A 57310-nucleotide genomic window follows, 5' to 3' on the forward strand; every position below is an offset into this window, starting at 1 on the left:
AGGAGCTGCACATCACGAAGCACGAAGTACCCACCCAGGAAAGCCACCAGGTAGTGCTGCGCCAGGAAACGGTGCAGGTTACCCGCGAGCCGCTGGCCCCACCCGCTCCGGGCATGCCCCCGGCTTCCTGACTTTCCCCCTTACGTTTCTTTTCCTTCCTTTTTTTCACCCTAATCCTCCCCTAAAGCTATGAACCAGACCGTAGTAGGAATCTTCGAAACCGCTGCCCAGGCCCAGCAGGCCGCCCAACGCCTGGCTGCCGCCGGCTTTACCACCGAGAACGTAGATGTAGCTTCCAGCAACAGCTACAATAGCTATAATAGCCAAGGCTCCGACAGCAACTACCGCAATAACAGCGGCACGGCCGTGGAAGGCGCCGCCGACGCGGCCGGCCGCACGGCCGAACGGGCCGGCGACGGTATCAGCAACTTCTTCAGCAACCTGTTCGGGGGCGACGACTCCGAGGATGCCCGCCGCTACTCGCACGTAGCCCGCAACAGTGGCTCGGTGGTAACGGTGCACGCCCACTCCGAGGAAAACGCCCGCCGCGCCGCCGAAATCCTGGACGAAGCCGGTGCCGTTGACGTAGATGAGCGCGCCGGCCAGACGGGCTACCAATACGGCAACAGCTACGCTGCCGGCGCCACTACCGGCGCTGCCACCACCGATACCGGCGCCACGGCGCAGGTAATTGAGGAAAACCTGCAGGTAGGCAAGCGCGTGGAGCAAACCGGCGGCGCCCGCCTGCGCAGCCGCATTGTAGAGCGCCCCGTGGAAGCCAACGTGCGTCTGCGCGAAGAGCACATCAACATTGAGCGCCGCCCCGTGGACCGGCCCGCCACCGAGGCCGACTTCGCTGCCTTTAAGGAAGGCGAAATCGAAATTACGGAAAGCGCCGAGCGGGCCGTAGTGGGCAAAGAAGCCCGGGTAGTAGAGGAAATTTCGTTGGGCAAGGAGGTAACGGAGCGTGAGGAAACCATCCGGGACACCGTGCGCAAAACCGAGGTAGATGTGGAGCGCCTCGACGGCGGCCGCACCAGCACCGACTCCGATACCGACTACACCACCCCGCGCAACAGCTAAGCGGCTGCTTCAGCAGTAGCCTGCCCTGAAAAACGCCCGGAGCAATCCGGGCGTTTTTTTGTGCGCGGTACCTGGCCGGGTTGCCTGGCTTGGGCGTGCGTATCTTGCGGGCTGCCGCTGTTGGGGTGCCTGGCCTCCGGAAGGGGGTAGGGCCTTTGCCGGCGCGGCCTTGAGGTTCCGGCCATGTTTTGCTTGTTGCTGCTATGAGTTTGTTACGCGTTTCCGGGGTGAGTGTGCAGGAGAAAGAGCGGTTTGCCCTGCACGAAGTCAGCTTCACGCAGCAGCGCTTCCAGAAGCTGGCCATAGCCGCCGAAACCGGGGCCGGCAAAAGCACCTTGCTGCAGGTGGTGGCGGGCTTGGTGCAGCCCACGGCCGGGCAGGTATGGCTAAACGATAAGCGGGTGAAAGGCCCGGCGGAGCAGCTCATGCCCGGCCACCCCGGCATCAGCTATTTGTCGCAGCAGTTTGAGCTGCCGCGGTTTCTGCGGGTAGAGCAGGTGCTGCGCTACGCCAACAAGCTGCGTGCCGGTGCCGCCGAGCAGCTTTATGAGGTGTGCCGCATCAGCCACCTGGCCCAGCGCCGCACCGACGAACTTTCCGGCGGCGAGCGGCAGCGCATTGCCCTGGCCCGGCTGCTGCTTTCTTCCCCCCAGCTCCTGCTCCTCGACGAGCCCTACTCCAACCTGGATATGGTGCACAAGCGGGTGCTGAAAGCAGTGGTGCAGGACATCGGCGACCAGCTGGGTATTACCTGCACCCTTATTTCCCACGACCCCCTGGATACGCTTTCCTGGGCCGATGAAATTCTGGTGATGCAGGGTGGCCGCATCGTGCAGCAAGGCACCCCGGCCAATATCTACCGTCAGCCGGTGTCGGAGTATGTGGCCGCGCTTTTCGGGGGGTATAACCTGTTCAGCGGCTCACTGGCCAAAGCCCTGACGGGTCGCCCGGCAGATACCCGCAAGCGCCTGCTCGCGCGCCCGGAAAGCCTACGGCTGGTAGCAGAAGCCACCGGCGGGGTAGCAGGTACCGTAATCGGTAGCCGGTTTTATGGCAGCTACCAGGAGCTGGAAGTGCAGGTGTCGGGGGCCCGGGTACTGGTTCGGGCCACCGAGGCCAGTTACGGACCGGGCCAGAGGGTGCACCTCGCGCTGGCACCCGAAGAGGCGTGGTATCTGTGAGTAGTAGGGTAGGGTAGGGTAGCTAACCAGTTATGGAAGAGTATAGCTAGATTGCCCGCACCCGGGGCTGCTTATTTCGTGCTCTGGGGGCTCTGGCCCGAGCTCTTATTTGCCTTATTATCTCTACGTGTATCCTTGGTATGACGCAATTCCGCACCCATGTCCGGGTTGGTCTGGGCGCCGCTGTCCTGAGCCTTGCCGCTTTTCGTGCTGCTCCCGATGACTTTGTTGCCCACCTGATCCAGCAGCTTACTCGATACTACGCTGCTATCTATCCGGAAAAAAGCTACCTGCACCTGGATAAGGAAGTGTATGCGGCCGGCGAAACCATCTGGTACAAGGCATATCTGGTAGAGGGCCAAAGCCATCAGCCCGATACTATGAGCCGGGTACTCTACGTGGACCTTATAAACTTTAACCGGCAAGTAGTGGCGCAGCAAGTGTTGCGGCTTCAACGCGGTACCTCACCCGGCGACTTCCTGCTACCCGACACGCTGCAACAAGGCATTTACACCCTGCGGGCCTACACAAAATGGATGCGCAATGCTGGCCCCGAGTTTTTCTTCACGCGCCCCGTAACGGTATGGTCTGGTACTGGGGCCGCCGCTAACAAACGGGCGGCGCATCGGGCGGCTACCCCCCAGAAGGGCACGCATGTGCAGTTCTTCCCCGAAGGCGGCTATCTGATTGCCGGCCTGGAAAGCACCGTAGGGTTTAAGGCGACGGATACCTATGGCCACGGCACGCCCGTAAGCGGCCAGATTCAGGATGAGCAGGGAAATATGGTGGCCATTATTAAAAGCCACCATTTAGGCATGGGGCGCTTTCAGCTGACCCCGGCCGCCGGAAAGCGCTATACGGCGCAGCTGCGGCTTTCCTCGGGGCAGTCCGTCGTTTATCCTCTGCCTGAAGCCCAGCCCGCCGGTTTTACCATGCGGGTGTTGCCGCTTGCCGATGGCTACAAGGTTATAATTCAGCGCCGGATGCCGCCAGGAACACCTGCCGAGCGCGTTACCGTGGTAGCGCAGGTACGTGGGCAGGTAGCTTATGCCGGCCAAGCCACCATAAATGACCAGGAAGCATTTGCCGCATTCATTCCCAAAAACAAATTTGTGGGCGGGGTAGCCCACTTTACCTTGTTTGATGGCGCACAAGTAGCACGGTGTGAGCGGCTGGCCTTCGTAGATTCCGACCCTGGGTTGCGCCTGCAGGTACGCCCGGACAAGGCTACCTATGGCCCCCGCGAAAAAGTTACGGTACACATAACGGCCTCTACCCCCGCCGGACAGCCTGCTGCTGGTCAGTTCTCCCTGGCTGTAAATAACGCTGCCCTGGTGCCTGCCGACTCCGGGGGCACCGACATTCGCACGCATCTGCTGCTTACCTCCGACCTGCGTGGGCAGGTGGAGCAGCCCGGCTACTACTTCCGGGCCGCTGGCTCGGCGGCAGTTGCGCAGGCTCTCGATGATCTGCTGCTCACCCAGGGCTGGCGCCGCTTTGTGTGGAAGCAGGTGCTGGAAGGCCAGTTGGGAGAGCGGCCTTACCCGTTGGAGCAGAGCATTAGCCTGAGCGGACGGGTAGTAAACAGCAAAGTACCGGTTAGTGCCGCGGCTGTCACGTTGTTTCGCTTTAATCCAACCCAAACGCTTAGCGCCACCTCCACCGACGCGAGCGGCCGGTTTGCCTTTGCCCAGTTTAGCGGCCTTGATACAGCGCGGGTAGTGCTGCAGGTGAAGCCAACCAAAGGGCTGCGTAACCCGGTTATTCAACCTGATCAGCCCTGGGAAGGCATTGGACCGGAAGCACTACTGCTGGCACCACTGACTACACTGCCGCCAATGGCTGCACCGTATCTGGCTAGCAGCCGGCGCAACCAAGCCATGGAGCGGCAGTATCGGCTCGATGCCCGCACCATTGTCCTGCGTAATGTAACGGTGCAGGGTAAAAAAGTGGCCCTTACTGATCCGCGCCGCGCCTTATACACCCGCGCCGACGCGGTGGTGAACACCAAGGACATACCGGCCGCCAGCACCTATACCAATGCTTTATTACTGCTGCAGGGACGGGTGGCTGGCCTAACCATAGCGGCTTCCTTACCCTCTCTGGACGCCCGAAGCGCCACCTTATACTGGAACCCAGCCGCGACAACGGGTGCCAGCGGGGTAGCTACTGTTACTTTTTACACTTCCGACGAAGGCGGGCCATTCCGGCTTACGCTGCAGGGGATTTCCTTGGCTGGTATCGCCGGGTGCGGTAGCAGTAGCTTCCAGGTAGTGGCCCGGCAGTAGCGGCTGCGTTGGTGGGGTAGGGTAGTAGCTTTATAGTCAGTAGCTTACTCAAACCAATGCACCGTAAAGCTGGTGCCTTCGCCTACCACACTCGAAACCGCCAGATGCCCTCCGCGGCTGTTGATAATACGCTGCACCAGATACAACCCTACGCCGGCCCCTGCTACCCCTGGGTGCTGGCGCTCAAACGAAGGGAAGGCCGCCGGGCTGGTTTCCGCACGTATGCTCATGCCCAGGCCGTTGTCCCGCACCAGCAGCTGGGGCTGCCCCGTAGCCGATAGGCTGCTGCGCACCAACAGGTGCGGCGTGCGCTCAGGGTGGGCAAACTTGAGGGCGTTGCTGATCAGGTTGTGTAACACTGAGCGCAGGTTGGCCCGCCCGTACAGGAGGGTAGGGGCCGCGGCGGTATCCAGCTCAATAATGGCCTGCGACTCTTCTACCTGAGGCCGCAGCCCCAATACCACCTCTTCGGCTACGCTGCGCACGTCCAGGACCTCGGTGGGGGCGGCCAGCTCCCGCTGGCTCTGTACGGTAGCAGCCAGGTCGTGCAGAGTGTTGTCCAGCTGACCCAGGGCCTCATCTACCATAGTAAGCAGCACCGCTTGCTCGGGGTCAAGAAAGGTGGCGGAGCGGCGCAGCTCATCAAACAGGCCCCGCAGGTTAAACAGCGGCTGCTTGAGGTCATGCGAGGCAGTGTACACGAACGTGTCCAGGTCGCGGTTGGTGCGGGCCAGCTCGTCGTACTGGGTCTGGAGCACTTCCCGCAGGCGGTGCTGATCATCTACGTCCGTACAGGCGCCAAACCAGCGCGGCCCCCGGACGTCGGCCAGCTGCCGGGCCCGGATGATGTGCCAGCGGTACTGCCCATCGTGGCGGCGCATTTCGTACAGGCCTTCGTATTCCTCGCCGGTAGCCACGCACTGCACCCAGCGCCGGGCGGCCTGGGCCTGCTCCATGGGGTCCAGCAACGATATCCAGCCGGTAGGGCCCAGCTGCTGAGCCGATAAGCCGGTGTACTCGGCTGTGTGCTTGTTGTAATAGTCAATGAAGCCCTCGGCGGACGCCGTCCAGATAAGCTGAGGAATGCTGTCGGCGAGAAAGCGCAGCTCGGCCTCGCCCCGGCGCAGGGCCTCTGATAGCTCGCGCTGGTCGTGCACCTCCGTTACGGCCCCGTGCCAGAACACGGGCTTATCGGGGGCGTGCAGCTCCGGGAGGCCCCGGCTCAGCATCCAGCGGTACTGCCCGTCGTGGCGGCGCAGCCGATACTCGAAGTTCCAGCCTATCCCGTTCGTGCGGGCCGCCTCCGACTGATAAAGCACACGCAGCCGGTCGTCGGGGTGTACCAGCAGGGGCCAGATGGTGTTCAGATCGGCGGTGGGAGGCTGGCCGGTGAAGTAATACCACTGCGGACTCACGTACTCGAAGTTTCCTTGCGCGTCCAGGCTGAAGGTAATCAGGGGGGCCGTTTCCGTGAGCACGCGCAGGCGGGCATCGAGCCGGCGGGTTTCAATGGCCAGCTCGTGGGCCCGCTGCCGGGACTCTTCCTGGGGGGTTACATCTACCGCGAACAGCAGCAGCCCCAGTGCCTGGTCGTTATCGTCGCGCAGGGGCTCCAGCGTGAAGTCAAAGTAGCGTAGGCCGGGTTCCTGCTCCGCTGTCGCAGGCATCTGCAGGGGGTAGGCCTTGGCCACGTATGGCCGCCCCGACTGGTACACCTGCCGCATCACGTCCTGCAGATCAGGGGGCAGCAGGCCAGCCTGGGTAGCCAGGGGCTCGTCGGTAGAGGTGGGGCTGCCCAGCAGCAGCTGCATAGCTTCGTTCAGATACCCAATGCGCAGCTCCGGCCCCAGCAGGGTACCAACGCCCGCAGGCATGTGCCGAAGAATGGTTTGCAGCTGCTGTTCGCGCATGGAGGGGGTAGGGAAGAAGGGCTAGGCCAGAACGCTGCCCTGGGGGCCGAAGACTGCCTGCCGTACCAGATCTATAATCAGGGCGTCGGCAATGGGCAGCGAGTCGGGGGTAGGAGGGGCCTGATGGGGTAGGAAAAATCCCTGCAGCGTAGTGAAGCTCTCCTCTTCCAGGGGGTGAAAAGCCATGGACCACTCCGCGAAGCTGCGGGCGCTAATCGGCTTGTTGGCCAGCTGCAGCACGTTGGAGTGGCGGCCATCCCGGGCAATTTTTCGTAGAGCGGCTCAATAATGGCCGGGTCACCTTCAATCAGCTGGGCAATGTTGCCGTGGCTGTAAAACAGGATGCCGGTGACCTGGTGGCGGGCATTATCGCGCTGGCACTGATCCAGCAGCTCTTTCAGGTCCTGGTCTGAGAGGGGACGCACCGCCCGGCTCATATACACAATGTGGTTCATAGGCATAAGCAGCGCCCCTTTCCCGTGCGCCAACACTAGTCCAGAAAACTCCGGTGAGGGGAAGGGCAGACACCGAACGCATCAGCAAGATACCAGTCCTTCCGGATATGGGACAGAGCCGCTGCTACCAAACCAACCACAACAGGAACAGTTTAGTTGCTTGCCCCGGCGCCGGGGCCGCGCCTACCCGCCTAGCCAAGCTCGGGCATAACGGGTTGGCCGGCCCAACGTAGGTAAGAAACACGCACCCCGGCGGCCACGGTCCGCTGCCCGGCCACGCTACCCTCTTACCGATGAAAACAACCCAAGCTGCCCTGTGGGGCGTGTTGGCCGGGGCGGCCGGCGTTGCCGCCATGACCCTGGCCGAGAAAGTGGAGCAGCGCTTTACGCGCCGGCCCAACTCCTACGTGCCGGCCCATACGCTGGAGCGCCTGCTGCGCCTGCCTCATAAGCCCGACGAGCAGCGCCTCGGCCTGAACTGGACCATGCACTGGGGGCAGGGCATCGTGCTAGGAGCCGTGCGCGGACTGATGGCCGCCGGGGGCCTGCGCGGGCCGGTGGGCTCCTTTCTGTTCCTGAACCTGCGCCTGCTCAACGACCAGACCCTGGAAAACGCCACCGGGGTAGGGGCCCCGCCCTGGACATGGCCCCGCGATGAGCAGGCCATTGACCTGGTGCACAAAAGTATTTACGCCTTCGTGGCCGGCCTGGTCGCCGACCGCCTGGTGGCCAGGCCGCCCCGCCCGGTGGTGCCCCGGCCCGGCTGGACGCCCGGGCGCCCGGCCTGAGTTGCCGAAGCCAAAGCAGTTTATCAGCTATTTTTCCCGCGCCTTTCGTATGGAAGTGGTGCCCGCGCGCCCAGCCGGACGCCACTTCTTCTTTTGCTCACGTGTATGAATAAGCTTTCCAGTATTCTTCTGATTGATGATGATAAAACGACCAACTTCCTTAATGAGCTGATGCTGCGCAAGCTGGATGTGGCCGACCGGCTGCTGGTAGCCCTCAACGGCCGCGAGGCCCTGGAGATGCTGCAGGAGCACTGTGCCGCCGTTTCGCCCTCCTGCCCGGTTCTTATTTTTCTCGATATCAATATGCCCGTGATGAATGGCTTCGAGTTTCTGGACAGCTACAGCCAGCTGCCCTGGGTGAAGCATCGGGCCACGGTAATTGTGATGCTGACTACCTCGCTGCACTCCCGCGACCTGCACCGGGCCCAGCAGCTGCCCGTGGCCGGCTTCGTGAGCAAGCCCCTCACGGCCGAAAAAGTAGAGACTATTCTGCGCCAGCACTTCCCCGACGCTGTGGGCGGAAGCTCATCCGTAGCCCCCAGCTAAGCCTGCCGCCGGCCAGAAGATAGAGGCCCGGGAGCCAACACAAGGTTTTTGTCTTGCGTAGGAGGAGGGTTTGTACCGTACTTTTTTAGCACCTCACATCATGGCTGATTCCTCCCATTCCTCTGCCCCTGATTCTGGCTGGGCTGCCCCCGGCGGTTTGTCGCCCATCCCGAAAGAAGAGCTTTTCCGCGTCCTCGACGAGGAGAACATCCAACTCAAAGACCTGCCCAAAAAGAATAAGCACCTGGCCGACAAAATCCGGGACATCTACGAAAAGTCGTCGGGCGAAAAGCTGAAGCCCGCCGATATGGAGGCCTTTCAGGCCCTGGTTGGCCGCGAGGCTACCGAGTGGATTGCCCGCCGCCCACACGTATAGGCCCCCGGCTGCCCCGGCCTGCGGCCGGAGGCCGGCCGCTTTATCTGGCGCCCCGGCGCGGTAGTGCTTCGTGCTGCCGCGCCGGGGTGCTGGTGTGTAGAGGCAGGGACAGGGCGGGTGCAAGAGCCTGGAACAGACGGCCCCTCAGAGCCGCGAAAACGGCGTTTAGCGCAAGCTGAGCAATATCCGAAGGGTTGCGGCTGCCGTAGGGGGTAGGAGATTCATCACCTCCCCGACCTGCCTGACCCCATGCGCCAACTCTCCCTTACCCAGCTCCTGCCCGCTGCCTCTCCCCGCTACCGGGGGCGCCCATCTGTAGTTTCTGTGCTGCTCCTGCTACTGGCAACTCTCCTGCTCGGCAGCTGCGCTACTTCCCGCCCCGGCAGCGCCGTGCGGAAAAAAGTGCAGGGCAAAACCTACGTGATTATTGGGGCATCCAGCGGCTTTGGCCGGGGCATGGCCGAGCAGCTCGGGGCCATGAAAGCCAACGTGGTGCTGGCTGCCCGCCGCGCCGAGGTGCTGGAGGAAGTGGCCGACAAAGTGCGGGCCGCGGGCGGCCAGGCCCTGGTAGTGCCCACCGACATCAGCCAGCCCGAGCAGGTACAGCGCCTCGCCGATGCGGCCCAGCAGCAGTTCGGGCGGGTTGATGTTTGGGTGAACGACGTAGGGGTAGGGGGCATCGGGCGGTTCTGGGACATTCCCCTGGCCGACTACTCCCGCCTGATCGACGTGAACCTGAAGGGCATCGTGTACGGCAGCCAGGTCGCCATCAAAATTTTCCAGAAGCAGGGTAGCGGCACGCTCATGAACCTGGGCTCCGTGGAAAGCAAGGTGCCCCTGGCCTACCACGCCGTGTACGCCGCCACCAAAGGCGCCATCCGCAACCTCGACCGGGCCCTGCACCACGAGCTGCGCCTGCAGGGCTACAAGAACATTAAAGTGGTAACCATTGAGCCCTGGGCCGTGGATACTCCGTTCTGGGGCCACGCGGCCAACTACAGCGGCGGCACCCCGCGCATGGCCGCTATGGACCCGCCCAGTAAGGTGGTCAACGCCATGGTGCGCTCTTCGGTGCGGCCCCGGCAGGAGCTGCCGGTGGGCTGGAAGGCCCGCGGTGCCTCGTTCTCTCACCAGATTCTGCCCCACTTCACCGACCGGATTTCGGCCAACATCGTGCACCGCTACCAAATGAAAACCGCGCCTCCCGCTCCGGCTACCCCCAGCTCCCTTTACCAACCCGTGCCCACCGGCCAGGGCGTGGACGACGGCGTGAAAAAGCGCATCAAGCAGGAAAACCGCCAGCGCAAGCAGCAGAAGAAAGGCTAGTTGGGCGCCCCCGAGGCTGGCCAGAAGCGCCTGCTTCCAGAAATAACATTGGCGTAACCTCTGGTAATATTGGCGTAACTCCGGCCCGGCAGATAACGGCGTTCTTTGCGGCTCAAAACCACAAAATTCCTTTACCTGCTTGTGTATGAGCCGCAAATTTCTGGCTGCAACGCTTCTCTGGGCCGCTACGGCCGCACCCTTGCTCACGGCCTGCGACGACGATAACGTCATTGAGTCGTCGGATAACAAGGTCACCTACAGCCCCCCGGCCAGCGTTTCGTCGTTGCGCTTCATTGGGGAGAAAATTGTACCCTACAACCAGAAGTTCAACAACACCACCCTGGGTGGCTTCTCGGGCATCGACTACCGTCCCGAAACCGGCATGTACTACATCATGTGCGATGATGCCTCGGCCCTGCAGCCGGTGCGCTTCTACATGGCCCGCCTTGATTTCAACGAAAGCAGCTTCTCCGACGTCACGTTCACGGGCGTGACCACGCTCAAGCGCCCCGACGGCAGCAACTTCCCCAGCCCCACCGCCGACTCAAACGCCACCATCGACCCGGAGGGCATCCGCTACGACCCCGCCACCTGGCGCATCATCTGGTCGAGTGAGGGGGTGCGCAACCTGACCCGCACCCCGGCCGTGCTCAACCACCCCTTCCTGCGCGAAGCCAACCCCGACGGTAGCTACGTGGCCGAGTTCGGCCTGCCTTCGCTGTTCCGGATACAGGCCACCGATAACGGCACGCGCTCCAACGGCTCCTTCGAGGGCTTGTCTTTGTCGCCGGATGGGCGCTTTCTCTACACCGCCCAGGAAGAGCCCCTCTACGAGGATGGCCCGCGGGCCAGCCCTACCGTGGCCGGCTCCCCCATCCGCATCCTGAAGTATGACCGCACTACCCGCCAGCCCGTGGCCCAGTACGCCTACAAGCTGGATGCGGTGCACAAGGCACCCGTACCCGAAACGCAGTTCCAGCTTAATGGGGTAGTAGAGGTGCTGGCTATGTCGGAGACGAAGATGCTGGTAATGGAGCGTTCCTTTGCCGTGGGCGCTACCCCCGACTACTCCGTGAAGATCTATGAAATTGACCTGACCGGCGCCACCGACGTTTCATCCCTGACCTCGCTGCAGAGTGCCAGCTACACCCCCGTGAGCAAGCGCCTGGTGCTGGACGTAGCCACTACGGGCGTCAAGCGCATCGATAACCTGGAGGGCATGACCTTCGGCCCCAAGCTGCCCAACGGCCACCACTCGCTGGTACTGGTATCCGACGACAACTTCGGAGCCACCCAGATTTCACAGTTCCTGGCCTTTGAGGTAATGCCCTAAAGCGCACCCCGCATCCTCTGAAAAACAAAAGCCGGCCTAGTGCCGGCTTTTGTTTTTTAGCCGCCCTGCAGCCGGAAACTGCTCGTTTTGCTCTTATAATGGACCATGAAACCGCACTATCCTATCCTTGATGGCCTCCGGGGCGTGGCCGCCATTCTGGTGGTTGTCTTTCACGTCTTCGAAGGCCACTTTCCCAATTTCGCCCAACACCCCATCCACCACGGCTACCTGGCTGTCGATTTCTTTTTTCTGCTCTCGGGCTTTGTGGTGGGCTACGCCTACGACGACCGGTGGCCGCGCATGAACACCCTCGACTTCTTCAAGATCCGGCTGGTGCGCCTGCACCCGCTCATTCTGCTCAGCGTGCTCATTGGCGGCGTCTGCATCTGGCTTGACCCCTACATGCACATCCCTGGGCAAGTGGGCCTGCTCAAGCTGCTGGGCATCCTGCTGCTCACCGCTACCCTGCTGCCCGCCCCCGACCTGCGCGGCTGGGGCGAAACCCACTCCCTGAACGGGCCGCTGTGGTCGTTGCTGCAGGAGTACGTGGCCAACCTGCTCTATGCCGTGTGGGGCCGTAAGCTCAGCCAGCGCGGCCTGTGGGGGTTGGTGGTTATTAGTGGGGTAGCTCTAACCTGGGTGGCCGTAGCCCGCGGCGACATTGCCACCGGCTGGGCCCACTCTAACATCTGGATAGCTGTTATCCGGATGCTGTACCCCTTCTTCGCCGGGCTGCTGCTGTTCCGGGCGGGGCGGCTGGTGCGGGTGCCGTTTGCGTTTCCGCTGTGCTCTCTAGCCCTGGCGGCGCTGTTTTGCCTGCCCTATTTCCCTGTCAATGGGCTGTATGAGGCGGCCTGCATCCTGTTCGCGTTTCCGCTGATTGTGGCGGCCGGGGCTGGCGGGCAGGTAAGTGGGGCTGGGGCCAGGGTGTGCAAGTTCCTCGGCGACCTTTCCTACCCCCTCTATATCACCCACTACCCCTTCATGTACCTCTATACCAACTGGCTGATTAACCGCAAGCCCACACCCGCCGAGGCTGCGCCCGTGGCCCTGGGCCTGCTGGTGTTCGTGTTGCTGCTGGGCTACGCCGCCCTCAAGCTCTACGATGAGCCGGTGCGCGCCTGGCTTCGGGAAAAAGTGCTGTTGAAGCCTGCCCCCGCGCCAGTGGCCTCGCGAAAATAACCGGCCGCTCCGATTGCCACCTGCTAGCTACTATGCGAGGCGGGCCGGGTACTGGGTTCCGGGTAGGAAATGCCCTATATTGAGTGCGTTATATGTGCGCCCGACCCCCGGAACCCTGGGGCGTGCCCGAACTTTAGGAAAATAGTGGCTTCTAAGACGATATGGTTTCAAGCGAGCATAACCGATTAGCCGAGTTAGATTCTTACAATATCCTGCACTCAGCTCAGGAAAAGCTATTCGACGATCTGGCGGAGCTGGCGGCCTATATTTTTAGCGTTCCGGTAGCGCGCATAGCGTTTGTACATAGGCAAGGGGTATGGCACAAGGCCAGCGTGGGCATGCCCGCCCAGGAAACTATTGACCTGGAGCAAAGCCTGTGTCCGCGCGCCATTAAGGCCGATGAGCCCGTGCTGGTGTACACTGATTTGGCCGCCCTTCCTCAGGCCAGCACCGACACTGCCCGGGAGCGGCAGGTACGGTTTTATGCCGGCGCCCCGCTGCGCACTTCGGCAGGCCACTGCATCGGAACGGTATGCCTGGCCGGCTACGAGCCTCGCCAGTTCACGGAGGCGGAGCAGCAGCTGTTACAGCAGCTGTCGGGGCTGGTGGTGCAGGCCCTGGAGGCGCGCCGCTACCTGCTGACGGCGCACACTCCGGCGGAATGGGAGCTGCTCCGGCAGGACGCCGAGGAGGCCCTGCACAACCAGATGGCGGTAGTCCGCTACCTCAAGGCCCGCAGCGAAGGCCAGGTGCCCGTGCCTTCCGCCTTGCTGGAGCCTATTTCCAGGCGCCTGGTTGAGGTGGCCGAGGTGTTCAGCCTCGGCCGGCCGCCCGAAGCGCCCGAAGGCAGCGTATAGCTACCCCTGCCGCCGGTCGCAACTGCCGGCCCGCCGGCGGGAGTAGCCTCAGGATATAAAGTGCGTTAGTTTGCCAGCAGGGGATGTAGCTGAACGGAGGGCCCTGCGCCACCTAACGGCTGGGGCCTGCATGCCGGTAAGCATGCCGTTTTAACGCTCACGCGGAGCTTACCGGGGCACCTACCTGTTCGTTACCGCTGAGCCTGCGGGCCAAGCAGGGCTTCGAGGCGGCGCAGACGCTCTTCCAGCGCGGCGGTAGCGGTGGCCGATGAGGTGCCTGTGGCAGCCGTGGTTTGCAGCTGCTGCACTTGCTGGCGCAGGTGGGCGTTGTCGGCTTTCAGCGCCAGTACCTGCCGGTACAAGGCCTGAATGGCAATGAGGTTCACCCCGTCGAAGTCGGCTTGGTTGATGGTGGTGTCGTTGCCGATGACGCCCAGCGCGTCGTGGCCGAAGGCCTGGTAGAAGTCCTGAGCCATGGGGCCGTAGTGGCGCATGGTGCGCGGGTCCTGGCCGCGGTAGTTCCAGGAGCCCAGGCGCATCTGGTTGATGCGGGCCAGAAACTCGTTGCCGTCGGCCACCCGCACCAGCTCCTTCTTGGTTGAGTCGGACGTAACCTGCCAGGAGTTACTGCCCGCGTTCAGCACCACGCCTATGCTCATGGCAGCGTTAGAGTAGAGGCGGTAGCCCCCGGAGTAGCGGGCTGAAAACTGGTTGTTGACCGTGGCCCGCAAGGAGTCGTTAACGGAGGCATCGGCAATGGTGAAGGTGCCCGACCGGCCGGCGGCCGAGGCGAAGCGGCCCAGGGCCACGGCGTTGGCGGCATTAGCCGTGCATCGCTCGCCCAGTGCCACCGCAGCGCGGCCCCGGGCCAGAGAATTAATGCCCGATACCAGGCTGTAGCTGCTCTTCACGCGGCAGAGGTTGCCAAACACGACCGAGGCAGTGGAGTTTTGATCGATAGTATTGCTGGCGCCGATAGCCGTGGAATAGCTACCCCGAACGGTGTTGTTGTACCCACTCGCTAGGCTGTAGTTGCCGCCCACAGAATTATTATAGCCGAAGGCAGCGCTGTAAAAGCCCAGGTTGCTGCCGTCCCACTGGGCCCCGTCGATGCCGCCGGCCCGGAAGGCCCCGTAGAACGACGACCACATCATCCGGTCGCCGGCGCCTGTGGTGGGTGCGGTTGTGGAACCATAGCCTACGTTGGTCCGGACCACAAAGCCGGCATCGGCATTGTCAAGGATCATTCCGGTTCCGTTTTCGTAGTTATCGGTCAAGCGCTGGCCGTTGAGCCTTACCAGGCCCACGTTACTGATAGTCAGACCTGCGGTGCCCGGTGTGGCCGCCGTGCCGCCCACCAGCCGCTTGCCGTTGAGCACCAGGTTTTGGCTGAGCACATGGTTACCGAGGTTGTCGGCGGCGCGGGCTTTATCTGGAATAAAGAGCCAGCTACCCCCCGCAGCGTACCAGAAGCCCTGGCGGCCATCGGTCTGGAATACCATCAGGCCATCTGGCGGCGTGGCAATGCCAACGCGAGTCACCGAGTCCATGCGCGGAATGAGCAGGCCCTTGCCCTGGGCGTCGATATCCAGGATGGCGGCGGGGTTGGGAGTGCCCGCCGTGCCAATACGTACGCCGCCGGGGGTGGTCTGGGCCTGGGCCGAAGATAGGCCCGCTAGCAGGCCCGCCACGAGGAAAGAGAAGTAGCCGTGTTTCAAGAGGAAGGAAGTAGGAAAGGAAGTATAGGACAAGTCTTTACCCTGTGAAGGTAAGCGCCAAATAGCATCCCAAAGAAAAGCACAACCCTCCTGCTTTGCTATATACTCTTGTCTGAAGCTTCTGACGGCGCTCATCGGCCCTGGCCGTAAACCCACGGCCTCCGGGCGACTCTTCCGCATCATCACCCGCCTGGCTGTACAGGAGCTGGAGGCGTGGTTTCTCGGCGACCGGGCCGCTATCCAAGCTGCCTACCCCCGCGTGCGCCCCCAACCCTTCGCGGCCTCCCCCACGACCCCAATACCATTGCCGGCACTTGGGAAAGCCTCTGGCGTGTGCTGCAGCAGGGCAAGTACTACCCCACCAGCAAAGCCAAAGTGGAATGGGCCGAAACCACATGGAGCCGAGGCGGAATACCTCGGCCAGTTTTCAGTATTTCTGTCATGGCCTGGCGCAGCTGTAACGCCCGCTGCCGGGGTGGCAATGGTTGCTGCCGAGGTGACAAGAGTCCCGTCTGGTGCGAGCTACAAGCTCGCTCTAGACGGGGGTGAACAAGTATGTGTATACACGTAGCGCTTAGTTAGATTTGTAGATTGGCCTGAACAAACTAATTATATGGGAGAAAAATCTAAAACGCTTGGCGAACTTGGTGAAAACAAAGTCAAGTATCTAATGGATTTAGTAGGCTGGAGCCCGAATACTAAAAATTTATCCATTCCTTGTATTGCCAGTGAGGAACATAAAGAAAATATTGAGCCTAGAAGGACTCACGGTATTGACGCTCTTTACAGATATGAGTGTCCACTTGTAGAAAATAGCTTGGCATTCGTAGTGGTATCGTCTAAAAATCAAGGCGATTATAATGCTAAACCCACCATAGCCAAAAAGTACTTTGTTGAACTTGCTAATACAATAAACTGCTTTAAGGAATCTGAAATAAGAAAAGATATATCTAAGCTTTATAAATTGAATAGAAAATATATTGGAATTGTATTTTGGCTGTCGGAAGGTGATGATGAAATTGATTTGATAAACAAATTTTCTGAGGAAAATTTGTTGCCAGGTGTTAAAAACACTTTTCATGCTATTGTATTGATAGATAATTTAAAGGCAAATTTTCTGTTTGATTCGGTAAATTATGTTAAAGACAATTACATTAATACCGAATTTTATTATCATAACACAGGTTACAATTCTTCTCCAACAAATAGGATTACCTCCGGTCATATATTGCCTGCAGAGGTGATTAATTCTGGCTTGTTGACATTCAAAGCTAGTGAAGGTGATATTGACTGTCTTATAGTAGTGTCCATAGAAAGGTATTCCGAAGAAGGTTTTAAGAGATTAATATCTTTATGTCAAAATATCACTGATAATTGGGTCGAAAAAGTTGTTATTCTTTTTGGTGAATACAACAACACTGATAGTTCTTCTGTTGACAAGGTGAAATTATCAGTAAAAGATGATAAATTTACCAGAAAAATAGATGTAAATTCCTTTAAACAATCTCTGAGAAATGTCAATATCTAACCTTGAAGATAATAGTGCATCTGAATTCTGGTTGCCTCAAGGAGGGCAGTTAATATCTATTTTGTCTTCGTATAATATCAAAGATTTTGACTTGTATTCCTTGCTTAAGAAAAAAGGAATGCTAGTGGGTGAAAGAGATAGAAAGCAAATGATAATGCTTCTTGCTTCAACTCTTATTACTCCAGCTGATTTTATTTATTTAGCTAAGCGTATCTCTGATAGAGAGGATAAATACAGAACAATAGAGGCTAGTATTCAGGCTAACGAAGACGCTGATGTAATAAGTGATATAATAACTAAGGAATATATAGATAGACTGATGGGGGCATCATCTGATAAGTATCCGACCTTTTCTATAAGAGATATTGAGTATGAAAGCCACAGTGATGGTAAAGTTTCTGTTATAGGTAAAGTCGAAACCCACGACTGGGTTAGAAGCTTGCAGGCTACATCTAAACTTCATGATTTCTCCTTTGAAGTAGAGTATACAGGAAACTCTGTTCGATATATATCGGGTACGACAACATTAGAGACAAAAAAACTAATCAGATATATCCGTGATGAAGTTAATAAAACCTTAAAAACAAACGGTGTGGTTAATAGAAGATCTAAAATTTTCATTTTAAGAAATAATTACTTTAATAATCAAATATCTATGTTTGAGTTTTTTAGGAAATTTGAATCAAATGAATATTCGTGTTTAAAATTTATTAAAACTATCGATATTATATTTAATATCCATGAGCTTGCTAGAGTCCCTAAAGAATTCAAGTGGATGAAGGAAAAAATAAACGAAATTTCCCTTAAAGGTGATAATATAGAATCTAATGATGTTGTTAAATTAGGTGAAAAGGTTGCTTGGATTTTGGGGAAATTGAGTCTGAATTCAGTTTTACAGTAAATGAACTGCAAGGCAGATGTGTTATTAAGTACGGTTTTCCAGCTGGTCATAAAAAAACAAGAAAAGGTAATAGTAGGAGTGTTGAGTTTGAAACTAAATTAGTAAGTATAGAAATGAATAATAAAAGTTCTATTGTTAAAAAAGCAATTGTTGCAGATTTTAATGCGAGAAAAGCTCTTATTTGTAGCGAGATGATAAATATTGGAAAGTTGAAAAACGATGTTGATAATCAAATAAATTTGATATGAATCCTTTGTAAAACAGAGGGCTTCCTAGTTAGACTAGGAAGCCCTCTGTTTAATCATTCCTACACCCCTACCTTCTCCACGCTGCCCAACTCGCTCAGGATACGCTTGGCGGCCTGGACGTTCTTCACGTCCTCGACGGAGAGGATGAGCTGCTCCTTGCGCTCCTTCATGGAAGCGGAGCGGGGGTGGGTTTGCACGTAGCTGAGGATGTTGCCGAAGGTGTCGCTCTGGAAGTACCGCTCGTTGTTGGTGGCCGGAATAAAGCCTTTCAGCAGGTTCTTCTTCAGCGTCAGCTTCTCGAAGCCCACCTGGCAGGCTTGCCAGCGCAGGCGCACGATGTCGGCCAGCTGCTCCACCTCCTGGGGTAGCGGCCCGAAGCGGTCCACCATGCCGTTGATGACTTTGCGCAGGTCCTCGGGGCTTTTGGCCCTATCCAGTTTGCTGTACAGCTGCAGGCGCTCCGATACGCTGCTCACGTAGGAATCGGGGATGAGGATTTGCAGGTCCGTTTCGATGTTGCACTCCTTGGGGCCGCTGGTGCCGGCCGCTTCCTGCAGGCGCTGGGTAGGGTCGCCGAGGAACAGGTCGCGGAACTCGGTTTCCTTCAGCTCCTGCACCGCCTCGTCCAGAATCTGGTGGTAGGTCTCGAAGCCCAGGTCGTTGATAAAGCCCGACTGCTCGCCGCCCAGCAGGTTGCCCGCCCCCCGGATGTCCAGGTCGCGCATGGCCACGTTGAAGCCCGCGCCCAAGTCCGAGAATTCCTCCAGGGTGCTCAGGCGCTTGCGGGCGTCGCTCGGCAGGCCCGCCACCGGGGGCGTGAGCAGGTAGCAATACGCCTTCTTGTTGGAGCGGCCCACCCGGCCCCGCATCTGGTGCAGGTCAGAGAGGCCGTGCATGTGGGCCCGGTTGATGATGATGGTGTTAGCGTTCGGAATATCCAGGCCACTCTCGATGAGCGTGGTGCTCACCAGCACGTCGTAGTCGCCATCCACGAACTTCATCATTCGCTTTTCCAGCAGGTCGCCGTCCATCTGCCCGTGCACGTAGGTCACGCGGGCATCGGGCACCAGGCGCAGAATCATATTGGCCTGCTCCTCAATGTCCTTCACCCGGTTATGCACATAAAACACCTGCCCACCCCGCTTCAGCTCGCGGGCAATGGCGTCGCGCACCAGCATCTCATCAAATACGTGCAGCTCGGTTTGCACGGGTTGGCGGTTGGGTGGGGGGGTAGCAATTACCGACAGGTCGCGGGCGCCCATCAAGGAGAAGTGCAGGGTGCGCGGAATGGGCGTGGCCGAGAGGGTCAGCGTATCCACGTTCACCTTCAGCTCCTTGAGCTTGTCCTTGGTTTTTACCCCGAACTTCTGCTCCTCGTCGATGATGAGCAGGCCCAGGTCCTTGAACTTCACGTCCTTGTTCGTGAGGCGGTGCGTACCGATGAGGATGTCGGTTTTGCCCTCCGCCACCCGGCCCAGGGTTTCCTTGATTTGCTTGGTAGTCTTGAAGCGGTTTACGTACTCCACCGTCACGGGCAGGTTGCTAAGCCGCTCCCGGAAGGTTTTGTAGTGCTGCATGGCCAGAATGGTAGTGGGTACCAGCACGGCTACCTGCTTGCCATCGGCCACGGCCTTGAAGGCGGCCCGAATGGCTACTTCCGTCTTGCCGAAGCCCACGTCGCCGCACACAAGGCGGTCCATGGGGTGGGGCACCTCCATGTCGCGCTTCACGTCTTCAGTGGCCTTGGCCTGGTCGGGCGTGTCCTCGTAGATGAAGCTCGATTCCAGCTCGGCCTGCATAAAGGAGTCGTGGGCGAAAGCGTGGCCGGGCGCGGTTTTGCGCTTGGCGTACAGCCGGATCAGTTCGGCCGCAATATCCTTCACCTTCTTCTTAACCGACTTCTTCTTGTTTTCCCACTCCGGCGAGCCCAGCTTGCTCATGGTGGGCGGCGTGCCCTCGGCCCCGCTGTACTTGGCAATTTTGTGCAGGGCGTGGATGCTCACCGTCAGCACGTCGTCGTCGCGGTACACCAGCCGGATGGCCTCCTGCACCCGGTCGTTGATTTCTACCTGCGTGAGGCCCGCAAAGCGCGCAATGCCGTAGTCCTGGTGCACCACGTAGTCGCCGGGCACCAGGGTGCGTAGCTCCTTCAGGGTCAGGGCCTTTTTCTTCGAGAACTTCCTACCCTCCTGGGCGCGGTAAAACCGCTCGAACAGCTGGTGGTCGGTGTACACCACCAGTTTCAGGTTTTCGTCGATGAAGCCCTCGCGCAAGCCCAACAGCATGTGCTGAAACTGTACGTTGTTATCCAGCTCATCGAAGATGGTGCGCAGGCGGTCGGCCTGGCGGACCTGCTCGGCGGCAATAATATTGGTGTAGCCCTTCGCCTGGTTGTCGTGCAGGTTCTTGACGATGCGGTTGAAGTCCTTGTTGAAGCTGGGCTGGGGCTTGGTAGTGAACTGGAATTCCTCAGCGCCCTTGAAGTAAAAGCGCTTGCCGAACTCCACCACCGGAAAGCCTTCCAGCAGCTTCTTGAACGTCTTGCCCGACTCAAACAAATCGGCGGGCTTGCTCACTACCTGGGTGCCGCCCGCTACCTCCAGCAGCTCCTTAAAGCTGGCTTCGGCCTTGTCGAACGACTCATCCACCACGTCCAGGGTCTGGCGCACGTCCTTGGCCCAGATGCAGGTGTTCTTCGGGATGAAGTCCAGGAAAGCCTCCCGCGTTTCCTGCAGCAGCTTGGTTTGCACGTTCGGGATGATGCTCACCTGCTGGCGCTTCTCCACCGACAGCTGACTTTCGGGGTCAAACGTCCGAATCGTCTCCACCTCGTCCCCGAACAGCTCGATACGGTAGGGCAGCTCGTTGGCGTAGGAGAAAATATCCACGATACCGCCGCGCACCGCAAACTGCCCCGCCTCATACACAAAGTCGGTCCGCTCAAAGTCGTACTCCGCCAGCATGTCGCTGATGAAGTTTACGTCCAGCTTGTCGCCCACTTTCACCACAAAGGTGTTGGCCACCAGGCTTTTCTTGTTGATAACCTTCTCGAACAAGGCCTCCGGATACGTCACAATAAGCGCCCCCGTGGTACCGGGCACCTGGCGTGGGGTAGCCTCCGGCGTTTCCGTCACCTCGCCTGAGCCCAGCACCGCCAGCGGCGAGGCTGGCGTTTCGGCCGCCGCGGCGGCCGCTTCCCGGCGGGCCGTGTTGAGGCGGTTGAGCACTTCGGCCCGCATCAGCACATTGGCGTTTTCCGTCTCATCGAAGCGGTAGGGGTGCTTGTAGGAGCTCGGGAACAGCAGCACCTCCGGCCCGTCGGGGAGCAGGCTCTGCAGGTCGGCCATGAAGTAGGCAGCTTCTTCCTTATCGTGCAGGATAAACAGGTGGGACAGCGGGCCATGCGTGACGGCGGCGGCCACCACCGCATCCTGGCTGCCTACCAGACCGCGCAGCTGCAGGCGCAAATCAGCGTTCCGGCTTTGGTCGGGGGTAGGGATAGGCCGGGCCGCCCCGTGCAGGCGGGCCGACAGAATCTGCACGTCGGTATCGAGGCGGTATAGACGAAGGAAATCGGAGACTTTCAAAGCGGGTATCGGCTAGAGGAGGAGGCAAAGGTAGAAGCCCGGCCGAATGAATATCCGGTCGGGCAAAGGGCAACTGTCATTCCGAGCAAAGGGAGGAATCTGGGTCAGGCCATTGAATGGTCAGCTCAGGTTTTCCTATTTGCCCGGAACGACACGGCGGCTGACAGGACGTCAGGCGCGTGCCTTACTCAATACCGCCCCCGCGCCCCGAAAGTTTCCGACACATTTCGGTAACACTCGCGTATCTTCCTACCTCACGCAGTACAAGTAGCCCCGGTGGGTGTAAGGCTATGACGGACAAGCAACAGCACAGCGGCTCGGAGGAGTGGGATAACCTCCTGAGCCACCTGCGCCAGATTCGGGAACAGGTGCGCCAGCAAGGCCCCCTGCCCGACCACGAAAAACAGGAAGTCGCCAATGCGTTTCACCGCGGCCTGGAGCTGCTGGAAAACCAGGTTCGCGACATGGAAGGCGGCCTGCGCGGCAGTTCCGGCCGGTGGTGAGGGGTAGGAAAGTATGTAAAGCAAGCCACACCCTGCCGACAGCAATAAAAACACCTGTCATCCTGAGCCTAAGCGAAGAACCTCCACCATTAGCTAACTCCTTACGTGAGGACGAAGCGGTAAAGATCCTTCGCTTAAGCTCAGGATAACAGACGCCTTTTCGTGTGTATGTACGCCGCCATAGCTTAGTCAGGCGGGCAGAAGATTAGGCCAAAACTGCATACGGAAGCCACCTGCGGCGGTATCTTCGTGGCTTATTCTCTTCTATCTTTTTCTTAGTGCGCGGTTCTTCTCACCTGGCCATTGGCCTGATTACCGGCGTGGCCGTGGCGGGCCTCGTGCCGGGTATTCCGTTTTCAGCCGCTGGCATTGCTTTGGCCGGCTTCTCGTCCCTGGCTCCTGACCTCGACCACCCCGGCTCCCGGCTCAGCAAGCGCCTGGGTTTCGCCCAAAGCTACGTGCGCTGGGCGTTTGTAGCGGTAGCGGCCGGACTGGCCCTGTACACTCATTTTCAGCTCCCGCCCGGCCCCGATAGGCGCATGGGCTTTACGGCGGCGCTGGCGTTTGGACTTATCGGGGCCGCCATGCAGGGCGACTCTACCCGCAAGCTGGCACTCCTGTTCACAGGTTTGTGCACGGTAGTGGCCGGCCTGTACACCGGCTTCGTGTGGCTGAGCATGTTGGGCCTGTTTGTGGGGGTAGCCCCCTACACCTCCCACCGTTCCTGGACCCATACGCTCTGGGCCGCCGGCTTCTGGACCTACATCGGGCACCTGGCCAACCAGGGCCTGGGCTGGCACGGGGTAGCCTGGTTTGCCGGGGGCGGGTACCTCTCGCACCTGCTGGCCGATACGCTCACCAAAGCCGGCGTGAAATGGCTCATGCCCCTCACCGACCTGACGCTAAAGATCCCCCTGATCCGGACGGGCTCCAAAAGCGGCAACTTCCTGGAAGTAGCTATTTGCGTCGGCTACGGGCTGCTGGTGCTGGGGCTGGTGGTGGGCCGGCTGGGCTTCTGAGGACTGCCCGGCGGCCGGAACCCGCTCCGTTGGTCTGCTGTTCACGGGGCTTGGGCTGCCAGATAGCCCGGCCAGGCGAAATAATGCCGGTTACAGCCGGCGCCGCTTTACCTTGCCGCCTGGCTGTGGTGCCAGAAACGCGGTTTGCCCACCCGGTTTATCTACCTAGCGCACAGCCCGGCCTAGCTCAACGCATGGCGTTTAGGCAAAAGCGGCGTATTTTGCACTTATTGAATTCGTATAAAGAATATATATTATATAATATTGTGGAAGAATGTCATTTACCGCTATATTATTGGTTTATATAACCCGTTGAATATAAGTTGACAGCAGGCGCCTTTCTACGCGCCTCGTTCCCCGGGTAGGTATAACAGAGCCGTAGCATCACCCGCCTGAAATTTCTGGTAGTTAACTTCTATAAGATCATGAGATAAACCCCCGTCCTTTCGGCAAATGGCACTACCGTAAAAGTGACAACTAGTATCTTTGAGCTGGACCATGCCCCGCGCGGGTCCTGCCGAACCAACCTACCCGCTCTTACTCACACACACCTTTTTGCGCTCAACCCGTTTCCTGTATGAACCAGATGAATAGCCCCCTGATTAGGATCGGCGTCTTCTACGACGGCAATTATTTCCTAAAGATCAGTGATTACTACTACTTCCAGCATGACCGCAAGGCCCGTATTAGCCTGGAAGGTCTCCATGAATTTATCCGGCACCAAGTAGCAGAAGAAGAAGACGTTGATGTACGTCTGAGCCAGATCATCGACTCCCACTTCTTCCGCGGCCGTCTCTCCGCCACCGAAGCCCGCGACAAAGACCGTCTGTTCCACGACCGTCTGCTCGACGATATTCTGATGAACATGGGTATCACCACCCACTACATGCCCCTGAAAACGCGCGATGGCCGTTTGCAGGAAAAAGGCATTGATGTGTGGCTGTCCCTGGAAGCGCTGGAACTGGCTATCCACAAGAGCTTCGATGTGGTAGTGCTCATCGCCGGCGACTCCGACTACGCTCCCCTGATCAAGAAGCTCAACACCGTGGGTACCCGCGTGATGCTGCTGAACTGGGACTTCAAGTACACCGACTTCAAGGGCGAAAACCGCGTAACCCGCGCTTCGCAGCAGCTGCTGGAGCAGGCTACCTACCCCGTGCAGATGCACGACATCATTGACCAGGGCATCAGCACCGGCGACGAGCTGATTGAGGCCATGTTCGTGAATACGCCCGAGCCGGCCGCCTTCCCGGCCGCTCCCAAGCCCGTGCGCCCCACCGGCCCCACGGCCGCTGGCCCAGTTGGCACGGTAGGCATCAGCACCATCAAAAACCTGAAGAACGGCTTCGGTTTCGTGGTAATGCCCCCGAACAACCTGTTTTTCAGCTACGCCGATATGGCCGAAGGGGACTTCAACGACCTGCGCGAAGGCGACTGGGTGGAGTTCACGGTGGGCCGCAACCACCGCGACGAAGACTGTGCCCGCAATGTGCGCAAAGTAGAAGCTCCCGAGATGGAAGACGGGGACGAATACGATGAGCACGAACACGAGTCGGCCAGCTCCCCCGAGCGCCTCTAATACCTATTAGCTTCCCGGTTCGGTTGCTCTAAAGCCGCCGGACAGCCCGCATGTGAGTCGGGCTGTCCGGCGGCTTCCGTTTGTAACAAGTGAAGATGGTGAGTGAATGAGTGAAGTAGGCGGCAAGCCCGGTCCGTCTGAACGATATCCGCCTACCCCCTCACTACCCCTGAACCTTGCCGATAGCAAACGTCAGCACGAAGCCAACCGCTCGGACGGGCTCCACCTCCTTCACTGATTCACTCCCTTACTCATTCGCCCTATCCTCCGAAGGAAACAGCAGGTCGTGGAAGTCGCGCTTGGTGGCGGGGTAGCGGTTGAAGGTGCCCATGCCACGGGCCACTACCAGGTTGTCGCGGGCAGGGCAGGTAATAAAGGCGCTGCTGACCACCAGGGTTTTGCCGCTGTGCTCCACCACGCCGTGGGCCACCAGCTCGTCGTGCAGGCGTACGGGCGCGAGGTAGTTGATCTTGAACTCCACCGTTGATACCAGCTCGCCGGCCGTAAACGCCAACGACAGGGCGGCCGCGCCCAGGGTCGCGTCCATCAGGCCGGCCAGTACGCCGCCGTGGCAGGTGCCCGGCGAAGATAGATGCTCGTCGCGCACGGTCATGGTGTAGCGCACGTCGCCGGGCTGGGCCACGGTCAGCTCCATGCCGTTGGTGCGGCCGTACTGATTCATCTGGTTGTAGAGGGCAATTAGGGTCGGTACGTCGGGGGTGGGCTGCATGAAAGGAACAGGAGTTGGAATAGCCGTAAAAGGTAAACTACTTTAGAGAAACCTCACGCCCATGCCCTCCTACACCTCCTTCGCCGACTTCTACCCTTACTACCTGCGCGAGCACCAGCAACGGGGCACCCGGGTACTGCATTTCATCGGCACCACCTTGTTTCTGACGGCCATTATCCTGGCCGTAGCCTGGGCTCGCCCCTTGCTGGTGCTGGCGGGGGTAGTGGCAGCCTACGGGTTTGCCTGGGTAGGGCACTTTTTCGTGGAGCACAACCGGCCGGCTACCTTCCAGCACCCCTGGCTGTCCCTGCGCGGCGACTTCCAGCTGTACTGGGATTTGCTGCGGGGCAAAGAGAAGTTCTAACCCCAGGCTATAGCTCCCGGCGCATCAGCAGGTGCGGAATTGTGCCGAACAGCGTGTGTGAGGGCGCTACCACCGTGTAGCCCAGGCGCAGGTAGAAGGGCACGGCCTGCTCGCGGGCATGCAAAACCACTTCCGTAAGGCCCTGGCTGCGGGCTGCCGCCTCCAGGTGCTCCAGCACCTGCCGCCCCACGCCGCGCCCCTGCCCGGCCGGGTGCACGGCCATAAACCGCACCTGTCCCTGGCCGGGGCCCGAGGGGTGCAGCCGCCCTACCCCCACCGCGTAGCCCTCCGGGGCCAGAAGCAGGGCGTGGGTGGTAGTGGGGGCAAGGTCATCGTCGGCCCGCTCCGAGCCTTCAGGCTGCTGCCAGGGCTGGCGCAGCACTTCGTAGCGGAGGCGGTAGTAGGCGGCCCACTCGGCCGGCGTTTGGGGGCTAATAATGGCGGACATGGGCAGAAAACAGCGGACTGCCGCCAAGATACCCAGAACCGGCCGTGAACTTACGGCTGGGCAGGTCGGGCATTTCGGCACCTGCTTATCTTTGGCCCTAACCTGCGCGGCTGCCTCACGTAGCCTACTCTACCATTCTCCCCCTATTTTTTTTCTCATGGCCTCGTTTGATATTGTCAGCAAAGTAGATCCGCAAACCCTCGAAAACGCGGTGAACACAGCCAAAAAAGAGCTCCAGACCCGCTACGACCTGCGCGACACCAAGGGCGGCATCGAGCTGGACAAAAAAGCCAACACCATCACGCTCAGCTCCGAAAACTCCATGCGCATCAAGGCCCTGGAGGATATTCTGCTGGCGCGCATCGTGAAGCAGGGCATTGATGGCACGGCCCTCGATTTCACGGCCGAAGAGCAGGCCAGCGGCGCCCTGGTCAAGAAAGTGGTGAAGGTGCGGGCCGGCGTCGATAAGGAGGTCGGCCGCAAAATCATCAAAGCCATCAAAGACGGCAAAGCCAAAGTGGAAGCCCAGATGCAGGACGACCAGGTGCGCGTTACGGCTAAGAAAATTGATGAGCTGCAGGCCGCCATTGCCCTCGTGCGCCGCGCCGACGTAGGCCAGCCCCTGCAGTTCGTGAACATGAAGTCGTAGTGTATGGAGGTGATGAGGTGAATAGTAAATAGTGACAGGTAAGCAGTGAGAAGCGCCGGGAAAATGCTGGCCTGGCCTCTGCCTGCTACCCCCTGTCTTACCGGAAACCGTTCCACCCTTCACCTATTGCCTTTCACCTCACACCTCATCACCCTATCACCCCCTCATCACCAGTCCATGAACTTCGACTTTTCCGTTTTTTCTGACCCCCAGACCTGGGTGAGCCTGCTCACGCTCACGTTCATGGAGATTGTGCTGGGCATTGATAACATCATCTTCATTTCCATCATCGTCAACCGCCTGCCGCAGGAGCAGCACAACCGGGGCCGCACCATTGGCCTGCTGCTGGCGCTGTTGTTCCGCATTGGGCTGCTGCTGAGCATTTCCTGGATTGTGGGCCTGAAGGCTCCGCTGTTCTCCCTGCCCGTGCCCTGGATGGCCGATGGTTGGAACGTGACCGGCCGCGACCTGATTCTGCTGGGCGGCGGCCTGTTCCTGATTGGCAAGAGCACCACCGAAATTCACACCAAGCTGCAGGGCGAGGAAGAAGGGGAGCACGGCGCCAAAGGCGGTGCTACGATGGGCAGCGTTATCATTCAGATTATCCTGATCGACATCGTCTTCAGCTTCGACTCCATCCTGACGGCCGTAGGTCTGGTGGATAACGTGCTGATTATGATTCTGGCCGTTATCCTGTCCATGGGCGTAATGCTGGCCTTCAGCGGCCTGGTAGCCGACTTCGTGAACCGCAACCCTACCATCAAAATGCTGGCCCTGTCCTTCCTGATTATGATTGGGGTGATGCTGGTGATGGAAGCCTTCCACAAGGAAATCGAGAAGGGGTATATCTACTTCGCTATGTTCTTCTCGCTGGTAGTAGAAGTGCTGAACATGCGCCTGCGCAAGAAAACGGCGCCCGTGCACCTGCGCGACTCCCAGTACGACTAAGCGGCCCTACCCCCTCCCACACGCAAAAGCGCCCGGAACCTAGTCTCCGGGCGCTTTTCTTTTACATGAAGCTAGGCGCTGCGCATAAAGTATAGAATAACAATCAGTAGCAGTACGCACCCTACCCCGCAGTTCAGGGCCAGCCCTGAGGAGCTGCGCTTGCGGGCGCCCAAGGCGGCCATCAGCAACAGCAGCACCGGCGCAAATACAAAGTTGCCATACACGGTGGTTTCATCCGCGCGCTCCAGTGGCTGCCCGCTGATGGCTGTAGCCCGTACTTGTCCAAACAGGGCGCTGGCCCGGATGGTAAGCGGCGTGCCAACTTCCCAGTTGTAATCGTAGTTGCGGAAGCTGACGTGGGGTGTCCGGATGGTGTAGTACGTCACGGACCCGCTCCGGCGCGAGGACAGGGTATGGCGCTCTACGCTCTGGACTGGCTCCCGCGGATACTCCCGCGTCCAGCAGAAATCAAGCAGCAGCAGCCCGCAGAACAGCAGCATCAGGCGGCAAAACCACCGGCCCCAGGGCGCATAGCGGGCATACACGGCCGCGTAAGGGTCGGGGGCGGGGCCGCGCCGGGCGGCCGCTGCCCGCCGGTGCCGTACCTCTGCCTGGGCCCGGGTTGGCGCCGCCTGAGGGGGTAGGGTGGCCGATGGGTCCGGCGGGCGACGACGAATGGCCAGGGCCGCGTCGTAGAGCTGCCGGCGCGCTGGCTGGCTCAGCACATCGTAGGCCGCATTAATAGCCAGGTACCGCTCGTGAGCGGCGGGGTCTGGCGTGCGGTCGGGGTGGGTGAGCAGCACGAGGCGGCGGTAGGCCCGCCGTATTTCCTCGGGGGTAGCCTGCTCACCCACTTCCAGGGTAGTGTAAAACGTGCTCATTCCGGCCGAAGCAGCTGGGCCAGGGTTTCCGTCTGGTCCTGGGCGCGGCGCACGGCCAGCTCCAGCAGGCGCCGGTTCAGCTCGGCCCTATGGAGGCGGTAGAAGCTCGTTTCCGCTTCCGTAAACAGGCCCGTTACCAACCCGATGATGGTGTAGCGCAGCTTGGTATTGCGGCTCAGCAGCTCACCCACTACCCGCTCCCGCGCGCTACGCTCTACCTCCGCGAAAGCCATGTGGTGGTCTAGTATAAAATCGGCTACTGCGGTCAGCAGCCGCAGGTTTTGCAGCTTCAGCACGGGCCGGAGCGTGAGGTGCAGAAAGCTCCCGACGGTATCGGGTGAGGCATCGGCGGGTAGCGCGGTGGCAACGGGAGGGCGCAGGGCCAGCAGAGCGGCGTCAGTATCGGAGGTAGAGAAAGAAGACATATCACAATAACCACGAAGAAGGTCAGAATCCTAAAAAAACTGCCCGCCCGGCCTTTTGGGGCCAGACGGGCAGTTTTATGCTAGTCAGTACAGCCAGTTCCGGTGCCGGTTTCTGCCGGCTCCGGAACTGATTGACGGAATTAGTGCTGCACTACCACCTTTTTGGTGATGGTGCCTTCTGAGGTGGTCAGGCGCACTACGTACACGCCGCCCGTGAGGTCAGCCGTGTCAATGTTCACGCCATCCAGCAAGCGGGCCGCTGCCACCTGCTGTACCCGTACCCGCTGGCCCAGAATCGAAACTAGCTCTACCTGTACCGGCGAAGCGCTGCTGATCTGGGTGCGTACCCGTACCTGGCCGTTGGCCGGGTTGGGAGCTACCTCCAGCAGTTTCTCGCTGAGGGCCTGGCGGCTGCTCGTTACGGTAGAAGGCAAGTCGAAGGCGGCCGTCTGGTCGTTGAGCAGGTTCGAGCTGCCCTGCTTGGCGCTGAAGCCCAGGCCGCGGCGGGCAAACACGCGCCAGATAAGGGCCGAGTTGGCGGCCTTGTTATTCAGGGAGTCAGCCTTCAGAATGGCGTTGCGGCCGTCCACGAAGCCCGGGTTGCAGGCCTGCAGCTTCAGGCCGTCCATTACCAGCTGCAGGGCAATGTTGTTGCCGCCGGTAGAGCCGCGCAGGTCGGGGTTGTAGCCGTACTTGTTGATGAGGGCCCAGTTCAGGTCCCAGAGCATAGAGGCCCACACGTAGCCAATAGCATGCTCTGCAGTATAATCACTTCCGTTTACCGTTTTACCCACGTAGGCATAGGTAGAGGGGTTGGTGGTCATGTTGGTGCTGTAGCGGGTGGGGCGGATGCCGGGGCCGCTGATTTCCTGAAGCTTTGCGTAAGTACCAATGCCCCGGGCCATCGACTCCGTATCGGTGGGCTTGGACGTCATCCAGAGACCGAAGAAGTCGCTCCAGCCTTCACCCATCTGCTCGGCGCTGCGCAGGCAGTTCGGGGCCGAGGCGCCACCCGTCAGGCGGGTAGAGATGCCGTGGCCGTATTCGTGGGCAATAATACCGTTGTCGAAGTCACCGTCGCGGTAGTTAGTGATGCCGCTGGCCGAGAAGGTAACAGCCGTGCCCGCCTGCAGGGCGGTTTTCAGCTTATTGCCATCGGCCTGGGAAATCATAACACCCGGAATCCGGATGCCTACCGTATCGGCAGTGCCACCAAAGGAAACGGCGCCCTGAGTGGCGTTGTTGTTGATGATAACCACCATGCGGGCGCCAGCGGCCTGGGCCTGCTGCACTTTCACGGCAAAGATGCAGTCGCCGCGGTCAACCAGGGCGATGTTGCCTTTCACGGCATCAGCGTTGGTGTAGGTAGCGCAGCCAAACGTAGGCGTAGCAGTACCGTCGTTTACCAGCACCAGATTGCCGGTGATGGGGCCGCTCCGGGACAGGCGACGCGTAAATACACCTTCGGCGGCGGCAATAGGTCCGGCCAGGGTGGCCGGGGCCGTAACACTGGCCGTGGTAATGTTCTGGTCCCACAGATACATCTGCATCCGGGGGTTGCGGCCTTCGGCGGGGGTAGAGAAGTTGGCGTTATTCAGGCTAACCGAGTTGGCGATGAAGGCGTCCTGCGCTTCAGCAAATACGGCGTCGCCGCCCCGGCCCTGGCCGGAGTAGTTAGTGGCCTGGAAGTTACCACTGGCCTCGTTGAAGCCTTTGCGGGCCATCACGTCGTGCATCATGTTGTTCCAGTAGAACAGGTTGATGATGGCCGCGTCGAGGTTGGCGTTGGGAACAGCCGTAACAGCGTTGTTGAAAGGGGCGTCGAAGATTTGGTTGGGCCCGCCTTTTGGGGCGTAGCCCCCGCGCCACAGCTCAGTAGTGGAGTTGTTGCGGTTGTTGCGGTCTTCGTAGGCGTACACGTTGTTGCCGGCCGTGCGCAGGGAGTCGGCGCCGGGCTTCCCGTCCACATCATGCCAGCCGTAGGGCGAAACCGCCGGGTCGGCCGGGTCGGTTACTACTTCCCGGGCGCCGTGGTTGGGGCTTTCCACCGTAATGGGCCACACATTGTAGCTGTTGCCAGCCGTGGGGCGAGCAGCCGGGGCCGGCGAGGGGGTAGAAACCAGAGCCATAGGCTCGGTGAGCGGAGCCAGGCTGAACGGCTCGTTAATCACCAGGTCTTGCTGGTCCAGCAGGGCACCCGTGGAGGCATCTACGCGCACGCTCCAGTAGTTGCGGGCGTGCTTGGGGTAAATGGTTACGTCCCATACCAGGCGCAACTCGCCGGTAGGCATGGGCAGGTACATCAGCTTCACCGGAATGGTTTCCAGGGAAATGCCACCCGTTGAGAATTCCAGACCGGCGGCGGGGGTACCTGCTTTTTCAATCTGCAGCCCTTGAGGAGCCGGCAGGCTAAGCGCCCGGGCCGCCGCCGATACGGCCTGCTCCGCCGTGAGGGCGGGCGTGGCCGGGCGGGCCTGGGCGGCCGTGTTGGCGATAAAGCTGCTGTGCAGGGTAGCTACCTTGCCGGTAGCATTCAGGTGCACGTCGGCTACGGCGTTGTAAATTTCTACCCCTTGGTGGCGCTGCCGAAAATATACGTGCGTAATGCCGTTATGCTCATCGGTGAAGGAGTTGGTTACCACCGGGTCCGCCACGTCAGTCGTTTTCAGACCAAGAGCGGAAGTACGTGCTTTCAGGGCATTGCGGGCTTGGTCAAGCAGCACCGATGACTGTGCTGCCGCCAGGCCCGGTACGGCCAGAAGCGCGGCCGCGGCCAATGCCCGTGCTGAAGGAGTAAAGGTTGACTTCATCAAGAAGGGGTAGAGAGGTAAGTGAATGTGTAAGCAGAAGGAACGGGCCACCTGAGTAGGTGGCCCGTTCAAATCTACACAACAAAATGCTTATTTCACGCGAGTGTTTTTAAGTAAATGCCAAGCTTTATTGACAGGCTCGCATTTACCGGGCCTGGTTACTGTGTAGTTGTCCAGCCTAACTTGCTGATAAAGTCCCACAGAACTACCCCGGCGGCCACGCTTACATTCAGGCTGTGCTTGGTGCCAAACTGCGGAATTTCCACGGCCGCGTCGCAGAGGGCCAGCACCTCGTCGTCCACTCCAAACACCTCGTTGCCCATCACCAGCGCGTAGGGCCGGCCGGTTTCGGGCCGGAAGGAGGGTAGGGGCTGGCTGTCAGTGGTCTGCTCCACGGCCACCACCACGTAGCCCGCCGCTTTCAGCTGCTCAATAGCGGCCGTGGTAGTAGGCGCGTACTCCCACGTTACCGACTCGGTGGAACCTAGGGCCGTCTTGGTGATTTCGCGCTGGGGCGGGCGCCCGGTGATGCCGCAAAGCCAGATTTTTTCTACGGCGAAGGCGTCGGCGGTGCGGAAGGCCGCCCCCACATTGTGCAGGCTCCGCACGTTGTCGAGCACTAGGGTGAGGGGGAATTTTCGCGTATTTTTGAAGTCTGCCACCGTCAGCCGGTTCAGCTCTTCCATGGAGAGTTTGCGCATGGCCGCAAAGGTAGGAACGCCCGGCCGGGTGTTGGTGGTTGAGGTTGCTGCCGGCCCCTGGCGTAATGCTCCGGCCGTGCGCCCCACCTGACCAAATCAGTGCCCTAACGCGGCCCCCGCCGCTCCCACGATTCGCGAAGCTGAAGCTTCGCGCTACATTCCGCTTCCGCTAGTGAAAACTGCTACCCCCAAGCCCGACAAGAAACCCATCCGCATGCACGGCTCCCTGGGCCCCGCCCCCGTAGTCGATACGCCGCTGATGAAGCAGTACTACCAGCTCAAGCAGGCTCACCCCGGTGCGGTGCTCCTGTTCCGGGTGGGCGACTTCTACGAAACCTTCGGCGAGGATGCCGTCACGGCCTCCCGCATTCTGGATATTACCCTGACCAAGCGTGGGGCCGGCACGGCCTCCGAAACCCCGCTGGCGGGCTTCCCCCACCACGCCCTCGATAATTACCTGCCCAAGCTGGTGCGGGCCGGGCAGCGCGTGGCCATCTGCGACCAGCTCGAAGACCCCAAACAGGCCAAAGGTCTCGTTAAGCGCGGCATCACGGAGCTGGTGACGCCTGGCGTGAGCCTCCACGACAACGTGCTGGAGCGCAAAAGCAACAACTACCTCTGCGCCGTGCATTTCGGCAAGCAGGAGGCCGGCATTTCGTTTCTGGACATTAGTACCGGCGAGTTTCTGGTGGCCCAGGGCACCGTGGACTACCTGGGCAAGCTACTCCAGAACTTCCAGCCCGCCGAGGTGCTGTTCTGCAAGAAAAGCCGCCGCGAGTTTGAGGAGCATTTTGGCCCCGATTTCTGCCACTACGCCCTCGATGAGTGGGTCTTCGGCTTCGACTACGGTCACGACACACTCACGCGCCACTTCAACACGACCTCCCTCAAGGGCTTCGGCATTGATGGGCTGCGCGAGGGCATCACGGCGGCGGGCTGTATTCTGCACTACCTCGCCGAAACCAAGCACACCGATGTGGGCCACATCGGCAGCATCGGGCGGCTGGAGGAAGATAAATACGTGTGGCTCGACCGGTTCACCGTCCGCAACCTGGAGCTGGTGCAGCCCCAGCACCCCGGCGGCGTGCCCCTTATTGATATTCTCGATCAGACCGTAACGCCCATGGGGGCGCGCCTGCTGCGCAAATGGGTAGTGCTGCCGCTGAAAGAGCCCGCCCAGATTCAGCGCCGCCTTGACACGGTAGATGCCCTGCTGCAAACCCCCGAGCTGCTGGAAAACCTGCTCCAGCACCTGCGCCAGATCAACGACCTGGAGCGCCTGATTTCCAAGGTGGCCGTGCGCCGCATCAACCCCCGCGAGCTGCTGCAGCTGGCCCGCGCCCTGGAGGCCATTGGCCCCATTCGGGAGCAGTTGGCCGCCTCGGGCATCCGGGCCCTACAGAAGCTAGCCGACCAGCTTAACCCCTGCGCCGCTCTGCGCGAGGAAATCCGGGCGAAAGTCAAGGAAGACGCGCCCATCCTGACCAACCAGGGCGGGGTGCTCAACGATGGGGTAGATAAGGAGCTAGATGAGCTGCGCCAAATGGCCTTCTCGGGTAAAGACTACCTGTTTCAGCTTCAGCAGCGCGCCATTCAGGAAACCGGCATTGGCTCCTTGAAGGTGGCCTATAACAAGGTGTTCGGCTACTATCTGGAGGTGACGAATGCCCACAAGGACAAGGTGCCCGCCTCCTGGATTCGGAAACAGACTCTGGTGAATGCCGAGCGCTACATCACGGAGGAGCTGAAAACCTACGAGGAAAAGATTTTGCACGCCGAGGAGCGTTTGTTCGTCATTGAGCAGAACATCTACAACGACCTGGTGCTGTTTGCCGCCGAGTATGTGGCCCAGATACAGCAGAACGCTCGCGCCATTGGCGTGGCCGACTGCCTGGCCTCTTTCGCCGCTACGGCCCGCCAGCACCGCTACGTGAAGCCCGTGGTAGATGACTCCACGACCCTCGACATCACGGCCGGCCGCCACCCCGTAATTGAGCGCCAGCTACCCCCCGGCGAGCAGTACATCCCCAACGACATCCGCTTGGACCAGGAGGATCAGCAGATTGTGGTGATTACGGGGCCGAATATGGCCGGCAAATCAGCCCTGCTGCGCCAGACGGCCCTGATTGTGCTGCTGGCTCAGATTGGCTCCTTCGTGCCCGCTGAGGCGGCCCACGTGGGCGTCATCGACAAGATTTTCACCCGCGTAGGCGCCTCCGACAATCTGAGCAAGGGCGAAAGCACCTTCATGGTAGAGATGACCGAAACAGCCTCTATTCTGAACAATCTCTCGGATAGAAGCCTGGTTTTAATGGATGAAATCGGGCGGGGCACCAGCACCTACGACGGCATCAGTATTGCCTGGGCCATCGTGGAGCATCTACACAACTCACCGAAGTTCAAGGCCAAAACCCTGTTTGCTACCCACTACCACGAGCTCAACCAGCTAGCCGACGACTGCCCACGGGTGCGCAACTACAATGTGGCCGTAAAGGAGGCCGATGGCCGCATCCTGTTTTTGCGCAAGCTGCGCGAAGGAGGTTCCGAACACTCCTTCGGTATTCACGTGGCCCGCATGGCCGGCATGCCCACCTCCGTGGTGCTGCGCGCCAACGAAATCATGCACCACTTAGAGCAGGAGCGCACTTCCACCGGCGTGGAAACCGATGTGCCCACCGAGTTCGATGAAGTGCTGGCTGGCCTGGATGAGCAGCCGACTGGGGGCAAAGTAGTGCCGCTGAACGGCGTACTACCGGCTTCAGCCGAGGCAACTCGGCGTGGCCCTAAAGCCCAGCCGGCCGCATCCGTGCACAACGCCCCGCGCCCCAGCCTGCAGTTGAGCATGTTCGAGCCCGCCGATCCGGCGCTGGAACGCATCCGGGAGCTACTGGAGAAGCTGGACGTGAATACGCTCACGCCCATTGAAGCCCTGCTCAAGCTCAACGAGCTCAAGCTGACGATGACTTCTCGCTAAAGCCTGCACCGGTGTTAAAAATGCTACCCCCACTGCCTTTATGAAGGTAGTGAGGGTAGCATTTTTATTTCCAGCCGCTCCGGATAGAGGGACAGAGACGCAAAAACAGACTTTTTAGGTGAAATTTTTCTGCCTGAAAATCAGGAAAAAAGCTTTGGCGGGGAGAAAAAGTGTAGGTTTTTTTGAGGCCACCTCTTGACTTCAGGATTTCCTGTACTACCTTTGTCACATCAAAACGCCACTACGGCGCCAAGATCAAAAGCGAGAGTAGCTCAGTTGGTAGAGCGCGACCTTGCCAAGGTCGAGGTCGCGAGTTCGAACCTCGTCTCCCGCTCCAAAAAAGACCCTGCTAAACGGCAGGGTCTTTTGCTTTATAGCAAGTTCTCCGCAAATCAACTGCTTGGTTAGGCCTGCTCTTCGCAAGCATTCCATCACGGATGAGGACTTTCGCCAGCGAATGGCTTGAGAGAATAGCGTGGAAGGGTGATCCTACTGGAGCTGCACTATATAAATGGGCAAGATAGTGACCATCGTTTGAAAAATTTGCAGTTACTTTGCCCCAATTGTCACGCGCAGACCACATGCTACCGGGGCAATAATCAAACTAAAGCCAGAGTGGTGTAATGGTAGCCACGAGGGACTTAAAATCCCTTGTCTTCACGGACGTACGGGTTCGAGTCCCGTCTCTGGTACAATTACTTACAACCGGAAGACCCGGAAAACGCCTTCTCAAGTAGCAGAAGGGGTTTTCCGGGTTTTTTGCGTTCAGGGCAATCGGTACTCTGCAACGCGAAATGTGGACTGTGCAATGGGAGTCACGCGCCCTCTTACGCCCCTTTCGGATGAGCGCACAATCCGTACTGCATCGCACCAGGACATAACAGCGCGGGCCGTTGCTCTAGCCTGGTGCCAGGAAGAGAGGAACCCAAAATCCCATTCATTTGTATGTATGAACAAATGTTCATACGTTTGCGACATCCTATGAGCCATACGCACACACCCGCCGACCTGAACCTGACCACTGAACGGATGGAGAAGGTGGCATTTATTCTGAAAACGACGGCCCACCCCACGCGCATTGCTATTGTGCAACTGCTGGCTAGTCAGGAAAGCTTGTCGGTGGGCGAAATCAGCGAAACGCTGGGCGTGGAGCAAAGCCTGTTGTCGCACCACCTGACGGGTATGAAGCTCAAGGGCATCCTGTCTAGCTCCCGCGACGGTAAAAACATCCTCTACTCGCTGAAGATGCGCGAAGTAGTGGATGTGATTCAGTGTCTGGCCGCGTGTACTTTTTTGTAGAAAGCGGCCTTTTTTATGAAAACGCATGAATATGTTTTCATAAGTACATTCGTTCATTCGTTCAATCATGCAGCAGGCTTTCGGTTACATGGCCGCCATTTTCATTGGGCTGGCACTGGGCATCATGGGTGGGGGAGGCTCCATTCTTACCGTGCCGGTGCTGGTGTATTTGCTGGGCGTGAGTCCGATGCTAAGCACGGCCTATTCCTTGTTTGTAGTAGGCTCTACCTCGGTGGTAGGAGCTTGGGGTTACTTCCGGCGGGGGCTGGTGTCGCTGAAAACGGCGGTGGTGTTTCTGCTTCCTTCCCTGCTGGCCGTGTTTGTTGTGCGCCGGCTCTTACTGCCCGTTATTCCCCAGCAGTTGTTTACGCTCGGCCACTTCGCTCTGACCAAAGACCTACTGGTGCTCACAGGCTTTGCCGCGCTGATGGTGGTAGCCGCGGCATCCATGATTCGCGGCCGGCCGCAGACCGAAGCCGCACCTGGGGTAGGGCTACCCCCGCCGTCCGCCTTCAACTACCCCCTGATTATGGGCATTGGCCTGGGGGTAGGAACGCTTACTGGCTTAGTAGGGGCCGGGGGCGGCTTTCTGATTATTCCGGCCCTGGTGCTGGGCGCCCGCCTGCCCATGAAGCTGGCCGTGGGCACCTCGCTGGTCATTATTGCCCTGAACTCCCTGATCGGCTTTGGAGGGGACCTAAGTACGGGCATGCCCATTGACTGGGGTTTCCTGCTCGGCTTTCTGGCCTCTGCCGTGGCCGGTATCGTGCTGGGCAGCTGCTTGGCACGCTTTATTTCGGGAGACAGGCTTAAGCCTGCTTTCGGCTGGTTTACGCTGGCTATGGGGGCTTTTATTCTGCTGCGCGAACTGGTGTTTACGCCCTAAGGCGGGCGCCTGCTACCCCTGGGCTTTACGCGGTTTTGCCGCTCCTGCTTTCCGTTTTTTCGCTTTCACATCACCCCCTAACCCCTTTGGTCATGAAAATTGAACAGTTTGAAGACAAGGGTCTGGCTCATTTTTCCTATGCCATCCTTAGCGAATGTGCCCGAGAGGTGGTGCTCATCGACCCGGCCCGCGACCCGCAGCCCTACTATGACTTCGCACGCGCCCACGACGCCCGGATTGTAAGCGTCATCGAAACCCATCCCCACGCCGACTTCGTGAGCAGCCACCTGGAAATTGCTCGGGCAACTGGGGCCATCATTCGGGTGAGTAAACTGTTGGGGGCTGATTACCAGCACGAGACCTTTGACGAAGGCCAGTCCTTTGGGCTGGGCAAGCTTATCTTCCGGGCTTTGAACACGCCCGGGCACTCACCCGATTCCCTGAGCATCGTGCTGAGCCGCGAAGGCCAGGCCGTGGCCGTATTTACCGGTGATACGCTGTTTGTGGGCGATGTAGGGCGGCCAGACCTGCGCGAAAAAGCCGGCAGCCTCACGGCCCCGCGCGAGGAGTTGGCGCGGCAGCTCTACCACTCCCTGCGCAAAAAGCTGCTGACCCTTGGGGATGACGTGCTGGTGTATCCGGCCCACGGGGCGGGTAGCCTGTGCGGCAAGGCCCTGAGCGGGGCGGGTAGCAGCACCATTGGCGCGGAGAAGCGTGGCAACCCCATGCTGCGCGAGCTGAGCGAAACCGATTTTGTGGGGGAGCTGCTGCAGGATCAGCCGTTTATCCCGAAATACTTTGGGCACGACGTAGCTCTCAACAAGGCTGGTGCCCCAGCCTACGCCCCCAGCGTGCAGCAGGTACCGCGCCTGGCACCTCAGGCCCCGCTCGAAGCGGGCGTGCTAGTGGTGGATGCCCGGCCCGAGGCCGCGTTCAAGCGGGGCCACGCGGTGGGGGCCATCAACATTCAGCAGGGTGGCAAGTTTGAAACCTGGCTGGGCTCCATTGTGGGGCCGGAGGAGGCCTTCTACCTGATTGCGGCGGACGAGGCAACACGGGAGAACCTGATCCGGAAGGCAGCTAAAATCGGCTACGAGGCCCAGATAAAGGGTGCCTTGGTGGGCTCGCCTGCCGCGGGCGCTATCCTGCCGACGCTGGACGTGGCGCAGTTCCGGCAGCACTCCGCCCACTATACCATCGTGGACATTCGCAGCGCCGCGGAGCACCGCAATGAGCCACTGTTTGCCGGCTCGCTCAACCTCCCGCTGCCGGAACTGCGGGAGCGGGCCCAGGAGCTCCCGACTGATAAGCCCATTGTGGTGCACTGCGCCGGCGGCTACCGCTCGGCGGCGGGTAGCAGCATGGTAGCCGCGGCGCTGCCGAGGGCACGGGTGCTGGACCTGAGCGAGGCCGTAAAATCGTTTCCGGTGGGGGCCGGGCACTAGCCGGCCGGGTTACCCGGAGGTCGGCCCGGGCAGTAACGCGCCCGGTGGGTGTTTCCGGTTTCTCTTCTGTTTCAAATCTGACCTTCTGCTGTGATGCTTGATTTTCTTAGCCAGCCCTGGCCCTGGTACGTGGCCGGCCCCCTGATTGGGCTGACCGTGCCGGCCCTGCTTCTCATCGGCAACAAAGCCCTGGGCATCAGCTCAGCGCTGCGCCACGTGTGCGCGGCCTGCGTGCCCGCCGGTCTGCCCTTCCTGACCTACAACTGGCGCGCCGAGGCTTGGAACCTGTTTTTCGTGCTGGGTATTGGCTTGGGCGGCTTTATCGGCTACCAGGTGCTGGGCCACCCCGATACGGTAGCCATTTCCCCGGAAACGGTGCGCGACCTGCAGGCGCAGCTGCACCTGACTGATTTCTCGGGCCTGCTGCCCCGGGAGCTGTTCGCCCTGGAAAACCTGGGTAACTGGAAAGGCTGGGTGTTTCTGGTGTTGGGCGGCTTTCTGGTTGGCTTCGGCACGCGCTACGCGGGCGGCTGCACCTCGGGCCATGCCATTTCGGGCCTTTCTAACCTGCAGTGGGTGTCCTTGGTGGCCGTTATCGGCTTTTTCGTGGGAGGACTGCTTATGACCTGGGTGGTGTATCCGGCGCTGTTCTAACCCTGCTGACCTTTGTTCATCCTATGAAAAACCTGCAATACCTGGGCATGGGTGTGCTGTTCGGCATCATTCTCACCAAAAGCGAAGTAGTGAGCTGGTGGCGCATCCAGGAAATGTTCCGCTTCCAAAGCTTTCATATGTACGGCGTCATCGGTTCGGCTATTCTGGTTGGGCTGGTTTCCATTCAACTCATCAAGCGAATCGGCCTGAAAACCATCAGTGGGGAGCCCATCGTGCTAGCCGATAAGTCGTACTACCACGGCACCTGGATTGGCGGCATCCTCTTTGGCCTGGGCTGGGCCCTGACCGGCGCCTGCCCCGGCCCTATGTTTGCGCAGTTGGGCAGCGGGGTAGCCGGGGCCGCCGTGCTGATTCTTGCCGCCCTGGCCGGCACCTGGACCTACAGCGCCCTGCGCGACAAACTACCTCACTAACACCCGTTGGGGCGGGAGTGATATTCCTCCTTGTGCTGCTCCGCTGGGGCTTTGGCCGTGAGGACGCGCTACAAAGCTCAACCCACCCAAAGCAAAGCGGTATCTGACAAAGAGGGGCTACCTCACATACTAGTTAAGCTATCAAAAGAAAGCAGCCTTGTGTGCCGTGTAAATGGCGGATAAGCAGTTGATTGGCTTGAGAAGCGGTAGGCGCTACCATCATTCTGAAAAAAGCCCTTCGGCAGATGGCCGAAGGGCTTTTTGTGCGGTTGCCTCTGCTTATTGCACTTCAACTCCCTGCGTGTAGGTAGTACCATCGGGAGTGAACAGCTTGAGGGTATAGATGCCTGGCAACAAAGAAGAGCAGTCGAAGGTGGCCTGCACCTGGGTGGCACCGGTAGCAAACAGAGGCTGGGTAAGAACCGGGGAGCCCAAAGAGTTATACAGCAGTGCTTTGCCCGTAGTGAGCATCCCGGGCTTGGACCACAAGAGCAACGCCGTCAGGCGGCCTTGGGTGGGATTGGGATACACCTGGAAGGTCGGCCGAACAGGGCCTGTGCCTTGCATGCCCGGTGGCGGAACAGACAGACGGGCCACAAAGCCATCGGTACGCGCTCCGGTTTGGAGGGTAGTGCGGCCGAAGGATGCCGTGCCGCTGAGGGTGCCCGCCACGTAAAGTTTCCCTGCCTGATCCTGGGCAATGCTGCTGGCGGTGCAACTGCCGCTGGTACCCAGCATTTCGGTGTGGTACACGCTACCATCGGGTTGCAGGCAGTGCAGCAGGGTAGTGGGCTGGTAGTCGGCATTCAGGCGCCGCCCAACCAAGGTACTGAAACCGGCGGGGGTAGTAGTCAGGCAGGTGTTATACTCCGGGGCGCTGGTGCCCACCGACTGTACCCACTGCAGGGCACCGGTACGGGTGTAGCGGGCCAGAAACTGATCTGAGCTGCCGGAGCTGGTAAGCTGCTGGCTGCCGAAGACCACCGTGCCGGAGTAGTTGCCCGCCGCGTAGATGTTGCCTTGCGCGTCAGTGGCCAGCGAGCTGATATATACCGCCTTATTGGCTCCGGGGCCGCTGCCTTGCCTGAGCCACTGCAAGCCGCCGGATGCGGCCTGAAAGCTGGCCAGATATGCATCGGCCCCGCTGGTCGTCAGGGTCTGGCCCTCCAGGGTCAGGTCGTTGTTAAAGAAGCCGCCTACCAGGCAGTTCCCTCTGCCATCGAGCGTTACATCGGCCCCGCTGGCTCCATAGCTGGAGTAGTTGGACGATACCTTAGCCCAGGCCACCGCGCCGGTAGGGGTGTAGCGGGCCACGTACATTACCCGGCGGCTGCCGCCTACTACCTGAGAGCCAAACCGAATGCCCCCGTAGTCGGCCTGGCCGGTAACGTAGCTGTTGCCGGCGGCGTCGGTGGCAATGGCGTACCCGTAGCAGCTAAACTGCGGAATACCGAAGCGCTCCACCCATTGCACCTGCCCAGCGGGGTCAAACTTCGCCACCAGCGCCGTGGTAAACCCCTCGCTGAAGCTGCTGACCGTACGAGCGTTGCCATAGGATAAGGTGCCGGAGAAATTACCCACGACGTACGCATTGCCCGCCGCATCAAGGGCTACATCGGCCCCGCCGGCCTCAGAGGGGTAGGGGGCAGGCGTTCCGGAGGCTTGCCCAAGCTGGCTGGCCCACATCACCTTGCCCGTAGAGGAGTATTTAACCAGAAATAAATCGGTGTTGCCGCGGCTGGAAAGGTTGTGGCCTTCAAGCTGGAGGGTGCCCTGGAAAGAGCCGGTAACGTAGCTGTTGCCCGCCGGATCGGTGGTTACGCTTTTGGCCGTAACGGCCGCCGCGGAGCTGGTAAGCTGGTTTACCCAGTGCCAGCCCGGTTGGGCACTGGCGCCATAGCTGCCGAACAGCAGCACCAATAGAAGAAGTGTTTTCATGCTACAGCAGGAAAAAAGGGTGGGAAGGAAGGCACAGCCGCAGGCAAGCGCCTGGGCCAGGTAGGTGCGGGGGCAGAAGCGCGGCAACAGGGCCCGAAGGCTACGTCGGCTCAGCGAAAGGAAGAGAATAGAACAGCCCGGAAACGCGGGACAACAACACAGATCATCAACAGCTTCAGGTACTGAATATACCTAATTTATTTAGAATGAGTTATAGTTATTATGTGTTTTGTTATAAATAAATACGTGCACCACGTTGCCCATCGGAGTTATCATGAGGAAAACAGATGTCCGGTCGCATAGCCGGTGGTAGCGGTACTGGGTCGGTTTCTCTACCTTTAAGCTTCTTAGACCTGTTTTGCTCCTGTATGATGCCTCCGCAACCCGCTTCGGTGCCCGACTACCAGCAGAAAATCAAGCAAGTCTTTGCCGAGGTGGGCAAAGTGGTGGTGGGCCAGCACTACATGCTGAACCGGTTGCTGATTGGCCTCTTTACCGGCGGACATATTTTGCTGGAAGGGGTGCCGGGCCTAGCCAAAACTCTCACTATTAGTACCTTGTCGAAGGTGCTGCACCTGCACTTTCAGCGCGTACAGTTCACCCCCGACCTGCTGCCCTCCGACCTGGTAGGCACCATGATTTACAATCAGAATCAGTCGGAGTTTGAGGTGAAAAAGGGCCCCATTTTCGCCAACCTGGTTTTGGCCGATGAAGTGAACCGCTCCCCGGCTAAAGTGCAGAGCGCCCTGCTGGAAGCCATGCAGGAAAAGCAGGTCACTATCGGCGAAACCACGTACCCGCTGGATCTGCCGTTTCTGGTGCTGGCCACGCAAAACCCGGTGGAGCAGGAAGGTACCTACCCCCTGCCCGAAGCCCAAGTGGACCGCTTCATGATGAAGGTGTACGTGGACTACCTCAAGAAAACCGATGAGCTGGAAGTGATGCGCCGCATGGCTAACATGAGCTATGTAGGCGAGGTAAGCCCAGTGCTGACCAAGGAAGATATCTTCGGTATCCGGCAGCAGATCAATCAGGTGCAGATTTCCGAAACGCTGGAGAAGTACATTATTGAGCTGGTGTTTGCCACCCGCAAGCCTGCCGAGTATGATCTGGCGGAGTTTCAGCAGTACGTGCAGTTTGGCGTAAGCCCCCGCGCTAGCATTGCCCTGCACCGCGCGGCCAAGGCCGTAGCCTTCCTGGATGAGCGCGACTACGTGCTGCCCGAAGACATAAAGGAGGTAGCCACCGATGTGCTCAACCACCGCATCCTGCTCAACTACGAGGCCGAAGCTGACGGCATCCGGACCCAGGACCTGATTGAGGCCATCCTGCGCAAAGTCCCGATTAGTTAAGGGTAGGAGGGTATGGGGGTAGGAGTCTAGGAGGGGTTTCGGGGAGATGAGGTGGTGACTAAATACGTGTTGGGGTGAACTGCGCCGAGCCACTCATCTGCTCAAAATTTCACTGGCCCGGCTCAGGGATCATCCCCTTGCTCTTATCATCCCCGAACTTCTCACTTCTTTATCATTAAAACCTGCATAACCCCACACCCCCTGTACCCTCCAAACCCCTCCTAAACTCCTACCCCCATACCCTCCTACCCTTCCGTTGTCCCGACTTACTAAAACCCTTCGCGGGTTGGGCAGCCTGCTGCGCAACCCCTGGCTTCTGAATCATGTGCTGGCTGCCGATGAAAGCGGCTGGCAGGCCCGGGCGTTGCGCCACGGTGCTCGTTGGCAGGTAACGGCCACCGGCCTGCCGGTAGTAGGCCTGCCCCAACTGCTGCCCTCGGAAGGCGAAACGGTTCGTCCGTTTGCCTTCCGCGACGGGGGCTCGCTGCCTACCGATCTGGCCCTGCTTCGGGCGCTGGTGCGCCGCAGCGCGGGTCGTCGCTACTTTGAAATCGGGACCTGGCGGGGCGAAAGCGCCGCCAATGTGGCGGAAGTAGCCGCCGAGGTAGTGACTCTCAACCTCTCGGCCGCCGAGCTGCAGGCCCTGGGGCTACCGGCCCGCTATCAGGAGCTGCACGGGTTTTTCTCGCGGCCCCTGCCTAACGTGCGCCATCTGTACGGCAACTCCGCTACCTACGAGTATGATCCCCTGGGACCTTTTGATGTTGTTTTCATTGATGGGGACCACCGCTACGAGGCCGTGCGAACCGACACCCGCCGCGTGTTTGACCATTTGGTAGGGCCTGAAACCATAGTGGTATGGCACGATGCCAGCCGCCAGCCCGGGCAACCGCGCTGGGAGGTGTTAGCCGGTATTCTGGATGGGTTGCCGGCTGCGGCCCCCGGTCAGCTCGTGCAGGTTGGCAATACTCTCTGCGCCCTGTACTCGCCTACCCCCCTGCCCACGCACCAACCCGATCCCTGGGCCGATCCAGCGCCGTGGTTTGAGGTAAGCGTGAAAGCAGCCGGTTAACCCAGGCGCTGGCGCAGCAGCTGCCAACAGTATCCGGCATCGGCTGGCCGCGGAAGCAGTAGGGCTGAAGGGGGCGTGCCTGTAGCCCGGCGGAAATGGTGCAGCAAAAAGATGGTGGATGCCCCATACGAAAGCGTAGCCGCTCCCGCTGCCCCTAGAATACCGAAATACGGAATCAGCAGGGCGCATGCCAGCAGCGTTACGCCCAGCCCCACCACCGAGGCCAGGTTATTGATGCGGTAGTGGGCCAGGCCGGCAAAGTAACTGCTCACCAGCATCTGTACTGCCATCAGAACCGCGCCGGGAGCCAGCAACACCATCACCGGCCGGGCCGCCCCAAACTCCGCCCCGAACACGGTCGTGAGCAGGGCTGTGGGCAATATGATAAGCGTGCCGAGGGCCGCAGCCGTACCCAGCACCGTGAGCCGGGCCACCCGCAGCGCCGAGGGGGGGAGGGGGGCGGCCGAGCCAGCGTGCACTAAGTCCACGTACTGGATCAGGGCCGTACTGCGCGGAATCAGCCACACGGCTTCCACCAACGCCACGCCTACTGACAGGATGCCCACGGCCCGGATATCTGCGTAATGCGCCACAAAGTAGTAGCCAAGGCGGTAGTTGGCAAAGGCCAGAATATTGGAGAAATGAGCGCCTCGGCTATGGCGGGCCAACTCGCGGGTGGTAGCCCGGAGGCGCCGGCCCAGGCGTCGGCGCCGGTCGGGCTGCCGGAGCAAAGGCAGAAAGCTTAGCAGCAGCGGGAGCCCGAAAGCCAGGTAGGAAGCCCAGTAGTAGGAGCGCACCGACAGCCATTGCCCGCCGGCCCCAAACGCCAGGACCAGGCCGCCGGCCAGTAGCGTTACCTGGCTTAGAGTGAGCAGGTTGTAGGCGGACTCGCGGCGCCGGCCCAGCACCAGGGCCGTATTAATGGAGAAGAAAGCCTGCAGCACGCTCAGGCCCGCCAGGTGCAGTAGGTACTCGGGGCCGGGCTGGCGAAACAGGGCCACCAGCGCCGTGCCCCCTAGGCAGACGGCCACCGCCCAGGCATAGGCCGGAAGCAGCAGGTGCCAGAGGTTGCGGCGCGGAGCTAGGTAAATCAGCGAAGAGCCTCCCAGCAGCCCAATAAACAGCAGCAGCGCCGCGCAATCCGTTACGAACAAGCTCACGGCGCCCCGCCCCGCGGCCCCCAGGTAGCGCGCCGTCAGCCAGACGATGCCGAAGCTGAGCAAAGCCGTACCCAGGCGGGTAGCAAAGTTTTGAATAATGCGACGAAGCATTCAACGCAGCGGTTAAGGAGCCGCTAAGATGCACTGCTTTCGCCCGAATTCGGGCCGGCGCCAGCCAGCAGGATAGTATATAGTTGGTAAAACGCCTGACCTACGAGGAGGTAGCTGCACCGGCTTACGGCATCGGTGCGCAGCTGCTCGGCCTCAAAGCGTACGGTTTGTTGCAGCACGGCGGTAAGGGATTCGGCCAGGGCGCCCTCATCATCGGGGGGCACCAGGAGCCCAAACCGGCCCGGAGGCTGAAACAGCTCGGGCACGCCGCCGGTAGCCGGGCCCACTGCCGGGCAGCCCGTAGCGCGGGCTTCCAGCAGCACGCAGCCAAACGTTTCGGCCCTGCTGAAGGACACCAATGCTGATGCGCGCTGCATTTCGGCGGCTACGACCGGGTGCGCCAGCTTGCCCAGAAACGTCACCGTACCCTCGGAGAGCAGGCCCAGCTCAGCCGCTTGCCTGCGCAGCAAAGGTTCATCGGGACCGTAGCCAGCCAGACGCAGGCGCAGGTGGGGGTAGTGAGGGCGCAGGCGGGCTACTACCCGCAGAATGCCGCTGATGTTCTTCACCGAATCATGAAACGCCGAAACTACCAGCAGTTGCCCGGCCACGCGGGGGGTAGGGGCGGGCCGGAACAGGTCGGTATCTACCACATTGGCAATAACGGCGCTGCGTTGGTTACGGAAGCCCAGGCCGCGCATGGCGTCCCGCAGGCTTTCTGACACCGTGTGCAGGGCCGCTGCCCGGCCTACCACCCACCGGGTTAGGAGCCGGCGCAACCAGCCGATGTGCCCGGCCCGCGCGGGTAGGTAAAGCGTCCAGTGCTCTGTAATGAGGTAGGGAATGCCCTGGCACCACCGCTGCCACCACGCCCATAGTCCTGTGCGCAACAGCACATGCACATGCACCAGGTCGGGTGGGGCGCCCCAGTGGCGCAGTAGGCGGCGGTAGCCCCGGCTGAGACACCAGAAATACAGCCCCAGCTTCAGCAGCTTATCCAGCGGCCCGATACCCGTAAGTCGTTGCCGGTAGTAGTAACGCAGCGTCGGGACTGGTCCCGCGAAGTCTTTCTCCCATTCTACCACCCGGGCTAAGGGTCCGCGCGCCACGGTGGCCAGCAGCACAGCAGTTTCCACTTCAGGAGCCGTAGCCTGAGCAATGGCCGCTACGTGCCGCGCTACAAAGTCGCCATCCTGGTCGTCGTAGCGGTGAGGGTACCACTTGGGCAGGTGCAGAACGCGGAGCTTGGGCATGCGTGCAAGTTAGAAGGTGACCGGCAGAACCAGGAGGCCCCTGCCTGCCGCCTCAAAAAAAGAGCCGGCCACCCGAAGGCAGCCGGCTCATAACCGGATAGAAGGGTAACGATAAAGTGCTTATCTGGCTACCACGAAGCGTACCGATTGGCTGGTTTCGTTGGTGGTAACGGTGGCCACGTACACGCCGGCCCGCAGGTTGGTGGGCAGGGCTACCTGCTGCAGCCCGGCAGCCAGCTTGCCATCCGTCAGCACAGCGGCTACCTGCCGGCCCGTCAGGTCCAGCACGCGTACCGTGGCCGTGCCGCCACGCTTCAGCTCAAAGCGCAGCTTGGTTTCGCCGGCCGCTGGGTTGGGGGTTACGGCCAGCTGCTGGAGCTGGTCGGAGGAAGTACGGGCCGCCAGGGTCAGGCCCGCCACGTTATAGCAGGTTGAGTTGGGGTTGAAGTTGGTCCAGCCGGCCGCCCAGTTGGCAGTGCCAGCTGGCCCGAAAGCGCCCTTGTACGCTACATTGTCAAAAAAGTCACCGCTGAGCTTGGCATCGGTAAACGCGGCGCCCGTTACCAGGGGCGAGGTAGCCGGCAGGGTAAAATCGGGCGTGCCGTTGGGGGTGCCGTTCTGGTTCAGAGCCTTGAAGTTGTCGGCGTTCAGGTTCAGGGCCGAGGCCGCCGTCAGGGTAGTGTTGGCGTTGGCGGCGTTTTCCCAGAAGCCCTGCACGTTGTAGGTGCCGCCCGACTGCTGCGAGTACGGCGTGCTGATGCCCGCCAATACGTTATTTTTCAGTACCAGGGCACCGCTGGTGGCGTTGGCCTGGGCGCCGGCGCCGTCAAGCGTCAGCCCTTGGGGCCAACCCGTGAATACCGAGTTGAAGATGGAAATGGCCGTGTTACGGCGCAGGTGCATGGCCCGGGTAAACTGCGTTACGGCCGGTACGTTCTGCAGAAAGGCACTGACGTTGGAGAACACCGGCGCGGTCAGGGGCGTCAGGGCCGAGCCGTTCCCATCGTTGTCCGACTCAAACGCCGTGGAGCCCGATACGTCGGACTGTTGCGGGTCGCGCACGGTTACGGCATACTGCACCTTGCCCGTAAAGCCAAAGTCGGTGTCGAAGTCGTCGTCGGTGGCGGCTACGGCTATCAGGTGCTTGGCGTTTACGGTGCCCCCGAACCACTCGAAGGAGTCGTCGCCGGAGGCGTACACCTGCACGTAGTCGATAATAGTGCCCGAGCCGACCCCGCCCAGGGTCAGACCGTTGATTTCGTTGCCAGTGGTAAGGGCAATGCCTGGAAACTCAATGCGCACGTAGCGCAGAATCCCGGAGTTATCGTTGGGTTGGTTACCCCCAAACGTACGGCCGGGTACCCCCTCAATTACGGGGGTGCCGGGCTGGTTGATGGGGGCGCGGCCCAGAATCACGATGCCGCCCCAGTCGCCGCGGTTACGGCTGCCGGCTGGCTGGTTGGAGGTAAATACAATGGGCTTGTTGGGCAGGCCGTCGGCCAGCAAGCGCGAGCCTTGTTCAATTACCAGCGTCCCCAGGCCCGAGCCCTTGATAATGGTGCCCGGCTGAATGGTTAGCGTAGCGCCGTTGGTCACGTACACCCGGTCAGTGAGCAGGTAGATGTTGTTGCTGGTCCAGGTAACATCGCTGGAAATGGTTTGCGGCACCGTAATCGGGGTAGGGGCGGCGGGGCATACCGTCTGGGCCTGGGTAGCGGTTGGGGCTACCGTAGCCAGCGCCAGCAGCAAAGGGAGTACAAGCTTTTTCATGGTCAGAAAGGGAAGAAAAGGGTAGCACTGATTCGCCCAGCGAAGGTCTGAAACGATAACGCCCACCGGAGTCCGGTGGGCGTTATCGTTTCGTTAGCCTGATGTTACCTTATTGTTTAGAAGTTGTACACCAGCCCCAGCATGGAGTAGTTGCCGCGACGGTAGCTGCCGAAGGAGCCCCGCTCATCCTTCCCGATTTTGCTGTTGCGGTTGAAGTCGTAGAACTGCCGTACGGGCTGGTTGAGCAGGTCCTGCACCCCGGCCTTCAGCTGCAGATGCTGCCCAATGCCTTTGGTTACGGCCAGGTCAATTACGTGGCGCGGCATCTCAATTACAGAGTAGTTCTGGGTCTGGTCGCCGATGAAGGTGAAGCGCTGCCCGATAACGTTGTACTGAGCCGAAATCTGCCACTTGGCCTCGTCGTCCTGGTAGAACAAGCCGGCGTTCACCACGTACGGCGACTGGCCCTGCAGCGGCCGCCCCGACAGCGCAAAGCCGTTGTTCTGGGCCGTGTTGGCCAGGGTCACGCGGCTATAAATCAGGGAGGCGTTCAGAATAAAGGAGAGACGCTGCAAGTACTTGTTTTCCGTAATGTCGAGCAGGCCTTTGCGTACCTCCAGTTCGGCTCCTACGTCGTAGGCTTTGTCGGCATTCTGGTAGGTGCGCCAGAGCTGGCTGCTGGTCTGGTTGTAGGTTACCTGCTCAATGGCGTCGCGGAACGACTTATAAAACACACCCACCGAAATCAGCTCCGAGCGGGAAGGGTAGAACTCGTAGCGCAGGTCGGCGTTGTAAATCGTGGCCGTTTTCAGGCTGGAATCCCCCAGAATAATGGAGTTGGTGGTAAAGTCGTAATACTGATAGGGCGCAATTTCCCGGAACTCGGGCCGGTTGACGCTCACGCTACCGGCCAGGCGCAGCAAGGAGCGCTCCGTGAAGTTATAGGCCGCATTCAACGAAGGCATCGGGATGGTGCGCACTTCCTCGTAGTCGGCGGCACCCTGCAGGCGGCGGCGGTTATACTCTACCCGCACCCCGCCCGAGAGGTTGAACTTGTCGGAAATCGGGGCCACGGCACCCACGTAGCCGGCCACCAGCACGTTGTTGGCCTGGTAGCGGTCCTCGGGGCGCGTGCCTTCATCCACGGTGAAACCGGTAACGGCGTCCAGGTTTTGCGGGGCGAAAATCTGCTCAATCGGCAGGCCCAGCAAGTCCTGGCGGTTAAAGCGCAGCCCCCGGATAAAGGAGAAGTAACGGTTGCGCAGGTCCCGCTCCTTGTACTCGGTATAGAAACCAGCCCGCAGCTTGAACTGGTTGGCACGGGTAGTGTCGCGGCCCGTAAAGCGCCGCTCCCACTGGCCGCTGCCCATGTAGGTGTTTTCCTTGAGAGTCGAAAAGAAGCGGCTGGTTTCCGTGATGTTGCCTTCCGTGGGGATATTCACGCTGAAAGGCTGGTTGAACTCGGTGTTCCGGAAGTTGGTGTAGCGGCTGTAGTCGGGCTCGTCGCGGAACACATAGTTATAGCCACCGGCCCAGGAGAGGGTAGTGTTGCCCTTGCTGCCTACCTCGTGCGTGCCCTGCAGCTGGCCCGAGTAAATAGTGCGGCTCTGGTAATGCAGGGCGTAGTCGTCGCGCTCAAACCCGTCCACGTTCTGGCCGGTGCGGTGCACTACCTCGTCGGTGGCGTACTGGTTCAGGAAGTTGCGGAACTCCAGCCGGTGCTGGCTGCTCAGGCGTACCTGCCAGTTATGAATCAGGCCAATGCGCAGGCTGGTCAGGGCGCGCTCATCGTTGTACTCGTACTGAGCCCGGGGCAGGTTGGTTTGTTCGTCGCGCTCTACCAGGTAGCGGTTGCGCTCAATATCGTACTGCTCGTGGGTGCTGGAGTAGGAAAGGGACGTCACGTTGCTCAGGGTTGCCGAACCGAGGTCAAAGCGGCGGTTCAGGCCCAGGGAAGCGCGCAGGTCGGGGAGGGCCCGCCCTATCTGGGGAAGCCACGTAGTGCTACGGAATGAACGGCTGATGGCCGTAAGCTGGTCACTGGGGGTGGTAGCCCGCTTTACCGGCTCGTCGGGCAGCAGGGCCGATTTCTCCCGTTTGCCGTCATCAAATCCCAGCCAGTCGGTGCTACTACGTTGGCTGGTCATGTAGTCATTGCGGAAGGTAGTGCCATTGCGCACCCACCCCGAAAGGCTCAGGCTGGTAGAGTTGTCCAGCACGCTGTTCTTGGTATATACCTTCACTACGCCGCCGCCAAACTCGCCGGGCAACTCCGGTGCCCCCGACTTAAAAATCAGAACCCGGTCAATCACCGAGCTGGGCAGGATATCAAAGGAAAACGAGCGGGTATCTACCTCCGCCGAGGGCGTGAGGGCGTCGTTCAGCAGCACCGTGTTGTAGCGCTCAGCCAGACCCCGAATCACAATAAAGTTGTTGTTCTGAATTGTCACGCCCGGAATGCGCTTCACCACTTCGGCCGCGTCGCGGTCCAAGCTTTTCACAATCTGGTCGTTGCTCATACCGCTCACCACCACTTCAGCCCGCTTCAGGTCCTGAATCATGGCTACCTCGGTGCCGGTCTGCTTCTGGCCCGTTACCACTACTTCTTTCAGGGCCTGCGCATTATCTTCTAATATGCCGTTGAGGGTGGTGCTCTGGTCGGCCTGAATGCTGATGCCGCTAAAGGTCAGGGTTTTGTAGCCGATGGATTGAATGGTGATGCCGTAGGTGCCCGGCGCCAGCTTCAGGGAATAGGAGCCGTCCAGCTCCACTGGTGCGGCCTGGGTGGTGCCCGTTACCAGCACCGTAGCACCGATGGCACCCTCGCCGGTTTTTTTGTCGGTTACTTTTCCAGTTAAGGTTCCTTGCTGAGCCAGGAGCAAGTGGCTTATTGTCAGGAAGAAAAGCAGTAAAGCTGAGCGCCGCATAGCCAGAGGGTAAAAGGGTTTCGCAAAGCTAGACTGGCCTTGTTATGCTAATATTGTGGCCATGTTATGCTTGTGTTACTGCCCTAGTAACCGGCTCACGTACTGCGGGAAACTCCTACTTTTGCGCCCACTTTGCCCTAATCTGCCCATGCTGCACTCCATGACCGGCTACGGAATCGCCCACCGCGAAACCGACCGCTACTCCGTCACCGTCGAGATTAAGTCGCTTAACTCCAAAACCCTTGATCTGAGTCTGCGTCTTCCGCGCTTTCTGCTGGATCGGGAGCTGGAAATCCGCAACCTGGTCACTAAAAGTCTGATTCGGGGTAAAGTCAACCTCAACCTGGACTTTGTGCGGCCCCGGGCCACCGGGGCCCAGGGCTCTATTGTTAATAAGGAGGCCCTGACGGTTGCCTGCCGGGAGTTGCAGGAACTCAGCCAGGTAGTAGGTCTTTCCCTGGAGCAGCTCACGGCCGTGGCCCATGCCCTGCCCGGGGCCCTGCGCATCCCCACCGATGCTACGGCCGCCACGGAGGAAGAGGAGGAAACACCGTGGGAAGAGCTGCTACCCCTGTTGCAGGAGGCCTTAGACCGCGTCAACCAGTTCCGGCGCGATGAAGGCCAGGCCCTGACCACCGAAATTCTGGGTTACGTGGACCGCATCCGGATTCTGCTCGCCGAAGTGGAGCGCCACGATCCGACCCGGATTGAGCAGGTCCGGCAGCGCCTGCAAACCCACCTGGCGGAAGTAACCAGCAGTGAGCATTTCAACGCTACCCGTTTCGAGCAGGAGATACTCCATTATATTGAAAAGCTTGACATTGCCGAGGAAAAAGTGCGGTTAATCAACCATTTGCACTACTTCGCCGAAACGGCCGGACTACCGGAGCCCACCGGTAAGAAATTAGCCTTTATTTCGCAGGAAATTGGTCGGGAAATCAACACCATCGGGTCCAAAGCCAACGACTCCACCATCCAGCATTTGGTGGTGAGCATGAAGGAAGAGCTCGAGAAGATCAAGGAACAAATCAACAACATTCTCTAAGTACCACCTAGGCTTCTGACGGCAGAGTAAATCCATAAATTGAACTTTGTCGTTAGTATGTCGTATAGGCTATTCCCAATACAGCATTGGGATTTTTTAGGGAGGCGGATTCAACATACGCCAACCTCTATTTTTGAGCAAAACCGGCTTTGCAGGCTTTAATAGCTGTTTTTTAAGCCAAATCCTCGCGAATAGAGTCGGGCTTCAAGATTATTTTTTTGTAAAATACTTGCGGCTTCCGATTTTGTGCGTAAATTGTGTTATCCAAACAGAGTGACTTTACACTCTCCGGACCTTAGCTTGCTTTTGAATTCCACCTTTTTTCAGTCCATACTTATGAAAAAAGTATTACTCGCCGCCCCTGTTTTCTGCCTGATGTTGCTGCTGATGGCTGCCCGTCCCTTCGCTGAAGTGGAGCTGATCAAAAAGCGCGTGCTAAGTGAGCGGGTGGAAATTCTCATCCCCAAAGGCTTTGAGGTGATGAGCGAACAGCAGATGGATTTCAACTACGCCAAGGCGCAGAGCCGTCCTAGCGTTATTTACACTAACAACAAGGAGGCTAGTATCGCCTTTTCCTACACCGACAACACTGCCGATCAGGACATGATCGACATGTACTCGGACAACTTCTACAAGACCTACGCCAAGCAGTTTAAGGAAGCTAAGTGGTTCAACCACGGTGTAAAGGAAGTGAACGGCCGTAAAATTGGTTACATGGAACTCATGAAGCCTGAGCTCGGCCACGAAGTTTACACCCTGATTTTCTTTACCGACGTGGAAGGCAAACTGCTGATGTGCACCTTCACCTGCGCCGACCGTCAGAAGCCGGAGTGGGAAAACGTAGCGAAGCAGATCATGTCTTCGTTCAAAGCCAACAGCTAAAACCGTTACTCTGGGTCGTAACCAGCCGGTCCACCACAAAAATTCGGGACGCTTCAGCACTAGCTGGGGCGTCCCGAATTTTTTAAGGGGAATGAGTTAGCCTGATTGAGACATGGTGCGGAGCCGGAAGCAAGCCCATGCCTCAATCAGGCTAAACTTTATTTGAGCACCCTACCTGACGCTGTATACTACCGGGCGCCCTGCTGGTTGAGAAAGTCACGAAGCAGCTGGAAGGCGCCGGCAAAACCCGCCAGCGACAAATTTTCGGGCCGGTCGTGTACGTCGTGGTAGGCGGGGCTGCCGCCGCGGGTGTAGAGGAAGAAGGCGGGCACTCCACGCTCGGAAAAGGGGTAGTGGTCGGAGTTGGCTGCTCGGCCCCGTGCGCCCAGAGCAGGCAGGTACTGGCCAGCCTTATTCAGGTCCGTTAGTTGGGCAAACTGCCGCTCCCACAGCCGACCATTAACAACCGTAGCACCCTGCTCGCCAGTGCCCAGCAAATCAAGGTTCAGCAGGAAATGGATGCGGGGCAGCGGCACCAATGGGTGCTCGACGAAATACCGGGAGCCAAGCAGGCCGGCTTCTTCGGCCCCGAAAGCAATGAAGACCAACGAGTACGCTGGCTGGTTTTCGGGGCGGGCGTAGTGGGCGGCCAGCTCCAGAAGCATAGCTATGCCGCTGGCGTTGTCGTTGGCCCCGGGGAAGTAGGTGCGCCGGCCCATACGGCCCAGGTGGTCGTAGTGCGCCGAAACCACCAAAAACGAATCGGGTTGGATGCGGCCAGGCAGGTAGCCCACAATATTCTGGGTTTGGTACTGGCGCCGTAGCGTAGCCTGTACGCGTGAGGCTACCAGCGCCACCGTAGGGCCACTACCAGTACCGGGCAGGCTGGTCCACACGGAATCCAGCACTTGCAGGCGCATCTGCGGAGCCTGCTCGGCGGCCAAAGAAGCCGTGAGCTTGGGAACCAGGGTTAAGCGCAGCGCCGCCGAATCTAGGTGCTGGCGCACCGGCAGGGGCAACATAGCCAAGCGGCGCTCATCGGCGGCCCGCAGCACCAGCCCGCCGCCGTGCCAGGCCTGCCGTAGTAGTTGCTGCTGGGCCCCAGCATCGGTGAAGGTCAGGGTATCAAAGCGTACTAGCGGTACAGCCGAAAAAGGACCCCCAACCTTGCCAGCACCCGAAGCCGGGTCCGCAATAAAGTCGTGGCCAGGGCGGAGACGCTGGGCGCTGCCCAGACCCGGAAAGCGGAGCATCCCGAAGCTAAGCTCTAGGTCCAGTTTGCCCGGAAACGCGTTTACATCCAGCACAAACGGCTGCCGGTAATCGGGGGTGAGCGGCTGCAAGCCGAGCGCCCGGAACCTTTTCTGCAGGTAACGGGCCGCTTTCTGGTCGCCTCCGCGCACGTATCCGCGCCCCTGGAAGGCAGGCGAGGCCAGAGTAGTAATGGTTTGCCAAGCCCGGGGCAGGTCCTGGGCTTGGGCGTGAGCCAGGGGTAGGCCCAGAGCCAGGAAGGCTCCGGCCAGATGGCAGGCTTGCCGCAGCAATAGGGGGTAGGCGTGTTTCATTGCCAGAAACGGCGGCTGAGCCACATCAGCAGCAGGCCTGCCCCTACCCCCAGCGTATCGCTGAGCAGGTCAGACCACTCGCCGTGGCGGCCTAGGTTCATGTGCATCTGCAGCACTTCAATAAAAGCGCCCATGCCAACCGTCATCAGGAAGACCAAGCGGAAGGCCTGAGCCCGCAGCCGCGGAAACCAGGACTGTCGCCGGGCGGAGAAAACAGCCAGCGTGGCCTGCACCAGAAAAACGAAGGCGTGGGCGGCCGTGTCGAAGGCCAGCAGCTCCCAGTGTGGAGTGCGGGGCATTTCCTGCGACGGAGTCAGCGTCAGGAGAAACACCAGCGCCGCCCACGCCAGCGGCAGGGCCACAAGGGCCCGGCGGCGGGACGGGGGCGGCGCTGGGGTAATCAAGGCCGGAGAGGGCAAGCGGCGGAATTAAGCGCCTACCAGCTCGCCGTAGGCCTCTGCCGACAGCAGGGCTTCCAGCTCGGCGGCGTTGCCGATAGACATTTTAATCATCCAGCCGTCGCCGTAGGGGTCGGAGTTTACCAGTTCGGGGCTGCCATCCAGCTTGTCGTTGATTTCGAGTACGGTGCCGGTAATGGGGCTGAACAGGTCAGAAACGGTTTTTACGGCCTCCACGGTGCCAAATACCTCGTTCTGGGTTACTTCTTTGTCGAGGGTGTCAATGTCCACGTACACAATATCGCCGAGTTCCTTCTGGGCATGGTCGGTGATGCCGATGATGGCAACATCGCCTTCCACGCGGATCCATTCGTGCTCTTTCGTGTACTTCAGGCTGGCGGGCAGATTCATGGGGTGCGGTACTTGGGTAGATGAAACGGGATTAAGAAGGTTGCCAGAGCGAACCGCGTCAAAAGTACGATTTGCCGGGGAGTTTCCGAATGAAGCCTACGGGGAAGATTCAGGCCAACCCTGGCGGCCCCGGTTACCGCGTTCGGGCCGGTTACACAAAAGCCCACCTTACGGGAAGGTGGGCTTTGGCAAGTAAGAAGGACAGCTGCCGGTTACTGCGAGAGGCTGTAGCGTAGCTGAATACCGCCCTCGGTGGTGGTGTTGCGGAAGGCGTTCTGCACCCGCGGGGCCGTAATGTTCTGGGTGAAGAAAAACTGCAGGTTCAGGCGCTGGTTCAGCACATAATCGACGGTAGGGCGGAGTTGCACCTGCCGGGTACCATTGGTCACCTGGCTGGTAGCCCGGCCCGCCGAAGCCGAGGTCGTTCCGCCCGGGTCAACCACGTCCAGAATGGTGCGCTGAATGGTGAAGTTGTCGCGGATGCTCAGGTCGAGGCGGGCGTTGAGCTCATTGCGCAGCACCCGCTGTTCGCCCCCGATCCGGAAGGGCAGCTTCAGGCGGCTCGTGGCAAAGCCTAACCCTATAATGGTTTCCTTGGAGTGCAGCTCGGTTACCTGTGCCGTTGGGATGTTCAGCCCAATGTTGCGGTCGATGCGGTACTCCAGGCGCCCCGTCAGATTGCCGGTGGTCTGGAAATTCAAGCCGATCAGGGGTGCCAACCGCTCGGCAATGGTTACCTGGCCCAGAATGTAGTAGGGGATGTACTGCTGGTTATCGGGGTTGATGAGGGTAGGCAGGCCCTGCGGCTCGCGGTTATACACGGCATTGGTCGTGTAACTGTTAATGTTGTAGAGGGCAGAGTAAGCGTGGTTGAGAGTAATGGAACGGAAGTAGCGCTGCATAAAGGGCACCTCGGCCAGGCCATTGTACGCAATGGTCCAGTTCGGAATCGGGAGCAGGCTAAACGGGCTGAACTTCTTGGATTTGTAGCCATCCGACGACTTGCCCCGGTAGGCATCGAGGAAGGCCGGCAGGAGCACATCCTGGGAGTTGTAGCTATAGCGGCCCTTATCACCGGTAGCGTTTGCCGCCGAGTTATCCTGCGACAGCCTTTGCTGAACGAACACCCGGTTATCAATAAACCGCTGGAACGCCTTGGATGCTTCTCCCCGGTTGCTCAGGTCCCCGAACAGGGTTCGGATAGAAATAAAAGAGGTGCTGAACGTGCCTGAACCCAAAGCGTTGCTGGCCCGGGGCGCCTCGTTGGGGAAGGGTAGCAGGGTGAGGGTATCTACCTGCAGGCGGTAAAACACCTCCCGGTTGCGCACCAAATTGCGGCGGGCATCCAGCTGAATGTTGAAGTCGCGGAA

Annotated in this window: 48 protein-coding genes, 2 tRNA genes and 1 pseudogene (2 of these 51 running past the window's edge); 31 read left to right on the forward strand and 20 right to left on the reverse strand. The window is 59.7% G+C overall.

Annotated features, from left to right (window positions below; genetic code table 11):
- From FGZ14_RS17545 to FGZ14_RS17560, 4 genes are all read left to right on the forward strand, one after another.
- Positions 1 to 131, forward strand: the 3' end of a protein-coding gene (locus FGZ14_RS17545; protein WP_139925488.1) for a YsnF/AvaK domain-containing protein. The gene continues 331 nt to the left of window position 1, outside the view; 131 of the gene's 462 nt are visible here — the last part of the coding sequence; the start codon falls outside the window, past its left edge; its stop codon occupies positions 129 to 131.
- A gap of 58 nt (positions 132 to 189) precedes the next feature.
- Entirely contained in the window at positions 190 to 1083 is an 894-nt protein-coding gene (locus FGZ14_RS17550) for a YsnF/AvaK domain-containing protein (protein ID WP_139925489.1), read from the forward strand.
- A gap of 203 nt (positions 1084 to 1286) precedes the next feature.
- A complete protein-coding gene (locus tag FGZ14_RS17555) occupies positions 1287 to 2264 on the forward strand; it encodes an ABC transporter ATP-binding protein (protein ID WP_139925490.1) in 978 nt (325 codons plus the stop codon).
- A gap of 140 nt (positions 2265 to 2404) precedes the next feature.
- Positions 2405 to 4552, forward strand: a complete 2148-nt coding sequence (locus FGZ14_RS17560; protein WP_139925491.1) for a hypothetical protein — start codon at positions 2405 to 2407, stop codon at positions 4550 to 4552.
- A gap of 44 nt (positions 4553 to 4596) precedes the next feature.
- Here the strand turns inward: FGZ14_RS17560 and FGZ14_RS17565 are convergent, their stop codons facing one another.
- From FGZ14_RS17565 to FGZ14_RS22360, 3 genes and pseudogenes are all read right to left on the reverse strand, one after another.
- Positions 4597 to 6462, reverse strand: a complete 1866-nt coding sequence (locus tag FGZ14_RS17565) for a PAS domain-containing sensor histidine kinase (RefSeq protein ID WP_139925492.1) — start codon at positions 6460 to 6462, stop codon at positions 4597 to 4599.
- Between the two features lie 21 nt (positions 6463 to 6483).
- Positions 6484 to 6648: a hypothetical protein gene (locus FGZ14_RS22120; RefSeq protein ID WP_257883266.1), complete on the reverse strand. Its 165-nt coding sequence runs from the start codon at positions 6646 to 6648 to the stop codon at positions 6484 to 6486.
- Between the two features lie 54 nt (positions 6649 to 6702).
- Positions 6703 to 6923, reverse strand: a pseudogene (locus FGZ14_RS22360) (BLUF domain-containing protein); the annotation flags it as partial.
- A gap of 287 nt (positions 6924 to 7210) precedes the next feature.
- On the opposite strand from FGZ14_RS22360, the gene FGZ14_RS17575 reads away from it, so the two are divergent.
- From FGZ14_RS17575 to FGZ14_RS17605, 7 genes are all read left to right on the forward strand, one after another.
- On the forward strand, positions 7211 to 7705 hold the full coding sequence (locus FGZ14_RS17575; RefSeq protein WP_139925494.1) for a hypothetical protein: 495 nt from the start codon (positions 7211 to 7213) through the stop codon (positions 7703 to 7705).
- 105 nt (positions 7706 to 7810) lie between these two features.
- The gene (locus tag FGZ14_RS17580) at positions 7811 to 8251 is read left to right on the forward strand and encodes a response regulator (RefSeq protein ID WP_139925495.1); all 441 of its coding nucleotides are present in this window, start codon (positions 7811 to 7813) and stop codon (positions 8249 to 8251) included.
- Between the two features lie 100 nt (positions 8252 to 8351).
- On the forward strand, positions 8352 to 8627 hold the full coding sequence (locus FGZ14_RS17585) for a hypothetical protein (RefSeq protein ID WP_139925496.1): 276 nt from the start codon (positions 8352 to 8354) through the stop codon (positions 8625 to 8627).
- Between the two features lie 249 nt (positions 8628 to 8876).
- A complete protein-coding gene (locus FGZ14_RS17590; protein WP_139925497.1) occupies positions 8877 to 9953 on the forward strand; it encodes an SDR family oxidoreductase in 1077 nt (358 codons plus the stop codon).
- 145 nt (positions 9954 to 10098) lie between these two features.
- A complete protein-coding gene (locus tag FGZ14_RS17595) occupies positions 10099 to 11286 on the forward strand; it encodes an esterase-like activity of phytase family protein (protein ID WP_139925498.1) in 1188 nt (395 codons plus the stop codon).
- Between the two features lie 105 nt (positions 11287 to 11391).
- Entirely contained in the window at positions 11392 to 12468 is a 1077-nt protein-coding gene (locus FGZ14_RS17600) for an acyltransferase (RefSeq protein ID WP_139925499.1), read from the forward strand.
- Positions 12469 to 12629: 161 nt separating this feature from the next.
- Positions 12630 to 13325 (forward strand): GAF domain-containing protein, encoded by a 696-nt coding sequence (locus FGZ14_RS17605; protein ID WP_139925500.1) that lies wholly within the window; start codon positions 12630 to 12632, stop codon positions 13323 to 13325.
- Between the two features lie 191 nt (positions 13326 to 13516).
- Here FGZ14_RS17605 and FGZ14_RS17610 read toward each other — a convergent pair whose 3' ends face one another.
- Positions 13517 to 15043: a tail fiber domain-containing protein gene (locus FGZ14_RS17610; protein ID WP_139925501.1), complete on the reverse strand. Its 1527-nt coding sequence runs from the start codon at positions 15041 to 15043 to the stop codon at positions 13517 to 13519.
- Between the two features lie 613 nt (positions 15044 to 15656).
- Here FGZ14_RS17610 and FGZ14_RS17615 point away from each other — a divergent pair.
- Positions 15657 to 16571 (forward strand): hypothetical protein, encoded by a 915-nt coding sequence (locus FGZ14_RS17615; RefSeq protein ID WP_139925502.1) that lies wholly within the window; start codon positions 15657 to 15659, stop codon positions 16569 to 16571.
- Positions 16558 to 17472 carry a hypothetical protein gene (locus tag FGZ14_RS17620; RefSeq protein WP_139925503.1) on the forward strand — a complete coding sequence of 305 codons (915 nt, stop codon included), beginning with the start codon at positions 16558 to 16560 and terminating at the stop codon, positions 17470 to 17472. The genes FGZ14_RS17615 and FGZ14_RS17620 overlap by 14 nt, the downstream gene beginning before the upstream one ends.
- A gap of 307 nt (positions 17473 to 17779) precedes the next feature.
- On the opposite strand, the gene mfd is transcribed toward FGZ14_RS17620, so the two are convergent.
- Positions 17780 to 21307, reverse strand: coding sequence for a transcription-repair coupling factor (gene mfd, locus FGZ14_RS17625; RefSeq protein ID WP_139925504.1), 3528 nt, complete (start codon positions 21305 to 21307; stop codon positions 17780 to 17782).
- Between the two features lie 290 nt (positions 21308 to 21597).
- Between mfd and FGZ14_RS17630 the strand changes: the two genes are divergently transcribed.
- The 3 genes from FGZ14_RS17630 (at position 21598) to FGZ14_RS17640 (ending at position 24408) form a co-directional block, all read left to right on the forward strand.
- Complete coding sequence (locus tag FGZ14_RS17630; RefSeq protein WP_139925505.1) at positions 21598 to 21810, forward strand: hypothetical protein; 213 nt, start codon at positions 21598 to 21600, stop codon at positions 21808 to 21810.
- Positions 21811 to 22088: 278 nt separating this feature from the next.
- Complete coding sequence (locus FGZ14_RS17635; protein ID WP_180754399.1) at positions 22089 to 22829, forward strand: metal-dependent hydrolase; 741 nt, start codon at positions 22089 to 22091, stop codon at positions 22827 to 22829.
- Positions 22830 to 23406: 577 nt separating this feature from the next.
- On the forward strand, positions 23407 to 24408 hold the full coding sequence (locus tag FGZ14_RS17640; RefSeq protein WP_139925507.1) for an NYN domain-containing protein: 1002 nt from the start codon (positions 23407 to 23409) through the stop codon (positions 24406 to 24408).
- Positions 24409 to 24655: 247 nt separating this feature from the next.
- Here the strand turns inward: FGZ14_RS17640 and FGZ14_RS17645 are convergent, their stop codons facing one another.
- Positions 24656 to 25138 (reverse strand): PaaI family thioesterase, encoded by a 483-nt coding sequence (locus FGZ14_RS17645; RefSeq protein ID WP_139925508.1) that lies wholly within the window; start codon positions 25136 to 25138, stop codon positions 24656 to 24658.
- Between the two features lie 61 nt (positions 25139 to 25199).
- On the opposite strand from FGZ14_RS17645, the gene FGZ14_RS17650 reads away from it, so the two are divergent.
- Entirely contained in the window at positions 25200 to 25502 is a 303-nt protein-coding gene (locus tag FGZ14_RS17650) for a DUF962 domain-containing protein (RefSeq protein ID WP_139925509.1), read from the forward strand.
- A 7-nt stretch (positions 25503 to 25509) separates the two neighbouring features.
- Here FGZ14_RS17650 and FGZ14_RS17655 read toward each other — a convergent pair whose 3' ends face one another.
- Entirely contained in the window at positions 25510 to 25950 is a 441-nt protein-coding gene (locus tag FGZ14_RS17655; RefSeq protein WP_139925510.1) for a GNAT family N-acetyltransferase, read from the reverse strand.
- A gap of 157 nt (positions 25951 to 26107) precedes the next feature.
- On the opposite strand from FGZ14_RS17655, the gene FGZ14_RS17660 reads away from it, so the two are divergent.
- Both FGZ14_RS17660 and FGZ14_RS17665 read left to right on the forward strand, forming a co-directional pair.
- Entirely contained in the window at positions 26108 to 26599 is a 492-nt protein-coding gene (locus FGZ14_RS17660; RefSeq protein ID WP_139925511.1) for a YajQ family cyclic di-GMP-binding protein, read from the forward strand.
- A gap of 177 nt (positions 26600 to 26776) precedes the next feature.
- The gene (locus FGZ14_RS17665; RefSeq protein ID WP_139925512.1) at positions 26777 to 27547 is read left to right on the forward strand and encodes a TerC family protein; all 771 of its coding nucleotides are present in this window, start codon (positions 26777 to 26779) and stop codon (positions 27545 to 27547) included.
- Positions 27548 to 27618: 71 nt separating this feature from the next.
- Here the strand turns inward: FGZ14_RS17665 and FGZ14_RS17670 are convergent, their stop codons facing one another.
- From FGZ14_RS17670 to FGZ14_RS17685, 4 genes are all read right to left on the reverse strand, one after another.
- A complete protein-coding gene (locus FGZ14_RS17670) occupies positions 27619 to 28428 on the reverse strand; it encodes a J domain-containing protein (RefSeq protein WP_139925513.1) in 810 nt (269 codons plus the stop codon).
- The gene (locus tag FGZ14_RS17675; protein ID WP_139925514.1) at positions 28425 to 28853 is read right to left on the reverse strand and encodes a hypothetical protein; all 429 of its coding nucleotides are present in this window, start codon (positions 28851 to 28853) and stop codon (positions 28425 to 28427) included. Before FGZ14_RS17675 ends, FGZ14_RS17670 begins: the two co-directional genes overlap by 4 nt.
- A gap of 140 nt (positions 28854 to 28993) precedes the next feature.
- On the reverse strand, positions 28994 to 31663 hold the full coding sequence (locus tag FGZ14_RS17680) for a T9SS-dependent M36 family metallopeptidase (protein ID WP_139925515.1): 2670 nt from the start codon (positions 31661 to 31663) through the stop codon (positions 28994 to 28996).
- 158 nt (positions 31664 to 31821) lie between these two features.
- Complete coding sequence (locus FGZ14_RS17685; RefSeq protein ID WP_139925516.1) at positions 31822 to 32364, reverse strand: RNA methyltransferase; 543 nt, start codon at positions 32362 to 32364, stop codon at positions 31822 to 31824.
- Between the two features lie 214 nt (positions 32365 to 32578).
- Here FGZ14_RS17685 and mutS point away from each other — a divergent pair, with 214 nt between their 5' ends.
- The 8 genes from mutS (at position 32579) to FGZ14_RS17725 (ending at position 40056) form a co-directional block, all read left to right on the forward strand.
- Positions 32579 to 35338 carry a DNA mismatch repair protein MutS gene (gene mutS / locus FGZ14_RS17690; RefSeq protein WP_139926156.1) on the forward strand — a complete coding sequence of 920 codons (2760 nt, stop codon included), beginning with the start codon at positions 32579 to 32581 and terminating at the stop codon, positions 35336 to 35338.
- 261 nt (positions 35339 to 35599) lie between these two features.
- A tRNA-Gly gene (locus FGZ14_RS17695) sits at positions 35600 to 35675 on the forward strand.
- A gap of 272 nt (positions 35676 to 35947) precedes the next feature.
- Positions 35948 to 36030: transfer RNA gene (locus FGZ14_RS17700), tRNA-Leu, on the forward strand.
- Between the two features lie 289 nt (positions 36031 to 36319).
- On the forward strand, positions 36320 to 36637 hold the full coding sequence (locus tag FGZ14_RS17705; RefSeq protein WP_257883267.1) for a helix-turn-helix transcriptional regulator: 318 nt from the start codon (positions 36320 to 36322) through the stop codon (positions 36635 to 36637).
- A 67-nt stretch (positions 36638 to 36704) separates the two neighbouring features.
- Positions 36705 to 37523, forward strand: coding sequence for a sulfite exporter TauE/SafE family protein (locus FGZ14_RS17710; protein WP_139925517.1), 819 nt, complete (start codon positions 36705 to 36707; stop codon positions 37521 to 37523).
- 92 nt (positions 37524 to 37615) lie between these two features.
- Positions 37616 to 38968: a rhodanese-like domain-containing protein gene (locus tag FGZ14_RS17715; RefSeq protein ID WP_139925518.1), complete on the forward strand. Its 1353-nt coding sequence runs from the start codon at positions 37616 to 37618 to the stop codon at positions 38966 to 38968.
- Between the two features lie 93 nt (positions 38969 to 39061).
- A complete protein-coding gene (locus FGZ14_RS17720; protein ID WP_139925519.1) occupies positions 39062 to 39622 on the forward strand; it encodes a YeeE/YedE family protein in 561 nt (186 codons plus the stop codon).
- Between the two features lie 23 nt (positions 39623 to 39645).
- Positions 39646 to 40056, forward strand: coding sequence for a DUF6691 family protein (locus FGZ14_RS17725; protein ID WP_139925520.1), 411 nt, complete (start codon positions 39646 to 39648; stop codon positions 40054 to 40056).
- 279 nt (positions 40057 to 40335) lie between these two features.
- Here FGZ14_RS17725 and FGZ14_RS17730 read toward each other — a convergent pair whose 3' ends face one another.
- Positions 40336 to 41994 carry an SBBP repeat-containing protein gene (locus FGZ14_RS17730; RefSeq protein ID WP_139925521.1) on the reverse strand — a complete coding sequence of 553 codons (1659 nt, stop codon included), beginning with the start codon at positions 41992 to 41994 and terminating at the stop codon, positions 40336 to 40338.
- 368 nt (positions 41995 to 42362) lie between these two features.
- Between FGZ14_RS17730 and FGZ14_RS17735 the strand changes: the two genes are divergently transcribed.
- Together FGZ14_RS17735 and FGZ14_RS17740 are read left to right on the forward strand one after the other, a co-directional pair.
- Positions 42363 to 43346, forward strand: coding sequence for a MoxR family ATPase (locus tag FGZ14_RS17735; RefSeq protein ID WP_257883268.1), 984 nt, complete (start codon positions 42363 to 42365; stop codon positions 43344 to 43346).
- A gap of 256 nt (positions 43347 to 43602) precedes the next feature.
- Positions 43603 to 44418: a class I SAM-dependent methyltransferase gene (locus tag FGZ14_RS17740; RefSeq protein ID WP_139925522.1), complete on the forward strand. Its 816-nt coding sequence runs from the start codon at positions 43603 to 43605 to the stop codon at positions 44416 to 44418.
- Here the strand turns inward: FGZ14_RS17740 and FGZ14_RS17745 are convergent.
- From FGZ14_RS17745 to FGZ14_RS17760, 4 genes are all read right to left on the reverse strand, one after another.
- Positions 44415 to 45689, reverse strand: coding sequence for a lipopolysaccharide biosynthesis protein (locus tag FGZ14_RS17745; RefSeq protein WP_139925523.1), 1275 nt, complete (start codon positions 45687 to 45689; stop codon positions 44415 to 44417). The two genes, FGZ14_RS17740 and FGZ14_RS17745, sit on opposite strands and share 4 nt — an antisense overlap.
- Before the next feature lie 23 nt (positions 45690 to 45712).
- Complete coding sequence (locus tag FGZ14_RS17750) at positions 45713 to 46942, reverse strand: glycosyltransferase (protein ID WP_139925524.1); 1230 nt, start codon at positions 46940 to 46942, stop codon at positions 45713 to 45715.
- A 120-nt stretch (positions 46943 to 47062) separates the two neighbouring features.
- On the reverse strand, positions 47063 to 48712 hold the full coding sequence (locus FGZ14_RS17755) for a T9SS type A sorting domain-containing protein (protein ID WP_139925525.1): 1650 nt from the start codon (positions 48710 to 48712) through the stop codon (positions 47063 to 47065).
- Positions 48713 to 48828: 116 nt separating this feature from the next.
- Positions 48829 to 51639, reverse strand: coding sequence for a TonB-dependent receptor (locus FGZ14_RS17760; RefSeq protein WP_139925526.1), 2811 nt, complete (start codon positions 51637 to 51639; stop codon positions 48829 to 48831).
- Positions 51640 to 51787: 148 nt separating this feature from the next.
- Here FGZ14_RS17760 and FGZ14_RS17765 point away from each other — a divergent pair, with 148 nt between their 5' ends.
- Together FGZ14_RS17765 and FGZ14_RS17770 are read left to right on the forward strand one after the other, a co-directional pair.
- The gene (locus tag FGZ14_RS17765; RefSeq protein ID WP_139925527.1) at positions 51788 to 52684 is read left to right on the forward strand and encodes a YicC/YloC family endoribonuclease; all 897 of its coding nucleotides are present in this window, start codon (positions 51788 to 51790) and stop codon (positions 52682 to 52684) included.
- A 336-nt stretch (positions 52685 to 53020) separates the two neighbouring features.
- Complete coding sequence (locus tag FGZ14_RS17770; protein WP_139925528.1) at positions 53021 to 53566, forward strand: hypothetical protein; 546 nt, start codon at positions 53021 to 53023, stop codon at positions 53564 to 53566.
- Positions 53567 to 53754: 188 nt separating this feature from the next.
- Here the strand turns inward: FGZ14_RS17770 and FGZ14_RS17775 are convergent, their stop codons facing one another.
- The 4 genes from FGZ14_RS17775 to sprA all read right to left on the reverse strand — a co-directional run.
- Positions 53755 to 55131 carry a M28 family metallopeptidase gene (locus FGZ14_RS17775; RefSeq protein WP_139925529.1) on the reverse strand — a complete coding sequence of 459 codons (1377 nt, stop codon included), beginning with the start codon at positions 55129 to 55131 and terminating at the stop codon, positions 53755 to 53757.
- Positions 55128 to 55535: a VanZ family protein gene (locus tag FGZ14_RS17780; RefSeq protein ID WP_139925530.1), complete on the reverse strand. Its 408-nt coding sequence runs from the start codon at positions 55533 to 55535 to the stop codon at positions 55128 to 55130. Before FGZ14_RS17780 ends, FGZ14_RS17775 begins: the two co-directional genes overlap by 4 nt.
- A gap of 24 nt (positions 55536 to 55559) precedes the next feature.
- Positions 55560 to 55940, reverse strand: coding sequence for a glycine cleavage system protein GcvH (gcvH, locus tag FGZ14_RS17785; RefSeq protein ID WP_139925531.1), 381 nt, complete (start codon positions 55938 to 55940; stop codon positions 55560 to 55562).
- A 212-nt stretch (positions 55941 to 56152) separates the two neighbouring features.
- A protein-coding gene (sprA, locus tag FGZ14_RS17790) for a cell surface protein SprA (RefSeq protein ID WP_257883269.1) crosses the window boundary here: on the reverse strand, positions 56153 to 57310 show its 3' portion. The gene runs 6366 nt beyond the window's last position; the window shows 1158 of its 7524 coding nt (coding positions 6367-7524); the start codon falls outside the window, past its right edge; its stop codon occupies positions 56153 to 56155.

The organism is Hymenobacter sp. DG01, assembly GCF_006352025.1.
Lineage (GTDB): Bacteria > Bacteroidota > Bacteroidia > Cytophagales > Hymenobacteraceae > Hymenobacter.

Coding starts and splice junctions, on each gene's coding strand:
- FGZ14_RS17550 (WP_139925489.1), top strand. CDS start 190: ATGAACCAGACCGTAGTAGGAATCTTCGAAACCGCTGCCCAGGCCCAG.
- FGZ14_RS17555 (WP_139925490.1), top strand. CDS start 1,287: ATGAGTTTGTTACGCGTTTCCGGGGTGAGTGTGCAGGAGAAAGAGCGG.
- FGZ14_RS17560 (WP_139925491.1), top strand. CDS start 2,405: ATGACGCAATTCCGCACCCATGTCCGGGTTGGTCTGGGCGCCGCTGTC.
- FGZ14_RS17565 (WP_139925492.1), bottom strand. CDS start 6,462: ATGCGCGAACAGCAGCTGCAAACCATTCTTCGGCACATGCCTGCGGGC.
- FGZ14_RS22120 (WP_257883266.1), bottom strand. CDS start 6,648: ATGGCTTTTCACCCCCTGGAAGAGGAGAGCTTCACTACGCTGCAGGGA.
- FGZ14_RS17575 (WP_139925494.1), top strand. CDS start 7,211: ATGAAAACAACCCAAGCTGCCCTGTGGGGCGTGTTGGCCGGGGCGGCC.
- FGZ14_RS17580 (WP_139925495.1), top strand. CDS start 7,811: ATGAATAAGCTTTCCAGTATTCTTCTGATTGATGATGATAAAACGACC.
- FGZ14_RS17585 (WP_139925496.1), top strand. CDS start 8,352: ATGGCTGATTCCTCCCATTCCTCTGCCCCTGATTCTGGCTGGGCTGCC.
- FGZ14_RS17590 (WP_139925497.1), top strand. CDS start 8,877: ATGCGCCAACTCTCCCTTACCCAGCTCCTGCCCGCTGCCTCTCCCCGC.
- FGZ14_RS17595 (WP_139925498.1), top strand. CDS start 10,099: ATGAGCCGCAAATTTCTGGCTGCAACGCTTCTCTGGGCCGCTACGGCC.
- FGZ14_RS17600 (WP_139925499.1), top strand. CDS start 11,392: ATGAAACCGCACTATCCTATCCTTGATGGCCTCCGGGGCGTGGCCGCC.
- FGZ14_RS17605 (WP_139925500.1), top strand. CDS start 12,630: ATGGTTTCAAGCGAGCATAACCGATTAGCCGAGTTAGATTCTTACAAT.
- FGZ14_RS17615 (WP_139925502.1), top strand. CDS start 15,657: ATGGGAGAAAAATCTAAAACGCTTGGCGAACTTGGTGAAAACAAAGTC.
- FGZ14_RS17620 (WP_139925503.1), top strand. CDS start 16,558: ATGTCAATATCTAACCTTGAAGATAATAGTGCATCTGAATTCTGGTTG.
- FGZ14_RS17630 (WP_139925505.1), top strand. CDS start 21,598: ATGACGGACAAGCAACAGCACAGCGGCTCGGAGGAGTGGGATAACCTC.
- FGZ14_RS17640 (WP_139925507.1), top strand. CDS start 23,407: ATGAACCAGATGAATAGCCCCCTGATTAGGATCGGCGTCTTCTACGAC.
- FGZ14_RS17645 (WP_139925508.1), bottom strand. CDS start 25,138: ATGCAGCCCACCCCCGACGTACCGACCCTAATTGCCCTCTACAACCAG.
- FGZ14_RS17650 (WP_139925509.1), top strand. CDS start 25,200: ATGCCCTCCTACACCTCCTTCGCCGACTTCTACCCTTACTACCTGCGC.
- FGZ14_RS17655 (WP_139925510.1), bottom strand. CDS start 25,950: ATGTCCGCCATTATTAGCCCCCAAACGCCGGCCGAGTGGGCCGCCTAC.
- FGZ14_RS17660 (WP_139925511.1), top strand. CDS start 26,108: ATGGCCTCGTTTGATATTGTCAGCAAAGTAGATCCGCAAACCCTCGAA.
- FGZ14_RS17665 (WP_139925512.1), top strand. CDS start 26,777: ATGAACTTCGACTTTTCCGTTTTTTCTGACCCCCAGACCTGGGTGAGC.
- FGZ14_RS17670 (WP_139925513.1), bottom strand. CDS start 28,428: ATGAGCACGTTTTACACTACCCTGGAAGTGGGTGAGCAGGCTACCCCC.
- FGZ14_RS17675 (WP_139925514.1), bottom strand. CDS start 28,853: ATGTCTTCTTTCTCTACCTCCGATACTGACGCCGCTCTGCTGGCCCTG.
- FGZ14_RS17680 (WP_139925515.1), bottom strand. CDS start 31,663: ATGAAGTCAACCTTTACTCCTTCAGCACGGGCATTGGCCGCGGCCGCG.
- FGZ14_RS17685 (WP_139925516.1), bottom strand. CDS start 32,364: ATGCGCAAACTCTCCATGGAAGAGCTGAACCGGCTGACGGTGGCAGAC.
- mutS (WP_139926156.1), top strand. CDS start 32,579: ATGCACGGCTCCCTGGGCCCCGCCCCCGTAGTCGATACGCCGCTGATG.
- FGZ14_RS17705 (WP_257883267.1), top strand. CDS start 36,320: ATGAGCCATACGCACACACCCGCCGACCTGAACCTGACCACTGAACGG.
- FGZ14_RS17710 (WP_139925517.1), top strand. CDS start 36,705: ATGCAGCAGGCTTTCGGTTACATGGCCGCCATTTTCATTGGGCTGGCA.
- FGZ14_RS17715 (WP_139925518.1), top strand. CDS start 37,616: ATGAAAATTGAACAGTTTGAAGACAAGGGTCTGGCTCATTTTTCCTAT.
- FGZ14_RS17720 (WP_139925519.1), top strand. CDS start 39,062: ATGCTTGATTTTCTTAGCCAGCCCTGGCCCTGGTACGTGGCCGGCCCC.
- FGZ14_RS17725 (WP_139925520.1), top strand. CDS start 39,646: ATGAAAAACCTGCAATACCTGGGCATGGGTGTGCTGTTCGGCATCATT.
- FGZ14_RS17730 (WP_139925521.1), bottom strand. CDS start 41,994: ATGAAAACACTTCTTCTATTGGTGCTGCTGTTCGGCAGCTATGGCGCC.
- FGZ14_RS17735 (WP_257883268.1), top strand. CDS start 42,363: ATGATGCCTCCGCAACCCGCTTCGGTGCCCGACTACCAGCAGAAAATC.
- FGZ14_RS17745 (WP_139925523.1), bottom strand. CDS start 45,689: ATGCTTCGTCGCATTATTCAAAACTTTGCTACCCGCCTGGGTACGGCT.
- FGZ14_RS17750 (WP_139925524.1), bottom strand. CDS start 46,942: ATGCCCAAGCTCCGCGTTCTGCACCTGCCCAAGTGGTACCCTCACCGC.
- FGZ14_RS17755 (WP_139925525.1), bottom strand. CDS start 48,712: ATGAAAAAGCTTGTACTCCCTTTGCTGCTGGCGCTGGCTACGGTAGCC.
- FGZ14_RS17760 (WP_139925526.1), bottom strand. CDS start 51,639: ATGCGGCGCTCAGCTTTACTGCTTTTCTTCCTGACAATAAGCCACTTG.
- FGZ14_RS17765 (WP_139925527.1), top strand. CDS start 51,788: ATGCTGCACTCCATGACCGGCTACGGAATCGCCCACCGCGAAACCGAC.
- FGZ14_RS17770 (WP_139925528.1), top strand. CDS start 53,021: ATGAAAAAAGTATTACTCGCCGCCCCTGTTTTCTGCCTGATGTTGCTG.
- FGZ14_RS17775 (WP_139925529.1), bottom strand. CDS start 55,131: ATGAAACACGCCTACCCCCTATTGCTGCGGCAAGCCTGCCATCTGGCC.
- gcvH (WP_139925531.1), bottom strand. CDS start 55,940: ATGAATCTGCCCGCCAGCCTGAAGTACACGAAAGAGCACGAATGGATC.